The sequence below is a fragment of the Tenacibaculum sp. XPcli2-G genome, assembly GCF_024124505.1.
GTDB classification, from domain to species: Bacteria; Bacteroidota; Bacteroidia; order Flavobacteriales; family Flavobacteriaceae; genus Polaribacter; species Polaribacter mesophilus.
Genome location: NZ_JAMXSH010000009.1, coordinates 1 through 57,671 on the forward strand (window position 1 = coordinate 1; position 57,671 = coordinate 57,671).

Genomic DNA, 57,671 nt, shown 5'->3' on the forward strand with positions numbered 1-57,671 from the left:
CTTTAAAACACTTGCGTTTTTCCCTTAGCGGGTGCAAATATAGATACCTTTTCCCACTTAACAAGCACTTTTTAAACCTTTTTTTTAAAATATTTATTAATACGTTATTATATAATTAGTTACACCCACGTCCTTTATTTTTTCATGACCGAAAAGTAAAATATAGTTCCTTGCCCCTCTTCGTTATTCAACCATATACGTCCCCCTCTTCTCTTCAATATCTTCTTAACCAAAGCCAACCCCAGCCCTATAGATTGAAAAGAAGATGTTTCTTCTAGCTTTTGAAAAAGATTAAAAATTTTTTTATGATTTTTTTGTTCTATCCCCGGACCATTGTCTTTTACATAAAAAACATATTCTTTATCTTCTTCTTTACTTCCTATTTCTATACATATATATTCTTTATCGTTGTGTTTAATCGCGTTCTCTATTAAGTTTTCAAACACTTGGATTATCTCAGTTTCATTATACTCTATTATTGGTAGTTTATTCTTTATTTCTATAATACAATTAGGAACGGAATTCAATTCTATTATTTGCTCTACAATATTATTTACTTTTATTTCTTTCTTTACCTCCATTTCATTCCCTTTTAAGGAATAATCAAGGATACCATTAATTAATAAATCTATCTGCTCTACTTGATCTTTCATCATTCGAAGCATATTGATGTGTTCATTTTTTCCTGAATCATTTACATTACTCTCCAACATCCATTCTGACAAAGCATGTAAATTCCCTAAAGGGGTTTTTAAGTCATGTGATACTACATAGGCAAACTCTTCTAAATCTTCGTTCTTTTCTGACAATTCTTTTGCTCTAATTTCTAAGTCTTTTGTTCTTTCTTTTACTCTATTTTCTAATGACAAATTTATTTCTTGTAATTGTTTTCGATATCTTACATGACCATTTAAAATAATTGTTGAAAAAATAAAAATAGTAGAAGTGGATATTAATATAGCAGATTCTAATACAATATTTATATTTGATGTGAAACCCCAATAAGTTAAATGCAATAACTGGAAAACACTAAAAATCATTATAAAACCTCTATTGTTTAAAATTAGTATAGCTCCAAACATCACAATAAAAGTTCCTAACAAATAATCTATTGAAAAATCATTTACCTTTGTTGTATATATAAGGTAATGTTGAAATAAAAATAGCACTAAAAAAACTACATAGCCATAGTATTTTTCAGCCCACTCCTTTTTCACAAGAGGTATTATTCCTGCTATAAAAAAAACAACAGCGAAGGTTTCTCTTAAACCAGGGAGTTCTATTGCTTTTTTATTAAAATAAAAAATTAAAACAGAATAAACATACAACCCAGGAGCCATTGAGAGTAAGACTGCACTACTATTTTTTATTTCAAATGGTTCAAGCTTACCTTTATTTTTAAAAAAATCAAAAAACATATCTAAAAAACAAACGCTAAAAAAACTAAAAGTAATTATTTCATTTTAAAAAACATTAGCTCTCTAAAATTATTGTGCTTATAAAATTAATCTTATAATCTTTAATTATTATATATTGCTTACAAAATGCTTTTACAATATCTTTGCGATTCAAAATTTCCACTTGTAAGGAAATTATACATAACACATATATATAATGATTAAAATTACATTACCTGACGGGAGCGTCAAAGAATTTGAAAAGAACAGCACTCCAATGGATGTTGCTAAAAGTATTAGTGAAGGTTTAGCTAGAAATGTTATTTCTGCAAGTTTTGAAGGAGACACCATTGAAACCACCACCCCACTTACCACAGACGGCTCGTTAGTTTTATATACCTTTAATGACGCAGCAGGAAAGAAAGCTTTTTGGCATTCCTCTGCTCACGTATTAGCACAAGCTATTCAAGATTTTTATCCAAATGCAAAATTAACTATTGGACCTGCTATTGAGAATGGTTTTTATTATGATGTTGATTTTGGAGAAGATACTATTTCTGAAAAAGACTTTGATAAAATAGAAAAGAAATTTTTAGAGCGTGCTCGGGAAAAAGCTGAGTTTAAAATGCGCTCTATTTCTAAAGCTGATGCTTTAGCCTACTATAAAGCACAAAACAACCAATATAAGGTAGAACTTATTGAAGGTTTAGAAGATGGTGATATTACTTTTTGTGATCACAGTGATTTTACTGACTTATGCCGTGGAGGACATATTCCGAACACAGGAATTATTAAAGCAGTAAAAATTATGAATGTTGCTGGTGCTTATTGGCGCGGTGACGAAAAGAACAACCAGTTAACTCGTGTCTATGGAATTTCTTTCCCTAAACAAAAAGAGTTAAAACAATATTTAGAACTACTTGAAGAAGCTAAAAAGCGTGACCATAGAAAACTTGGTAAAGAGCTAGAACTTTTTACTTTTTCTCAAAAAGTAGGACAAGGTTTACCTTTATGGTTACCTAAAGGCGCTGCTTTACGTGGTCGTTTAGAAGATTTCTTAAAAGCTGCTCAAAAGAAAGCAGGGTACGAAATGGTCATGACACCACATATTGGTCAGAAAGAATTATATGTTACCTCTGGTCACTATGCTAAATATGGTGAAGATAGTTTTCAACCTATTACTACTCCAAAAGAAGACGAGGAGTTTTTGCTAAAACCTATGAACTGTCCACATCACTGTGAGGTGTACAATCACAAACCTTATTCATATAAAGATTTACCTAAACGTTTTGCTGAATTTGGTACTGTATATAGATATGAACAGAGTGGTGAGTTACATGGTTTAACTCGTGTTCGTGGTTTTACTCAAGATGATGCACACATATTCTGTACACCTGAACAATTAGATGAAGAGTTTAAAAATGTAATTGATTTAGTACTATACGTGTTCGGGTCTTTAGGTTTTGAAGATTTTACTGCTCAGGTATCTATTAGAGACATGGAGAACCTTGATAAATATATTGGTTCAGTTGAAAACTGGGAAAAAGCTGAGCAAGCAATCATTAATGCGGCAAAAGACAAAGGGTTAGATTATGTTGTTGAAGAAGGTGAAGCTGCTTTTTATGGTCCCAAGTTAGACTTTATGGTAAAAGATGCTTTAGGTAGAAGTTGGCAATTAGGTACTATTCAAGTCGATTACAACCTACCTGAACGTTTTGATTTACATTACAAAGGTGCTGACAATCAATTACACCGCCCAGTAATGATTCACCGTGCTCCATTTGGTTCTATGGAGCGTTTTATTGCTGTTTTATTGGAGCACACAGGTGGTAATTTCCCTCTTTGGCTAACCCCAGAGCAAGTTATTGTACTGCCAATCAGCGAGAAATATCAAAAATATACCGAAAAAGTTTTAACTTTGTTAGAAAATTCCGAAATTCGCGCCCTCGTTGATAACCGTAACGAGAAGACAGGAAGAAAGATACGTGATGCCGAAGTTAGCAAAATACCTTTTATGGTTATTGTTGGTGAACAAGAAGAAAAAGATGGCACAGTATCTGTAAGAAAACATGGTGAAGGTGATTTAGGAACATTTACTATAGAGGAGTTTATTTCTCTAATACAAAAAGAAGTTAGTAAGACATTAGTTCCTTTTGGTAGTTAAAAAATAGATAGTAATTTAAAATTTATAAGTCATAGCAATTAGAAGAAAAGGCGGTAGAAGACCCGCGAGAGTAATTAAAGAAGATCAACATAGAATTAATGAAAAAATTAGACATGTTGATGAAGTTCGTCTTGTAGGCGATAACGTGGAAGTAGGTGTATATCCATTAGCTAAAGCTAAAGAGATTGCACGAGAGTTAGAATTAGATTTAGTTGAAATTTCACCTAAAGCTGTTCCTCCTGTTTGTAAAGTTATTGATTACAAAAAGTTCTTATATGAGCAAAAGAAACGTGAGAAAGCCTTAAAAGCTAAGGCTACTAAAGTTACCGTTAAGGAAATTCGTTTCGGACCTCAAACTGACGAACATGATTACGAATTCAAAAAGAAGCATGCGATTAAGTTCTTACAAGATGGAGCTAAATTAAAAGCTTTTGTATTCTTCAAAGGGCGTTCGATTGTATTTAAAGAACAAGGACAAATTTTACTATTAAAATTAGCTCAAGAATTAGAAGAATACGGTAAGGTAGAACAAATGCCGAAACTAGAAGGAAAACGTATGATTATGTTTATTGCCCCTAAAAAGAGCAAATAATACATAGAACAATAATATAAGCAAGATAAAACTAAAAAACAAAGATGCCTAAAATTAAAACAAAATCTAGTGCTAAGAAACGTTTCAAGTTAACTGGTACTGGAAAAATCAAAAGAAAGCACGCGTTTAAAAGCCACATTTTAACAAAGAAGTCTAAAAAACGTAAGCTTGCATTAACACATGCTACATTAGTACATAAGTCTGATGAAGCAAACATTAAGCAACAATTAGTTTTAAAATAATTGTTAGCACAGGGAATTTAATTATTAACCATGGAGTTGGGCTCATTAAAGAACTTTTAAGTAAGTCGCCTACTACAAAAACACATTTGAATTATGCCAAGATCAGTAAATTCAGTAGCTTCAAGAAATAGAAGAAAAAAAATCTTGAAGCAAGCAAAAGGTTACTTTGGACGTCGTAAAAACGTTTACACAGTAGCAAAGAATGCGGTTGAAAAAGGAATGCTTTATGCATACCGTGACCGTAAAAACAATAAGAGAAACTTCCGTTCTTTATGGATTCAACGTATCAACGCTGGAGCTCGTCAGTTCGGAATGTCTTACTCACAGTTTATGGGTAAAGTTAAAGCTAATAATATCGAATTAAACCGTAAGGTTTTAGCTGATTTAGCTATGAACAATCCAGAAGCTTTTAAGGCCATTGTAGAAAAAGTAAAATAAGTTTCATAACCTTGCTTATACTAAAAACCCAAACCTTAACGTTTGGGTTTTTTTAAACCATATGTATTCATCAATTGAACTAAAATATCAGTATCATGAAATTTTTAAAAATAGTATTCATCTTTATTTTATCTCAAAGTATTATAGCTCAAACCAGTTCTCCTGACCAACCTAATACGGTTGAAAACCAGTTTAAAGAACTTTATAAGAAATCAAACAACTACCAAATTTATAAGGTCGTAAAAAAAAATGAATACTTAAGACTACAAAATAGTATTTTAGACAGTATAAAGGTTATTAAAACAGATGCTGCTGCTAAACAGGTAAAAATAGATGAACAACAAAAAAGTATTGTTGAATTACAAACTAAGATAGATACACTAAACAAAGATTTAGTTACTTCTATTGATAAGGAAGATGCTATTTCTTTTGTTGGAATTCCTTTAAACAAATCCACCTACAACTCTATAGTATGGGGTATTATTTTTGTTTTACTTGCTGCCTTAGCTTTCTTCATATACAGGTTTAATAACAGTAATGTAGTTACTAAAGAAACAAAAAGTTTATTAACTGAAACTGAAGAGGAATTTGAACAATACAAAAAAAAGACCATTGAAAAAGAACAAAAATTACGTAGACAATTACAAGACGAAATTAACAAACAACGTGGTGTGAATTAACATAAAAATATTTTTATTATAAAATAAAACAATCCTTTGGTTAATTATCCAGTAACCAAAGGATTTCTTTTTTATATTTATTTTCCTTCATTCTTAATATATTTTTTGTTTTATGGAACATCATTTAGAATTAACATCCCAATAGTTTACTTCATGAAAAAGAATTTTACGCTACTGTTTATATTTACTTTCCTAAAGATATTTGGTCAAACTCATTACGAGATCATAGGTTTTTCAGAAAGATATAAAGGACTCTTGGTTATTGAAAAAGGTTATGAAAATGAAATTTTCAAAAAAGGAAGTATTGCTGTTTACGAATCTAAAACAAGTACAAAAATTATAGAAATACACTCTGATGAATTAACTTTTGAGTTAGAAACCACTGGAGTTGTTAAAACAAGTATATTAAACATTCCATATGGAAAACAAAGTATTTTAATTTATAAAGACTTTAATTTCGATGGTGTTAAAGACTTAGCTATCATGGATGGACAGTTTAGCTGCTATCATGGACCGTCTTTTAAAATTTATCTAGAAATTAACAACAAACTAACATTTAGCCCTGAGTTTACTCGATTAGCACAAGAATATTGTGGTATGTTTCAAACGGATGATAAAACAAAAACCATTCATACCATTACTAAAAGTGGTTGTTGCTGGCATCAATATTCAACTTTTAAAGTAGTAAACAATATACCTACTCCTATTTTAATTGTAGAAGAAAATGCTGCTTTTACTCCTTTTTATTCGACTACTATAACAGAATGGAACGGAAATAAAAAAAATACCAAAACCACTAAAACACTAGATTTAAAATATGATGGGCTTTCTAAAATATTATCATTTAATCTTATTAAAAACAAGAAACGGGCTGTTCTATTTAGCATGAATGGATTAGCTCTTAATTACGCTTTGATTAAACCTGATGGAACTGTAGAATTCTCATTCCCTATTGAATTGATGGGAGGAGATTACAATTTCAGACTCAATAAAACAAAAGACACCTTAGCTTTTAAAAACAAGGGTGTTACTTATCAAATTTACCAAACAATCAAAGAAGGTAAGATTAACAGCATTGGTATACTTGTTAATATAAAAGGTAAAAAATATAATTTAAAAGGGGATTTAAACTCTATAGAGGGGAGTTTACAGGCTCTAAAAAACATAAAATTAAATAATCTTATTGTCGAATAATCTTTTAATAAATTAAGTCCCGAGTGATAAACAAACTCGGGACTTATTTATTAATAACTATTATTACTTTTTAAAACTTGGCTCTCTTTTAACATGAAAACACATTTAAGTTATAAACGTAAAAAACACCTATGACAAACCAGAAATTAGCCCTTTGTTATCTATTGTCATATTTTCTGATGCTGGAGTTGCGGGTAACCCAGGCATACGCATCATTTTTCCTAAAATTGGAATTATAAATTGTGCTCCTGCTGCTATTTCTATTTCTCTAACATTTACTGTAAACCCCTCTGGTCTTCCAATTAACTTATCATTATCTGAAAATGACTTTTGAGTTTTTGCCATACAAACAGCAAAGTCATTAAAACCTAAACGATCAATTCTTCGCAAGTTTAACTCAGCTTTTTTATCATAGGTTACAGCATCTGCTCCATAAATTTCTTTGGCAATCTTTTCTATTTTTTCTTTTACAGGACTTTTCCAATCGTACAACGGTTTGTATTGGGTAGCTTTGTTTTCAACTACATCAACAACAGCCTCAGCTAATTTTTTAGTTCCTTCACCTCCTTTTGCCCATCCTTCTGAAACAACTGCTTGTACACCTAAACTAGCACAAGCATCAATCACATAATTAACTTCTTCCTCAGTGTCTGAAATAAAAGAATTGATAGCTACTACAGGTTCAATATTAAATTTTCTAATATTCTCTATATGCTTTTCTAGGTTTTTAAATCCGTTTTGTACACGCTCTAATCTTGGGCTATTGTATTCTTCTTTTGATGATCCTCCATGGTGGCGCAATGCTCTAATAGTAGCAACTAGAACCACACATTTAGGATTTAACCCTGCATATTGTGATTTTATATTTAGAAACTTTTCTGCTCCTAAATCAGCTCCAAAACCAGCTTCTGTTACTACATAATTTGATAACGACAACCCCATTTTAGTTGCAATAATTGTATTAGTACCTTGTGCTATATTTGCAAAAGGTCCACCATGAATAATTGCCGGATTTTCTTCTAAGGTTTGTACTAAATTTGGTTTTACTGCATCTTTTAACAAAATAGCCATTGCATCTTGTGCTTTTAAATCACGTGCAAAAACTGGCTTTTTATCAAAAGTGAACCCAATAAAAATACTCCCTAAGCGTTCTTTTAAATCATCAAAAGAAGTTGCCATACAAAGAATAGCCATTACTTCTGATGCTGGTGTAATGTTGAATCCATCTTCGCGTGGTATTCCATTTGCCGTTCCTCCTAAACCAATTGTAATTTGACGTAACGAACGATCGTTCATATCAATCACGCGTTTCCATAAAATCGTACGAGGATCGATATTTAAATTATCAGTGCTGCTCTGTAAATTGTTATCTATTAAAGCTGACAGTAAATTATTTGCTTTCTCTATAGCGTTGAAATCTCCAGTAAAATGTAAGTTTATATCCTCCATTGGTACAACTTGCGAATGTCCACCTCCAGCTGCCCCTCCTTTAATTCCAAAAACAGGTCCTAATGATGGTTCTCTCAATACTACAGTTGCCTGTTTTTCTATTTTATTTAATCCTTCTGTTAAACCTATAGAAACAGTTGTTTTTCCTTCACCTGCTGGCGTAGGTGTTAGTGCTGTTACCAACACTAAGTTATTTTCTTTTACTTTCTCTTCGTTTATTAAACTTAAAGGTAATTTGGCTTTGTATTTCCCATACATTTCTAAATCATCTTCTTTAATTTTTAATTTACTTGCTATATGTTTAATATGTTGTAATTCTTTTGCTTGAGCAATTTCGATATCTGTTAAATGCGCCATGGCGAATTATTTAAAATTTTTAAGTTATTTATTTTGCTAAAAAATAGGTAAATATACGTAATATAATCCCCCTAAAAACTGACATTTGTTAGCAAATATTCCCTATTTATTATCTAATCACATAAATATGATAAAAGAATTGGCTTTTCTTTTAACGAAACGCTATATTTGCACGTTTTTAAAATAAAGTCGATTTAAATTATTTACAATGCAAAACAAAGGATTAATTAAATTATTTGCTATACTTTTTGGTCTAGTGAGTATTTATCAGTTATCGTTTACATTCTTTGCCAATAAGGTAGAAGATAGTGCGAAACAATATGCTAAAGCTAATGTTAGTGATAACAACGGTAGAGCTCTAGCAAGATATGAACGAAAATACTTAGATAGCGTAGCTAACAAAGAGATAGTAAATTTAGGATTTGCAAAGTACTCTTACAATGATATCAGAAACAAGGAGATGAACCTTGGTCTTGATTTAAAAGGGGGTATTAACGCAATTTTACAGGTATCAGTAAAAGATATCTTAATCGGATTGTCTGACGATTCTCAAAACACAACTTTTAAGCAAGCATTAACGAATGCTGATGAAGCTCAAAAAGATAGCCAAGAGAATTACTTAGATTTATTCTACAACGAGTTCGAAAAATTAAGTAATGGTAGTATTAAATTAAGTGACCCTAGCATTTTTGGAACAAAGGCTTTACGTGATAAAATAGACTTCAACAAAACAAACGAGCAGGTTAAATCGACTTTACAAGAAGAAATAAACACTTCTATCAACACTGCTTTTGAAGTATTACGTAGCCGTATTGATAAATTTGGAGTTGTACAACCGAACATTCAACGTATTGGAAACTCTGGTAGAATTCAAGTAGAATTACCAGGTGCTAAAGATATTGATCGTGTAGAAAAACTATTACAAAGTACTGCTGAATTACAGTTTTGGGGAGTACACACGAATGCAGATGTTCAAAACTTTTTCTTTACAGCAAACGCTAAAGTTGCTGAAATGTTAAAAGATGATTCTGCAACTGAACAAGTGAAAGATACTGCTAAGGCAGACAATGATATTGATGATTTATTGGGTGAATCTGCTGATTCTACAAAAGTTGAAACTCAAAAGAACTTATTTACTTACTTATACCCTAATGTAGCTCAGAGTCCACAACAAGTAAGCTCGTTAGTTGCACAAGCTAGAGTTCAAGATACTGCGAAAGTAAATAGTTTCTTACAGAACAAGGAGGTAAGAGCTTTATTACCTAACAACTTAAAATACACAAAGTTTTTATGGGACTATAAGTCTCAAGCTGGTGTTGATGGAACTAGGCTTATTGGTTTATATGCTATTAAATCTAACAGAAAAGATCAAGCTCCTATTGAAGGGGATGTGATTGCTGATGCAAAACAAGAATACGACCAAGTTAGTAAACCAATAGTTTCTATGATGATGAACGCAGTAGGAACCAAAAAATGGTCCAAGCTAACAGGAGAAAACATTGGTAAATTCGTTGCTATTGTGTTAGATGACTATGTTTATACTGCACCAGTTATTAATCAACAATTAGGTAGCAGCTCTTCTATTTCTGGTGGTTCTATGACCGTCAACGAAGCGCAAGATATTGCAACCATTTTAAAAGCTGGTAAACTACCTGCTCCTGCTCGTATTATTCAAGCTGAAGTAGTTGGACCATCATTAGGTAAAGAATCTATTGATGCAAGTATGTGGTCATTCGGGTTAGCTATTATTTTAGTGTTAGTTTGGATGTTCTTATACTACGGTAGAGCTGGTATTTATGCTAACATTGCTTTAGTAGTTAACATCTTATTTATTTTTGGAATTTTAGCTTCATTCAATTCAGTATTAACCTTACCTGGTATTGCTGGTATTATCTTAACCATAGGTATGTCAGTAGATGCAAACGTAATTATTTTTGAAAGAATTAAAGAAGCCTTAAACGGAGGAAAAAACTTAGGTGAATCAGTAGATGAAGGATTTAGTATTAAAGGAGCGTTATCTGCAATTATTGATGCTAACATTACTACTTTATTAACTGGTATTATTTTATACACTTTCGGTACAGGACCAATTAAAGGTTTTGCTTTAACACTGATGATAGGTATTGCTACTTCTTTATTTACAGCTGTATTCATTACTCGTTTATTTATTGACGGTGCTGTTGAAAAAGGAACTAAGTTACCTTTTAATACTGGTTTCTCTAAAAACTGGTTTAAAAATATTAATATTGAATTCTTACAAAAGCGTAAGATAGCTTATATAATTTCAGGATTCTTTATCGTAGTAGGCTTAGCTTCTATTTTTACTGTAGGTTTAAAGCAAGGGGTAGACTTTAAAGGAGGACGTTCTTATGTGGTACGTTTTGACGAAGCCATGAAAGGTAATGAGGTATCAGAGCAGCTGAAAGAAGTATTTGGTACAGCTCCAGAAGTAAAAACTTTTGGTTCTGATCACCAATTAAAAATTACTACTGCCTTCAAAATTGATGAAGAAGGTACTAATGTAGATGAACAAGTTCAAAACGCTTTATATCAAGGATTAAAACCATACTTAGGAGACACTTCTTATGAAAACTTTAAACCTGGTTTTGAAAAAGCAGGAAACGGAATTATGAGCTACATTAAGGTAGAACCTACTATTGCAGATGATATTAAGCAATCAGCTTTATGGGCAGTTTTAGGATCGTTAATCGTAGTTTTCTTATACATCTTATTACGTTTTAGAAAAATGGCATACTCTATTGGTGCAGTAGTAGCTGTTTTTCATGATGTGTTAGTAGTATTGGGTGTATTCTCTTTACTATACAAATTCATGCCATTTGATATGGAAATTGGTCAATCATTCATCGCAGCAATTTTAACAGTAGTAGGATACTCATTAAATGATACTGTGGTAATTTTTGATAGAATTAGAGAGTTTACAGAAGGCAAAAACTCTGTTACTGCTAGTTTAGTAAACAAAGCATTAAACAGTACATTAGGAAGAACTATCAACACCTCTTTAACAACATTACTTGTAATGTTAGCTATCTTCTTCTTTGGAGGGGACAGTATTAAAGGATTTATGTTCGCATTAATCGTAGGTGTAGTAGTAGGTACTTACTCTTCTTTATTTGTTGCAACGCCAATTATGTTTGACGTTTCTAAAAAAGAAGAAAACAAATAACTTAAATAAAAACATACATAAAACCGTTTTGAATAAACTTCAAAACGGTTTTTTCATTTAATATCAAGCAACTATCTTTGCAGTCTGATGAAAATTACAAAACTCCACGATTTATATTTTAAAGAATTCATTTCAGCTGATGAAATTTCTAATATTGTTAGCTCGTTAGCTGAGCAAGTAAGAAAAGATTTACCTTCTGATGAAGTTCCTATTTTCATAGGAATTTTAAACGGGTGCTTTGTTTTTACTGCCGATTTTTTACGTGAATATAAAGGAAACTGTGAAATTAGTTTTGTTAAATTGTCTTCTTACCAAGGCACTTCTTCAACAGAAAATGTAAAGAGCTTAATTGGTCTTAATGAAGATTTATCTGGTCGTACCGTTATTATTTTAGAAGATATTATTGATACTGGCACAACCCTTCAAGAGATTTATGAAATCTTTAAAACAAAAAAATTAAAAGAACTAAAAATAGTAACACTTTTTTACAAACCTGATGTCTATCGTAAAGAGCTACATATAAATTATATTGGAAAAAGTATTGAAGATAAATTTATTGTAGGTTACGGATTAGATTACAAAGGTTATGGTAGAAACTTGCCTGCTATTTATCAATTAACAACACCACCAAAAATGAAAAACATCGTATTATTCGGTCCTCCAGGTGCAGGAAAAGGTACTCAAGCAGAAGTTTTAAAAGAAAAATACAATTTAGTACACATTTCAACAGGAGATGTATTCCGATTTAATATTAAAAATAAAACTGAATTAGGATTATTAGCAAAAACATATATTGATGCTGGAGATTTAGTTCCTGATGAAGTTACCATTAATATGTTGAAAGAAGAGGTTAACAAAAATGCAGATTCTGCAGGATTTATTTTTGATGGATTTCCTCGTACAGAATCTCAAGCAAAAGCTTTAGATACTTTTTTAGCTGAAAAAGGTGAACGTATTAACGGAATGGTTGCTTTAGAAGTGCCAGAAGACTTATTAGTTGAACGTATCTTAGAAAGAGGAAAAACTAGTGGTCGTTCTGATGATATGGATGAAAGTAAAATCCGTAATCGTTTTAATGAATACAATACTAAAACAGCTGTTTTAAAAGACTATTACCAAACACAAAACAACTACTACGGAGTAAACGGAGTTGGCTCTATTGAAGAAATTACACAACGTTTATCAGACGTTTTTGATACACTATAACAAACACTTGTTTAATTGTTAAAGTAATAACAATTATCGCTTTTTAACAATTCAACAAATAAACAACGAACAATGACTGAAGGAAATTTTGTCGACTATATTAAAATCTACGCATCATCAGGTAAAGGTGGTCGTGGATCTGCACACTTACATCGCGAAAAATACATTGCGAAAGGTGGACCTGATGGTGGTGACGGTGGTCGAGGTGGTCACATTATATTACGTGGCGATAAAAATATGTGGACACTTTTCCATTTAAAATTTAAACGTCATTTTAGAGCTGAACACGGTGGTGATGGTAGTAGCAGTAGAAGTACTGGACATGATGGTGCTGATGTTATCATTCCTGTTCCATTAGGAACTATTATCCGTGATGCTGATACTGACGAAATTTTACATGAAGTTATTGAAGACGAACAAGAAATCATCTTATTAGAAGGTGGTAAAGGTGGTCGTGGTAACTGGCATTTTAAGTCATCAACCAATCAAACTCCTCGTTATGCACAGCCAGGTATTGACGGACAAGAAGGTTGGTATCGTATTGAATTAAAAATTTTAGCTGATGTTGGTTTAGTTGGTTTCCCTAATGCAGGAAAATCAACTTTATTATCTGTTATTACCGCCGCCAAACCTAAAATTGCTGATTATGCATTTACAACCCTAAAACCTAATTTAGGTATTGTGGAATATCGTAATCATCAAAGTTTTGTAATGGCAGATATTCCTGGGATTATTGAAGGAGCTGCTGAAGGAAAAGGTTTAGGGCATCACTTTTTACGTCATATAGAACGTAACTCTACCCTACTCTTTTTAATTCCTGCTGATAGCGAGGATATAAAAAAGGAGTATGAAATTTTATTGAATGAGCTTCGCAAACACAATCCTGAATTATTGGATAAAGACCGTTTATTAGCTATATCAAAATCAGATATGCTAGACGACGAATTGAAAGAAGAAATTAAACAAGAATTACCAGAAGGAATTGAAGCGTTATTTATTTCATCTGTAGCTCAACAAGGCTTAATGGAGCTCAAGGATAAATTGTGGCAAATGTTGAATTAAGGAATTGAGTTAATAAGAAAGTAACAAAAGCGCCCTATGGGGCGCTTTTGTTTTAATCCATATTCCATACCTTTTCAAAAATTTCTTTAAAAGCTACGTTAGGATCTTCTTTAGAGCTTTTTTCAATATACAAATTCATTAGTTCTACTCTATCTACAGCACTTGGATGTGTAAATATTTCTGGCCCTAATAAAGATTGAACTACTTCTAAATTCTGTTTTAATTCTTCTCCTAAAGTTTTCTCTTGGGTTAGCATTAAATGTATCGCAATTAAATCTGCTAAATACTCTGCTTTTTTATAATCATTTGTTTCAATCCCAGAAGGTATTTGTAAACCAAATTTAAACTTTTTTGCTTGATTAAGTGTTACGATGTGACCTATCTCGTGAGATAGTACATAAACTTTTATATAATCTTTATCATAATCTACTAATCCCTGACTTACTTCAATATAATTATCTGCTGCTCCAGCATTAATAGAGTTGTCATTCTTATCTATCCTAAATTCATTAGGTATTTTTATATCAATATATGAACTAAACAGAGGTTTTATTTTTTCTTGATATAATTTATTTAACTGTTCTTCTTTAGTTAATTCTAGAACTATGTCTTCATTTTTTATAGCACTTGTTTTACAAGTTACTAGTAAAATGGCTATTAATAATATGGTTACTTTATTCATTATAAATTTGCATAAAAAAACACCCTTAAAATAAATTCTAAGAGTGCTTAACTAGGGGAATAATCAATTAATCAAAATAAGTGTACGTAATGTCAGTGTTAATGAATCCAAATACTACATATGACGCTGTTACAGGATAGTTATCTGTGTTATATGTGTACGTTACAGGTGTATCACTTGAAAAACTACCTTGTGTTGGGTTGTTTACGTTTACTGCATCTAACCCTATTCCTATATTTATCTTTGAAAAAGCTGATGGATAAACACCTTTAAAAGGATTATTTTTATCATCATAAGTGTTTTCCAATGTTTCAGTTCCAATAGTTTGAGACTTTACATTTCCTTCTTTGTTGTATACATAACTTGTATTAGTTATTTTATCATTTTCTTTGTTTACCCTTACCTTCTTTTCTAATCTATTATCAGAATCATAAGTGTAGGTATAAGTATAAACCTCTTTACCATCTTTTTTTTCAATAGCGCTTGCAATTAAACCTGCATCATTGTAAGTGTAAATTGTACTTTTCGTATCAGTTTTAACTTCTATTACTTGGTTTTTATCATCATATACCAATGTGTACGTTGTAGTTGCTCCACCTTCTTCAATTTCATATGACTTAATAAAGTTAGATACATCATCATATGTATAAGTAGTTAAACTCTCGCTATAATCGTCTTTAAAAAGGAAAGTCTTTATTTTAGAACCACTACCTACTTCTCCACGAATATTAATAGTAACATTGTATACTTTCTCATCACCATTTTCTGCAGTAACAGTAAAAGGCATTGCTTCACCGTCAACAAAATTTACCGCTTCTCCTGAGGCTGGTGAAATAGTAGCTTTATCTGATATGGTAATATTAGGAACTAAACCTGTAATATCTGTTTTAAAAGGAACACTTATTGTAATGTTATTTCCTAAATCGTATATAACATCATCTTCACTTAAGCCTTCAAAGTTTATTTTAAAACTTGTAATACTGTTTAAAGATGATTGTACTACTTTATCGTTATCATCACTAGAGCAGCTTACTATTACAAGTGCAATAATTAAAGACAAAAAAGGGAAAACTTTTTTCATAATGTAAATATTTAAATAATTAGTAATTAAGTATCAATTTATTTTTATCCGTTTGATACTTGCCGGATATTTTTATCTTAAAAATTTGGGTTATTTATCTTAGCATCGTTTGGAAACTGAACGACATACCTACTGTCATTTTTATTTAGGCTATAATTTTTTCCTTCGTACCACTTTGTTATTTCAGGTTGTGTAGTTCTTTTTAAGTCATTCCAACGTTGCCCCTCAATTGCAAATTCACGTGCACGCTCGTCTAATATTTCTTCATATAACTGTTGCTTTGTTAATGAATTAATATAAGTGGTATAAGTTATAACTTTAGCTGGTGTATACCTGTTCTTTACTAATACTAACAGTTGCTCTTTTGCAAATGTTAATTCGTTTAATTGTGTATATGCTTCTGCTAAGGTTAAGTATAGTTCAGCTACTCTGAAGGTTGATTTATACTTAAGGTCTGCTGTTTTAGCAGCTCTGTAAACTGTTCCGTCTTTCTTAAAGTAAATATTAAATCTTAAATCATTTATTCTATCATATTTATTTAAAAATTGATCAGAAACCGCAGCATTACTTGCTATGTCAAAAGACGACACTTGATCTAATGCTAAAATAGATTCTACAGAACTAAATTCTGAAGGCATTATTGAACTATCTGAATTTAAGTCTTGTATTGTATTTTTTATAGCTAAGGCTTCTTTACTTACATCAATAGCTTTTTGCCACTCTTTTTTATACAAATACACTCTAGCTTTTAAGCTTTTCAAGGCAATTTTTGAAAATCTATAGTTAAAACCAGAAGCTTGCTGTTCTATATTTAAACGTGCTTCGGCATTAGAAAGATCACTTAGTATTTGCGTATATACTTCTTCTACTGATTGAATGTCATACTTTTGGTCTAAGTTATATTTAGTAACTATAGGAACTCCATTGTCATTACTTGCTGTTGTTGTATCGTATGCCTTTGCATACAAATTAATTAACTGAAAATATTGTAGTGCTCGTAAAGCGTAAGCTTCCCCAACTAATTGGGTAATTGCTGTTGCATCTCCAGTAATTTCTGTTTCTTTTTCTATAACATGGTTTGCATGAAAAATTATTTTATAGAAACTAGCATACGAAAAAGGTGTTGTTAATGGTGATGCACTCGCATCATTCCATAAATAAATATCTTCATACTGCTCTGAACCTACAGAGCTTTTGCTTAACTGTAGTTCATCTGCTCTATAAGTAGTTAATATATGGTTGTTTTTTTCTGTTGCATAAGCTGTTGTTAAAAAGCTTCGGTAATCTTCAACCGATTTTGGTATTACTTGTCCTACCGGTTCTATATCTAAGTAATCATCACAAGAAACGATGCTTACTATACTAATTAATAATATGTATATATGTTTTTTCATTACTGTATTTTTTAAAAAGAAAGATTAAATCCAAAAGAAATAATTTTTGGTATTGGTTGAGAATATGGACTACCAAAGGTTTCTGGATCAAAATATCCGTCATAATCTGTTCCGAAAACAAATAAATTTCTTCCTTCTAGGTTAAAGCTTAATCTTGAAACATTCATACTTTCTAAATATCTGCTTGGTACATTGTATCCAAACTTTATACTATTAATTCTTATGTACGAAATTTTATCTACCCAAATATCTAAATCTCTGTATGTATTACCTGTATCGTAAGTATGATACCAACTATACACTAAATCTGTTTCAAAACCTGGTGTTGTACTTCCTATAAAAGCTGGGTAACTTCCTGTCCCTGCTTTTAAGACTTCTTTATTATAGTTATATGTTGGGCTTATTTGCGTTGGGTGATACGAAGGTGTTCGTTTTATAGTTTGGTTTATGTTAAAATTGGTTGCAACACTTAAACTAAAATCTTTGTATTGAAATTTATTTATGAAACCTCCACTAAATTCAGGATCTCCGTTACCTACATACGTATATAGATTTCTATGCTCTTCTTCTGTTAACTGGCTTCCATCAACCCCTTCTGATAGATTATAAAAATCTACTGCGGTTACTTTTTTTCCATCTTTCCAAAAAAGAGGCAAACCATTACTATCTAAACCTGCTGTTTTTATTGCAAAAACTGCATTTACTCCGTATCCTAATAAAGAAGGTTTTAATTCATTATCTCTAATTTGAATCTTTTCTACTTTATTTTTATTATGTGATATGTTAAAACTTGTACTCCATTTAAAATCATCTTTTATAATATTTCTAGAGTTTATTGCTAATTCAATACCTTTATTACTTAATGTTGCCCAATTGGTATTAATGAAATTAAAGCCAGATTCTAGTGGTATAGATTGTAATCCTATTAAATCTGAACTTTTACGATAATAATAATCTGCTGAAACGTATAATCTATTATTAAATAAGCCTAAGTCAAACCCTACATTTGATGAGATTGTTTTTTCCCAACGTAAATCTTTGTTAGGAGCAGATATTACATTAATTCCTTGTTCAGAATTCCCTGGTAAAATAGTTTCATCTTTATAATTCCCTACTACAAAAGGAGATGTTGATTTGTCTATATTTCCTTGTACCCCGTATGAACCTCTTATTTTAAACTCATTAACAGCATCTATATCAAAAAAGCTTTCTCTAGCTACATTCCAAGAACCTGCAACAGACCATAATGGTAAGTACCTAAACTCTGGATTTACTCCAAATAAGTTTGATCCATCATATCGTAAACTTCCAAATACTGTATACTTTCTATCATAAGTGTAAGAAGCTGTTCCGAAGAAAGAAGCGTAAGCATTTTCATTAATTGTTTTCTTATATGGGTTAAACAATTCATTTCCTAAAGCTCTTTCGTCTGTTATAGGTATAGTTCTTAAAGTATTTGTATTAAAACCAAATCCTTTTGTATGAATTTCAGTTCGTTTATCCTCTCTAAACTCGGTACCTAACATTACATCAACTTCATGAATATTATTTATAGAAGTGTTATAATTTAATGTTGTTTTCCAATTATATTGAAAAGCATCACTATTCCAGTTTTGATTAATACCTCCTTCTGGCATAAAAAAGGCATCGTTACCGTCTTCATCTTGGTATCTAGAGCCAAATCTATATTTTCTAGTGTAGTAACTGTTTTTATCTCCAAATTTTTCAGTTTGATCAAAGTCAAACTGCATACCTAATTGAGTATATAATGTTAAAGCATTATCAAACTTATATGTAAGATCAATTATTGGTTTAATAGAATAAGATGTTAACTCTTGATTTGTATTTTGTCTTTCTTCTAATGGATTGTATTTTAAATTTAAATCTGATCTTTCAATCAAGTCTGGGTCATAATTATAACCTCCATCTGCGTTGTATGGAGTGAAATAAGGGTTTACTCTTCTTGAGTAATTTGCTGGGTTAGTGTATGCATCTGCACCAGTAATATATGATGTGCTTTTATTTCTACTTGCAAAAACAGACACTCCTACATTTAATTTATCATTTACATCATAGTCATTTTTAAACGTAAGATTGTATCTATTTAAACCAGTACCTTTTGTAGTTCCTTCTTCATCAAAATATCCTAAAGAAAAATAATATCTTGATTTTTCACTTCCACCTGAAAGTGTTAATCCGTATTGTTGATTTATTGCTGCTTGATACAACTCATTCCCCCAATTAGTATCTTTGTTTCTTAAGCTATTAATTGCATTCTGAGCTAACGGATTTATACTTGAAAAACCATTATTTTGGAAATTATTATATTCTCCATAGGCCTGTAAAATACGAGAAACTTCTCCTCTTTCACTTTGATAAGTTAAGTCTGATCTACGAGCTAAACCTAATTCAAAATCTACTTTCTCAGAAGCATTCATCAAGTTTAACCTATCAAAATCAGGACGTAAAGTTAAGAATGTGCTTGCATTAAAGTTTATCCTCATATTCCCCTCTTTACCTTTTTTAGTCGTAATTACAATTACTCCGTTTGCAGCTCTTGCTCCATAAATAGAGGTTGCAGAGGCGTCTTTTAAAACTGTTATTTCTTCAATATCTTCAGGATTGATTCCTGCAATTGGAAAAGATTTTAAGTTATCAATATTATCTTTATCTCTAAAATCTTTAGGAATATCATTTCCTTGTAAAGGAATTCCATCTAAAACCCACAAAGGATCAGAAGAACCGTTTAAAGTTGAAGTACCTCTAATTTGAATTTTAGCGGGTGCACCTGGAGCGCCACTAGTTGGTTGAACAAGTACTCCTGAAATTTCTCCAGAAAGCATCTGATCAATATTAGCTGTTCCTGCTCTTTTAACATCATCTGTTTTAATTTTTGCAAACGACGACGTAATTTTACGTTTCTCTATTTTTTGATAACCTGTTACGATAACTTCCCCTAAAAGCTCTTCCTTTTCTTTTAGTGTTATTATCATATCTGTACTTCTATTTTCTACATTTATTTTCTCTGTTTCAAAACCTATATATGATATTATAATATATTTTGTTTCCTTTGGTGCTTTAAAAGAGAAATTTCCGTCGAAATCAGTAGTTGTTCCAATCATTGAAGCTTGAATAACTCCTTCTATATTCGTTTTGTTACCAATTACTTTGGTTGAAGCGTAGATACTAACCCCTGGTAAAGTTTCATTTCTAGCTTCGTCTATTACCGTTCCACTAATCGTTTTTGTGTTTTGTGCAAAAACCGAAAATGGTATAAGAAGCAGTAAGTAAATTATTTTTTTGTTCATCATCTTAATTATTCAAATTATATTCAATTCTAGCTATTAAATCATTGTAGTGATTTTGAGTAGCCTTGTCCCCTTTCTTTCTTTTTCTTTTTAATAATTTTAAGATTCTTTCTAATTCAGCTCTCTTGTTTGAACCTACGTCTGATACCCTTGGTATATAAGAGAAATGTACATTTTTGAAGTTCTTACTTTTTAAGTTTGTTTCTTTAGTTTTCTTTAATAATATATTTCTATCTACTGTTAATACATCCACGTAATTTTTCTGGGTCATACGATCAAACATATCTATAGGTTTGTTATTAATCGTTTTCTTAAAAATAGCCTCGAAAAGTTCATTGAATAAGTACTCTTCTGTAAACACATCATTTTTGTCTGAAGCCAGTACTTTGTTCTCAATAATTCGCATTAATCTATCTGTTTCGATTAAACGATAAATCATATTTGTTTGATAAGCACGGTGCATGGAAATTGGAGAGTAAAAGCGTTCACCATCAGGAGCGTCTCTTACTGGATATACTTTGTGTATAAGATCTGGAGCAAACAACCATTTTTGTGGTAAAATTGTTTCTTTTATGATATAATCGAGTGCTTCTTTTTGTATTTTGGTTGGTACTGGAACGAAAGTGTTTTTACCATCTCCATGTATTGTGTTATTTATATATATACCCCCTATGTTTGCCATTACATGTCCGCTGTATAGTTGCCATTGATCAATCACCGCTTTATAAAGCTTTGCTGCCTTATAATAATCTTCTCCTTCTTCATACGTCCATTTAATAATGTTTGGAACTATTCTTCTTAAGTTCTCTAATCCATACTCACTTGCTTTCACAGCGTTATCACCTAAATCTTCACTTTGAGACCTTGGATCTATAATATTTCTTTGTTGTGGACCATAAAAATACATTGGATCGTTTTCATGCTTTCGTATCCATTGATTTAATATGGGCAACTCTTCATGAGGTGTTTTTATATCTAACCAACGATATCCCCAGTTGATTGCATACTTATCATACACTCCTATTTTTGGACTAATTTCGGTTACATTATCACCTGGTTGAGCTACATAATTATAGCGAGCATAATCCATAATAGATGGTGCTGTGCCTCCCATTTTCTTGGTAAAACTAGCTGACCTTAACGAGTCTACTGGATAACTAAAAGAAGCCCCCATATTATGTTTTAATCCAAAGGTATGCCCCACTTCATGAGAAGATACAAATCTAATAGATTCTCCCATTATTTTATCAGAAAAAATATTAGCTCTTGCTTCTGGGTTTATAGGTCCGGTTTGAACGCGAATCCATTGATGTAATCCTTTCATTAAATTATGCCACCAAATAATATCTGACTCTAAAATCTCCCCACTTCTTGGATCAACTATAGAAGGTCCCATAGCATTTTGTCTTTCAGAAGCTACATACGTTATTACCGAATAACGAACATCATCAATATCGAAATCTTTATCTTCTTTAGTAACCTCTTTTACAACTACTGCGTTTTTAAACCCAGCCTGCTCAAAAGCTTTATTCCAATCATATACTCCATTTTTTATGTATGGCACCCATTTTTTTGGTGTTGCTGGGTCTATATAATAAACAATTTGCTTTTTTGGTGTTACTAATTCTCCTTTTTTATATTTCTCTACATCTTTCTTTTTGGGCTCAAGCCTCCAACGTGTAATTAATTCACGATGTTCTACTTCATGCTGACTATCAGAATAATAATCCATAGGTTTACTAAAATATCCTATTCTTTTATCTCCAAAACGTGGTTTCATTATATTTGTTGGTAACAAAACTATATTGGTTGTAACTCCAATTGATTGCTGTAAAACTGGTCTGTTACCTTCTTTTACAGAAGTAGTAAAAAGCGATTTTACTACAATATTTTTAGAAAAAGTTTTTAACTCATCTATTTTAGATAGTTTTGTTTTTACACTTAGTAGTAAACCTAGATTAGAAAATAAATCATTAAAGCTCTTATCTTCGCCATTAAAAATTCTATTTACCTTTATAAACGCAGATGTTTTTTTCTCATTTTCCGACTCTATTTTAAAACCTTCTATAATAGACTCTCCAAAATTATTACGTACTGAACGAGTTATTGCATTATTTTTTGGAGAAGTTACTCTTGGATTAATTGTTTTTACCCACACTTTATTTAATAAGGTATCTTTATAAAACCTAATTAATTTAGTTTCATAGGCCATACCCTTGTTCAATCCGTACCCATTAAATTCATAAGGAACTTGAGATATTTTATTTACTATTAAAAAATCTTTTGAAAGCAATGAATCTGGGATTTCAAAGTAGATGTCTTCTTTTAATCTGTAAATATTAAACAGTCCCTCTTTTTTGTTTCCCTCTTTTTGTAATTTCTTGTACGAAACTTTACTAGTACTTTTAATAGTATCTGTTTTTTCTTCTTCTTTCTTTTGTGCTGCTACCATTGTGGTAAAAAACACCAAGAATAAACTAAGTACTTTTAAATTAATGTTCTTCATTTGAGAATGCCCCTTCATAAATTATGTTGTTATTAAGAAGAAACCAAATGTAGAAATGAAGATGTTTGATTAAAACTAAATGAGAGTGAAGTTGCTTTATAAAGGAGTGAATTTTATTATTTTGACAACAAAGGCATATAACATTTAAAATCTTCATTAAAAACCTCTGTCTTAAATGATTTTACGTTATAAAATGCGTAGAAATTACTTAAATACCCTAAGCCTACGCTATAACTTGCTTCTTTCTTATTTTTTCTTGGATTATAATTGTTACTTACTATTATCTGGTCTTCTTCAATTAAAACTTTAATAAAAAGAGGATTTTTTTTTGTTATTTCATTATGTTTAATAGCATTCTCAACCAATGTTTCTAATGCTAAAAAAGGAATTTTTTTTGATAAAGCTTTTCCTCCACTATTATCTACAACAGATAGATTTATACTATTACTAAATCTAATTTTTTGCAAAAAGAAGTATTGCTCTAAAAAATGTAATTCATCTTTTACTGTAGCCAAGTTTGCTTCTCTTTCTTTTAACAAATACCTATATACCTCTGAAAGTTTTAATACAAATTGCTGAGACATTTTTTTATCTACCCCTATTAAAACATGTAAAGAATTTAGGGTGTTGAATAGAAAATGAGGATTCAGCTTTTTTCGTAATTGACTTAATTGTAATCGTGCGTTTTTTTGTTGATATTGCTCGTTACTAATAGCCAATCGTTTTCTTTCTTGTTCGTACTGAAGCGTTTTTAAATATTGACTCCTTAGTTGACCTCGAGAAAAAGCTAATATTAACATAAAGGTTAGTAATGCCAACAAACTCATCCATAATAAATATTGTTTAATATCGTTAACAGATTCTCTGATTGAAATATTTAAAGGGAAACTTGTTATTAAAATTAACTCAGAGTTACCTACTTGTAACACATCATAATATCTTACCACTTCTAGGTTTAAATACTCTGATTTTACTGTTACTTTTATTGGCCCATTATTTTTCAATTCATTACTCTTCGTTTTTTTAATTATATTTTGGGGTGAAATAGTATTAAAAAATGTCTTTTCATATTTTCCAATGTAATTAGTATCTGGATGCAACATACAAACACCTGTTTTGTCTGTTACAATAACATACCCTCCATAAACACTATATTTTTGTGAAAAATAATTCCAATATTTTAATAAATTAATACTGTAGCCGTATACTATTGTAGTATTGCCTGATTGTTTTCTTACAATAATTTTCTGGTAATACGTAGTATCTTTTTGTGTTGATACTACTTCAAAAACCTGATTTTCTTTTTTTAATTTTCTAATCCCATGTAGGATTTCTTTTTCAAGTTTTTTTTCTCCTAAAAAAGAAGTATATACGGCCTCATTTTCTTTAAAAAAATAAATAAAACTAGCATCAATAATTTCCTCAGAAAAAGCTAGCTCGCTATTAAAAACCAATCGATTTTTAAGTTGCTCTCTCTTTAATACAGTACTGTTATCTATAATCTTTTCTGCTCCTGAAATAAACTTATCAAACTCGTTAAAATCAAATTGTAATATTCCTTTCTTCTCTCTTACGTTTTGAGTTGTTGCTTCTTCTACTAACCTCTCTGCTTCTGACGTAATTTTATTTGTTATTAATTCGTATCCAATAAAAAATAATATTATTAACGATACACTTACCAGCAGGTAGTATTGATGCTTTCTTTTTTTTAATGGAAACTTCATAAGAACTAATTATCCAACCATTTTTTAAACTCTTTAATTCTTTGAGCACTTACTAAAAGCATCTCTTCTACATTTAAGTTTGGTTGTAATTCTATTTTTATACGATTATTACTATATTTTGATATATTATTAATCGCTGAATGTTGAATAATATATTTTCTATTAATCTTGAAAAAGTATTTTTCAGATAGCTCTTCTTCTAAACTAGAAATTGTTCCATCATAAAGGTAACTTTCGTTATCAAAAGTAAACAAGAACAAGTACTTTCCTTGTGCCATAAAATAAGCGACTTCCTCTCTTTTAATAGAAATAGACAAACTTCCTTTTGACACCAAAAAGCGTTCTTTTTCTTTTTGATGCTGTATTTTACTGTTCATTTGTAACAATAATTGCTCAAGCTTATCAGTGTATCCTTTATTCTCATTAAGGTTTACATATTTTTCTATGGCTTTATTAAGTAGCTCTTCACTGTAGGGTTTTAATAAATAATCTATGGCAAAAAACTGAAATGATTTGATGGCATACTCATCAAAAGCTGTTGTAAAAATAATAGGAATTGAAATTTTCAACCTTTCAAAAATTTCAAAGCTATAACCATCTCCAAGGTGAATATCGCTTAAAATTAAATCGCAAGTGTTTTCTTTAAGCCAAAGAATTGAATCTTCTACACTTTCCAACCGCTTTTTTACAGAAATTGGATAAGGACTTTTCTGCAATAATTTTTCTAAAGAAGTTGCTGCTAAATCTTCATCTTCAATTATTACTACATCTAATATTTTCATTTACTTTATAGAGATTTAAGAGGGTTCTCCAAAAGTATTAAATTATTTTTATCTTTAACTAAAGGTTATGTTTATGCTAAAAACTATATTTGATTTCTTAACATTTTACAACACCCGTTTTGCTTTAATAAAAGCTCGTTTCCAATAATTCTCATGTAGCGAGGTTACTATTACTCCTCGTGATGTAGTTGAATGTATAAAACGAATATCTCCATTATCTACAGAAGTTACCAACCCTACATGATTTACTTTTCCTCTTTTTCTTGAGGTTTTAAAAAATAACAAATCTCCTCTTTGAACTTCTCGTAAAGAAATATTTTCTCCTTGTAAATACATTTGATGAGACGTTCTTGCGATAGGCATGTTTCGTTGTTTAAACGAAGTAAAAATCAATCCTGAACAATCCATTCCTCTTTTCGTCATGCCTCCAAAACGATATGGCACACCTTTATAAGTAACCGCTGTCCATACTATTTTATCTGCAACTGTAACTTTGCTTGATGATTTAGTTGTTGCTAATTGTGTGTTTTTCTTAACTTTTGTTACTTTTTTTGTTCTTGTTTGGTATGTAGTACTTACATTCTTTGATGATCCACAAGAAATCATTAAAAATGATACTATACATATAAATAAGATTTTTTTTATCATGCTTTTTTATTTTTTCACTCCTGCAACAATCAACTTCGCTGTTTTTTCAGAAGCTCCTTTTCCTCCTAATTTTTGTTCTAAATCAAAATATGACAAAAATAATTTCTGGCGATGTTCTAACTCTAAAATACGTGTTAGTTCGTACTGTAAATTTTCTTTGATAAAATCATTTTGTATCAACTCTTTTACCACTTCTCTATCCATTATTAAATTTACTAACGATATATATTTTAATGTTATTATTCGCTTAGCTATTTGATAAGAAATATTACTTCCTTTATAACACACTACCTGAGGTACTTTAAACAAAGCTGCCTCTAGTGTTGCTGTACCTGACGCAACCAAAGCAGCATGTGAAATACTTAACAAGTCATACGTTTTATTATTAATGAATTTCACATTGGCATCTCCAATAATTTCTTTGTAGAAATCATACGATTGACTTGGTGCTCCTGCCACTACAAACTGATATTGTGGAAAATCTTTTACCAATGAAAGCATTACTGATAACATTTTTGTTATTTCCTGCTTTCTACTTCCTGGTAACAGTGCTATAACCTCCTTATGCCCAAGGTCGTGTTCTTTTCTAAACTTTTCGATAGAAACTTGCTCTCTTCCTGCAATTCCATCAATTAAAGGATGCCCCACAAAACGAACATTATAATCATACTTTTTGTAAAACTCTTTTTCAAATGGAAGAATTACAAACATTTGGTCAATATCTCGTTTAATATCTTTTACTCTACCTGCTCTACTTGCCCAAACTTGAGGTGAAATATAATAGTTAGTTCTAAAACCTTGCTTTCTTGCCCACTTAGCTATACGAAGGTTAAAACCTGAGTTATCAATAAAAATTATTACATCAGGATTAAATTGAGCAATATCTTTTTTACAAAAAGAAATCATTCCTAAAATCTTTCGTAAATTCATCAACACCTCAACAAAGCCCATAAAAGCACGCTCTTTATAATGCTTAACAAGTGTACCGCCAACTTCTTGCATTAAGTCACCTCCCCAAAAACGAATGTCTGCTTTCGGATCTTCCTTTAACAAGGCCTTCATCAAATTAGCTCCGTGCAAATCACCTGAAGCCTCACCTACAAGAATGTAATATTTCATGTATTAAAATTAGAAAAACTTTAAATATGCTGTTAATAAAGCTACAGCAATTGTAGTTATTAACACTCCTCTTGCTCTGTAATCTTGTTTTTTCTTTAAAAACACCCAAAAAACAAATAAGTTAGGTATTGCTGCCAGAGCTATTACAGAACCTAATACCCCTCCTTCTCTTATTTTAGAAATCGTTTCTGAAATACTAAGTTCTGAAATGTACTCTAAATAAACAAAGAAGCCACAAGTAGTTGCCAACAAAGAGACTATGATTCCTATTAGTATTTCTTTTTTTATATGTCCCATGTATGTAACTTTTGAATTGCGTGATGTGCTGTCATATCAAATTGAACAGGCACTACCGATATAAAACCATTTTCTAACGCCCAAATATCAGTATCTTGTCCTTTATCTCTATTAATAAACTCTCCTGAAAGCCAATAGTACTCTTTGCCAAACGGACTTTTACGTTTATCAAACGTTTCTTTCCAATAACCATTCGCTTGTCTACATATACGAACTCCTTTAATTTCGTCTTCTTTTAACTTCGGAATGTTTACATTTAAAATTACTCCATCAGGTAATCCGTTTAATAAAACATTTAACGCTATTTTCTCTATAAACTTACGTGCAGCTCTAAAATCAGCATGCCAATCAAAATCTAATAAAGAAAAACCTATTGCTGGAATCCCTTCAATACCTGCTTCAACAGCAGCACTCATGGTTCCTGAATAAATTACATTGATGGATGAATTGGATCCGTGATTGATTCCTGAAACACATAAATCTGGTGTACGATTTAAGATTTCATTTTTTGCCATTTTAACACAATCTGCAGGCGTACCAGAACAACTGTACTCTATTTGTGGACCTTCATCAATGGTAATAGGATTACAATGTAACACATTATTCACCGTAATAGCATGCCCCATTCCACTTTGTGGGCTATCAGGAGCCACCACCACTACATCCCCTATTTTATTCATAATTTCAATCAACATACGAATACCAGGAGCCGTAATTCCGTCATCATTCGTAACTAAAATCAAAGGTCTATCTTGCATAGTAAGTAAGTTTTACAACAAATGTAATATAAAAAATGGATTCTTTTTTTAACATTTTGTAAAGACAAATTGGTTCATTTTATGTGTAAAATTGTGGTAATCAAACCCAAGCATTATGGTACGGATTATTGTTTATGTAACTATTTTTATAATTTCTTCTTTTTTTTCAATTATTTCAGCACAAAACGCCCCCACAATACCATGTAACGAAATAGGTTATACCCAATTTGATTTTTGGGTCGGAAATTGGAATGTTTATAACACTGAAGGAAAATTAATTGGTCACAATAATGTTATAAAAACGCCTAATGCCTGTGCTATTCAAGAAAATTGGGATTCAAAAACATCTAAGAATAAAGGGACTAGCTACAATTATTACAATAAGAAAGATAATACTTGGAATCAGGTTTGGATTGATAACACTGGTTTTTCATTAGTTTTAAAAGGTAGTTTTAAAGATAATTCTATGATTTTAAAAAGTGATCTTATAAAAAAAGATAAAGGCAATTATTACAATCAAGTTACTTGGACAAAAAACAAAGATGGTTCTGTAACTCAAGTTTGGAATCTTCTAAATGAAGACCATAAAAAGACTCAAGAAGTTTTTAGAGGCATTTATAAAAAGTAATAATGCTAAAAAATTGGCATTATTTTAGTAGCTTAGCAACACAACGACTCAACACAAATTAAAAAGACAGAAGATTTTATGAAGACGAAGTTTATTATACCATTTTTAGCAATCACACTTTTATTTTCTAATTCTGTTAGTTCTAATACAGTTCCTAACAACGATCCAGAAAAAGATCGTGTAATTGTTTACGTTTTAAAAAATATTTTAAGTCGATATCATTACGTTCAAAAAAAATTAAATGACGACTTTTCCGAACATGTATATAACACATTTATCGATGGACTTGATCCTAATAAACGTTATTTTACTCAAGAAGATTTAAAAGAATTCTCTCAATATAAATATCAAATTGACAATCAATTAAGAGACTCTAATATTGATTTTTACAAATTGGTGTATCAACGCTTTTTAGAAAAGATGGAGTCTGGTAAAAAGACCTATCGTTCCTTATTAAAACAGCCTTTTAATTATAAAAAGAAAGAGGTTATTGATGTTGATTATGATAAGGTTCCGTATGCTAAAAACGAAACTGAATTAATGAATTACTGGAGAAAGCAATTAAAATTATCTATTTTAAGTAACATTGAAGACGCCGAAAACCAGCAAAACGAAAAAGCTAAAAAGGATAAAAGTTTTAAAAAGAAAAGCTTTAAACAACTAGAGGCTGAAGCAAGAAAGAAAGTCCTAAAAAATATGGACGATTTATATATGCGTATCGGTGAACTTGAGAACTCTGATTGGTATTCTACTTTTTTAAACAGTGTAGTAAGCGGTTTTGATCCACATACAACCTATATGTCTCCTCGAATTAAAACACGTTTTGATCAAGAGATGTCTGGTAAATTAGAAGGTATTGGAGCTCGTTTGCAAAAAAAAGGAATTTACACCCATATTGTTGAATTAATTTCTGGAGGTCCAGCATGGAAACAAGGTGAATTAGAAGCTGACGATATTATTTTAAAAGTTGCACAAGGTGATGAAGAGCCTTTAGACATTGTTGGAATGCGTTTAGATGATGCCATAAAATTTATCAAAGGAAAAAAAGGAACTGAGGTACGTTTAACTGTAAAGAAAAAGATTGATGGTTCTATTAAAGTAATTCCAATTATTAGAGATGTAGTTGAGCTTGAAGAAACTTTTGTAAAATCAAGTATTGTTGAAAAGAATGGCAAAAAGTATGGGATTATTAATCTTCCTAGGTTTTATATAGATTTTAATGACTTAAGCCGTAGAGATGCTGCTAAAGACATGGAAAAAGAAATTGAGCGTTTAAAAGAAGAAGATGTTCAAGGTTTAATTGTTGATTTGCGTGACAACGGTGGTGGATCGTTAAAAACAGCTATTGAAATTGGTGGTTTATTCATTAACAAAGGACCAATTGTTCAAGTAAAATATCGTGGTGAAGATCCTTTAGTAAAAGTTGATACTGATCCAAAAATTCAATGGGAAGGACCTTTAGTAGTAATGGTAAATGAATTTTCTGCTTCAGCTTCTGAAATTTTTGCTGCTGCAATGCAAGACTATAAACGTGGTGTTATTATTGGTGGTAAACAAACGTATGGTAAAGGAACTGTACAAAATGTATTGCCTATTAACCGTTTTTATGAACAATATCCTAACGATTTAGGTGCTTTAAAAATGACCATTCAAAAGTTTTATAGAATTAATGGTGGTTCTACTCAAATTGAAGGAGTTTATTCTGATATTTCTTTACCTACCCGATATAGTTATATGGACTTTGGAGAACGTGATTTAGACGGTGCTTTGCCTTGGGATAAGGTACAACAAGCAAAATATACTGCTACGAATTCATACAGTAACTTTGCTGATGTAGTATACAACAGTAAGCAACGCGTAATGAATAACGAAAAGTTTAATAAAATAAATGACTATGCTAAATGGTTAAAGAAAAATCAAGACGAAAGAGTCTATTCTTTAAACTATGATGCTTTTAAAAAGGAAAGCGAAGCTAAAACAAAAGAAGGAGAACAGTTTAAAGATATTTTTAAATTTGATTCTCATCTAACTTTTGTCTCTCCTAAATATGAGTTAAATTTATTTAAAAAGGATACTGTTTTAGAAGAAAAAAGAGTTGCATGGCATAAAAACCTTCAGAAAGATATTTATGTAAATGAAGCGCTAAACGTTCTTAGCGAGTTGAAAATGAACGATAATCATGTAGCTGTAAAACATTAAAAAAAGGGTTCATTCGAACCCTTTTTCTTTCTACTCATTTTATGTTAAAGAACACTTTTTTAAACTTGTTGGCTACTTACTCAAACGATAATAGCTTCAATATTTTATTGTGGCAAGAAATAGAAGAGCATTATACCAGTAAAAAAAGACATTATCACACATTAGAACATCTTGAAAATTTACTTTTTCAATTAACTCCTATAAGAACCAAAATAAGTAGTTGGAACACAATTCTATTCACACTGTTTTATCACGATGTTATCTATAATTCTTTAAAAAACAACAATGAAGAAAAAAGTGCTGAGTTAGCTGTAAAAAGAATGAATCAACTTTCAATTCCCTATAAAGTTATAGAAAATTGTTTTTCACAGATTTTAGCCACTAAATCTCATAAAACATCTGAAAATTCGGACACCAACTACTTTACAGATGCTGATTTATCTATCTTAGGTCAAAGCTGGGAAGTATATACTCAATATTATAAAAATGTTCGAAAAGAATACGCTATTTATCCTAATATAATCTATAATTCAGGTCGTAAAAAAGCTTTACTGCATTTTTTAACAATGGAAAATATATTCAAAACAGAATACTTTTACCAAAAGTTTGAGGAAACAGCACGAAAAAATATTCAGAAAGAAATTGAACTATTATAATAGCTCAATTTTAACTACCAATCCTTCATTAGAACGAACATTAAACACTGTTTCATCCTCAAAAATTAAGTACTGTCCTTTAATTCCTACCAATTTACCTGTATACATTCCTTCTTTCTCTAAATTCAAACTTTTAGGCTTTTTAGGGAACTTTTCAACAGGAAAATTAATATTCGTTTCAGTATTATTCACTATGTAGTATTCTTTCGCTTCATCAGGAATAAACTCTTGTAATCGCTCACGCCACTCAACCAAGTTTTCATCCTTAATATCATTCTTTAGCATGGTTCTCCAATTCGTTTTATCTGCTACATGCTCTTTTAAAGCTACCTCGGTAATTCCTGCTAAATAACGATTCGGCACCTCTACTATTTCAATAGCTTCATGCGCTCCTTGATCTATCCAACGAGTGGGTACTTGTTGCTTTCTTGTCACTCCAACCTTTACATTACTTGAGTTTGCTAAATACACAATATGTGGCTGTAGCTGTACCCTTTTTTCATACTCCAAATCTCTATCTTCTTCTCCTAAGTGTGCTTTACTCAATTCAGGACGCATAATCCAATCTCCTGCAGTTGGAATTTCAAAAAAGCATTTTTTACAAAATCCTTGACGGTATATTTTCTTTTCTAAATGACAGTTTAAACACTCGTAAGTAACAAAACTTAAGGTTAATTCTTTATTCAATAACTGATTCATATTCAAAAAATCCACTCCCATATCTAAATAGTATTGAACTGTGTTTAAATTCTCGGTAGGCATTTTTTTTAAAACTCCTTGGTACTGCATGTCTTAAATTTTGTTACATTTAGCTTCACAAAATTACAGTAAAAAAATTGAATTAATAGTTAATCTATGACGTTTCCATTTATAAATTCAATCATCTCTTGGTTCTTAAAAAAGCGTAAACATCAAGTAGAGTTGTTTTTAAAGTATCCTATTGATGTTCAAAACGAGCTACTACTAAAGCTTGTAACTGCTGCTAAAAACACTGAATTTGGGAAACAACAAAACTTTTCTTCAATTAAAAGTTATACTGACTTTGCCAACAACGTTCCCATTCAACGTTATGAAAGTATTGAACCACTTATTGAGCGTTGTAGAAAAGGAGAGCAAAATTTATTTTGGCCTACACCTATACGTTGGTTTGCCAAATCAAGTGGTACTACCAATGCAAAAAGTAAATTTATTCCTGTAAGTGATGAAGCTATTGAATATTGTCACTTTAAAGCAGGAAAAGATATGTTATGCTTATATATCAATAACAATGAAAACGCAAAGCTTTTCACTGGTAAAGGACTCCGTTTAGGTGGTAGTTCTGCTGTATACGAAGACAACAACAGTTATTTTGGTGATTTATCGGCTATAATTATTGAAAACATGCCTTTTTGGGCAGATTTTAGCTCAGCTCCAAAGCAAGAAACTGCTTTAATGAGTGAGTGGGAAACAAAAATGGAAGCTATTATTAACGAAACCATTCATGAAAATATTACAAGCTTAGTTGGTGTTCCTTCTTGGATGTTAGTTTTATTAAATAGAGTATTAGAAAAAACAGGAAAGGATAATATTTTAGAAGTTTGGCCTAATTTGGAGGTTTATTTTCATGGAGGAATAAACTTTAACCCGTATAGAGAGCAGTATAAGAAACTCATTCCAAGAGACGATTTTAAATATTATGAAACCTATAATGCATCAGAAGGTTTTTTTGCTATTCAAGACCGAAATGATTCTGACGAAATGTTGTTAATGTTAGACTACGGAATTTTTTACGAGTTTATTCCAATGAGCGAATACAACGGAGAAAATTCTAAAGCAATTCCTCTTTCTGAAGTAAAAAAAGGCATTAATTATGCTATTATTATTACCACAAATGGTGGTTTATGGCGTTACTTAATAGGAGATACTGTTAAGTTTACCTCAACCAATCCTTATCGTATAAAAATTACTGGACGTACTAAGCATCATATCAATGTTTTTGGAGAAGAGTTAATTATTGAAAACGCTGAGGATGCTTTAAAAGTAGCGAGTGATAAAACCAACTGTGAAATTAAAGAATATACCGTTGGTCCTATTTTTATGAACGGTAAAGAAAATGGAGCCCATGAATGGGTTATTGAATTTAAAAAAGCTCCTGAAAACCTTACCTTTTTTACTGAAGAATTAGACGAAGCTTTAAAAAGCTGCAACTCTGACTATGAAGCTAAGCGTTATAATAATATGACTTTAGCAATGCCTAAGATACATCAAGCTCGTGAAGGCCTGTTTTATGACTGGATGAAGAAAAAAGGAAAATTAGGTGGACAACATAAAATTCCTCGTTTATCTAATAGTCGTGATTTTGTTGAAGAACTTTTAAAGCTATAGTTTACTATTCTGTTTTAATTTTAATAGGTAATTGGTACTTTGTTACTACTGGAATTTCTCTTTTGGTAGCGGGAGCAATTCTTGGTAATTTTTCTATTGCCAACTTTATTATACTATCTAATTCTGGTAATTGAGTCATAACAACACTAGAAGCAGTAACCTCAGTTAAAACAAATTTCCCTTCTTTATTAATTAGAATATCAATTAAAACTTCTTCATCTAAACTATTTTTAGTAACAAAATTATGTTGCTGTAAACTCGTCGTTATTCTTTTATGAATTTCTTTTCTAAAACAATTCGCTTTTGCTTTATCAAGTAGATCTTTACATTTATTAAAAGCAGGGTACTCATCTACTTTTGTAAAGTCAACTACTGTATCTACAACTTGTGAGTTATCTTTTTTTAAATATGAAAAGAAGTCGCAAGAAGAATATAGTAAAGCACAAAATAAAAAAGCTACACAACGAGAATTCATCTTATTGATTTTAAGATGAATATACAAAATTAAATACTATTGTAAAATCTCTCCTTGTAAGAAATAGTACTTTTTAATTTCTTTTATTCTTTCTTTTGCATATTTGGTTAAAACTGAATCTTTTCTTTCAAAACGATTTACGTAATTTTTGTAATATTTATAAGCTATTCGTTTATCCTTATAATAATCTTCACTAGTTTTAGCTAGTTGGTACAAGGCTTTATAATTTTTTCTATTCTCTTCAAAAGCTCTTTTATAAGACTTTACCTCTTCTTTTGGATTTCCTAATTTTTCGTACACTCTAGCTAATTGATAGTACTCAACATCTCGAGGCTCTTTACCCGCAAAAGTTGCCACCATATAATCTAGCTGGGCTTTATAAAACTTTTTCTTTTCAAAATTGATGTCTCCTAAATAGGTATACGCTTTAAAATCTGATCTATCAATTCTTATAGCTTTATTAAAGTACTTTTTTGCTTCGTCATATTTCTTTAGATTGAAAAAACAACGCCCTAGCATTTTCTGTGTGTAATGTTCGTTGGGAGCTATAGTATCTATTCTTTGTAAATATTGAATGGCTTCAGTAAACTTCTCTTCTCTATATAAATTATTAATTTTCAACTTATTTAAGTTCATATGATTTGGGTTCACTACCAAGCCTTTATTTATAAAAATGTTTGCTGAATCTTTATCTCTTAATGAAGTGTAGGCTAATGCTAAGTGGTGAATAGACTTGATATGAGTTGTATCATTTTTATAAGCTTCTAAAAAACTATTTATTTTTAGATTTCTTTTTTTTAACATTCCATAAGCAACTCCCAATCGGTAATAATAATTTGCATTTGTACTATCTTGTTTAATGATATTTTTAAAAGTATCGATTGCTTTTGCAGGTTGCTTGGTTTGTGTATACAATTTTCCTAATTGATACTTAATGAGTAAATTTTCAGCATCATCATTTATAATACCTTCATAAACATCAATAGCTTTTTGTAGTTTATTCTCTTTTTTATAAGCTTTTGCTAACTTTATTTTTACTGAATAATCATCTTTTAACTCCAATGCTTTTTCGTAATATATAGAAGCTTTTTTATAATCATCAATTGAAGCGTAAATAGATGCTACTTTTGAGGTTGATTGAAAAGTAGTATCTAACTCATGTAACTTTGTTAATGCTGTTTGGTAACGTCCTATATTCACTAAACTATCAATAGTTTTAAAAGTCGAAACTTGTGCCTCGACTTTTAAAATTCCTATTACAAAAACAATAAGTAAAATTTTATTTCTCACGTTTCTATTTTTGGTATTGTTCATAAGTTATCTAAGCTGGCAATATAGTTAATTATACATTAAAATGTGATAGGCAATACAAACCCAGTTCTTACAATTTTACCATTCTTTTCTCCTGGTTTCATTTGAGGTAATTTTTTTAGCATATCAATTGTGTGTGTTTTTAACTCTGGATGCGGTGCACGAACTTTAAAACCAAATACTCTCCCATCTATTCCAATTTTAAACAAAGCATAGATTCTTTTTTTTCCAGAAATCTCCTTTATTGAGTCTGCTAACTTTACATTAAAATTCTTTTTCACAAACTTCATCATACTTAAATTAAAACATTTTCTATCACCTTCTTCACAACCAGGAAATGTTGGAGCTTTATCCAAACTAGAAAATGGTACATCTTCCACTTCACTCATGTTTTCTTTTATAATATTCTTACTTCTCTTCTCACTAAGTTTTACACTTGAGCACGCAGTATATAAAATCATACTTCCTAGTAATGGAATTAGCAGCAAATACTTTAGTTGTTTTACTTTTTTTGATTGTGTTTTCGTCATCATAATAATTCGTTTTTTGATTAATGAATGTTTATAAAATTGATTAATGAATGAAATATGCTCGACCTGAAAAATATCAGCGAGTAAATGGTTGATATAATTTTCTTTTTTATCTGATTTGCTGGCTACAGCATCTGAAATATATTCATGAACTAACGATATACGATTCTGATACACATACACCATTGGATTAAACCACATAATTATTTTCAAAAACTCAAAAAACAACAAATCTAATGTGTGTTTCTGTTCGCTATGTACTAATTCGTGCTGAATAATTTTTTCTTGTTTTGACGATGGAATATCCTTTCCTAAAAAAATATAATTGAAGAATGAAAACGCCTTCGTTTCTTTTGGCAATAAAACCAACTTATAATTTTCTTTTCTAGCAACGCCATATTGTAAAACTAATCGAATAATCCGTTCTAACTTCACTAAAAACACTACAAAAAACAATAAACACCCAATCCAAAATAGTACATCTAAATAATTGAAAGATTGATACCATGCCGCTTTTTCAATCACTTTTTGAGGTGATAACACTACCTCTGGCAACAAAGTGTAATATTCTTGAGGAATAACTTCTTGAACTGTCGAAATTTTAAATAAAGGCAACACAAAAGAAAACAATGTTGTACTTAACAAGTACCATCTATTTTTTGTAAAAAATGTTTCTTTACTCAAAAAGAAATCATAAACCATTACAAAAAGTACTTGAAATAGTATGACTTGTATAATATAGTTTATCATGACTTCTTATTTTTATTCACCTCTTTTAAAATACTCTCTAGTTCTTGAATATCCATTTTGTTTTCTTTCATAAAAAACGACACCATGCTCTTGAACGAACCTCCAAAATAGCCATTCATTAACTTATGTAAACTTTCATTACTATACTCAGACTTTTCTACCAATGGATAGTAAATATATCCCCTACCTTTTGACTCGTGCCCCACAAACTCTTTGGTCTCCAAAATCCTTATAATAGTTGAGACAGTATTATATGCTGGTTTTGGCTCAGGTAATTCAGTTATTACTTCTTTTACTGAAGCTTTTTTTAACTTCCATAATACCTGCATTATTTGCTCTTCTGCCTTCGTTAATTGTTTACTCATGATATCTTTTTATAAATATTTCTGAAACAAATATAACTAAAAAATTAGTTTAAACTATTTTTTTAGTTGATAAATATGTAACAAAGCTTTTATATCTTCGTCTTATCAATAAAAAGGTTAATGGATATATTTTTAGTAATACTCGGTTTTGTATTTGCTTGTTTAGGAATTATTGGTTCATTTTTACCAGTATTACCAGGCCCTATTACTAGCTGGGTAGGTTTGTTATTATTACATTTAACAAAAGCTGTTCCTCAAAACTGGACATTTTTGGGAATCACTTTAGCTATTGCTGTCATTATCTTTTTTCTTGACTACTTTATCCCTGCTATGGGAACTAAACGTTTTGGCGGCACCAAATATGGAGTATATGGCACTACTATCGGATTAATTATTGGACTACTCTCTCCTATTCCTTTCGGAATTTTAATTGGCGCTTTTGTAGGTGCTTTGGTTGGTGAATTGATTTATGATAGCAAAGACACTAACAGAGCAATCAAGGCATCATTTGGTGCTTTTTTAGGTTTTTTAGCTTCTGCAACCATTAAATTTTCAATTTCTATGGTATTCTTAGTGCTGTTTTTTGTTAAGTTTTGGGAGTATAAAGGTGCTTTCTTTTAGGAATAAGCTCGCTATATTTAGCTTTTTACTTCCAATCATGAGATTCCTCCTCGTACTTCGTTCGGAATGACAGGTATTCATTATTTAAGAAGTCAGCAATTACACTTAATCCCCAGATTAAAGCATTTGTTTAAGCTCCTCGAAGAGAGCGAGTGCGGAAAGCGGGAAATAGCTTCAAAATAAACGTAAATAAAATGCAAAAAAAAAGCAACCCATCTAAGGGAAGCTTTCCATTGGTTAACAAAACCATGATACTATTTAAAGTATCTAACAACACAACTAAATACTGTCCTTTTAAAATTAGACAGCCTGCAAATATACATTCTTTTTAGAAACTCACAAATAAAAAATAACTTTTTTATAAAATCTATGTGATACTACCGTTGTCTAATTTTGTAATTGATTGTATCTTTGCACCTTTAAATTAAAATTACTTAAAAATTAAGTCAATGCAATTATCAGAACAAGAAGTTGTACGTAGAGAAAAACTATCAAAATTACGTGAACTGGGTATCAATCCATATCCAGCAGATTTATTTCCATTCAATTCAAATTCCAAACAGATTAAACAGGAGTTTAAGGAAGGTAAGAAGGTAGTTATTGCTGGTAGGTTAATGTCTCGTCGTATTCAAGGAAAAGCTTCTTTTGCTGAATTGCAAGATAGTGAAGGACGTATTCAAGTATACTTTAACAGAGATGAAATTTGTACTGGTGAGGACAAAACTTTGTACAACGAAGTATACAAAAAGTTATTAGATATTGGTGACTTTGTAGGTATTGAAGGAGAGTTGTTTAAAACTCAAGTTGGAGAAATCACCGTGATGGTAAAAGATTTTAAATTATTAAGTAAGTCTTTAAAGCCATTACCATTACCTAAAGTAGACGCTGAAGGAAATACCTTTGACGGTTTTACAGATCCTGAAATGCGTTACCGTCAGCGTTATGCTGATTTAGTTGTGAATCCACAGGTAAAAGAGGTTTTTGTAAAGCGTACAAAATTATTCAATGCGATGCGTCAGTTTTTTAACGATGCAGGATATTTTGAAGTAGAAACGCCAATTTTACAACCAATACCAGGTGGTGCTGCTGCAAGACCATTTATTACACATCACAACGCATTAGACATTCCGTTATACATGCGTATTGCGAATGAGTTATACTTAAAGCGTTTGATTGTTGGTGGTTTTGACGGTGTATATGAGTTTTCTAAAAACTTCCGTAATGAAGGAATGGACAGAACACACAACCCAGAATTTACGGCAATGGAAATTTATGTAGCTTACAAAGACTACAACTGGATGATGGAATTCACTGAAAAATTATTAGAGCACTGTGCTTTAGCAGTAAACGGAACTACCGAAGCTACTTTTGGAGAGCATAAGGTAGATTTTAAAGCTCCGTATGCACGTGTTACGATGGCAGATTCTATCAAACACTTTACTGGTTTTGACATCAAAGGAAAATCGGAAGATGAAATTCGTAAAGCTGCTCAAGACATGGGTATCGAAGTAGATGACACCATGGGTAAAGGAAAATTAATTGATGAGATTTTTGGTGAAAAATGTGAAGGAAACTACATTCAACCAACATTTATTACCGATTATCCAAAAGAAATGTCTCCATTGTGTAAAGAACACCGTGACAATCCTGAATTAACTGAACGTTTTGAGTTAATGGTATGTGGTAAAGAAATTGCCAATGCATACTCTGAATTAAACGACCCTATCGATCAACGTGAGCGTTTTGAAGCACAATTAAAATTAGCTGAACGTGGTGATGATGAAGCAGGAGAATTTATCGATCAAGACTTCTTACGTGCGTTAGAGTATGGTATGCCTCCTACTTCTGGATTAGGAATTGGAATGGACCGTTTAATTATGTATTTAACGAACAATCCTTCAATTCAAGAAGTGTTATTCTTCCCACAGATGAAACCTGAAAAGAAAGCTCCTACAGTTGAATTAAACGACGATGAAAAAGCTGTATTAACTTTATTAGAAAAAGCTGAAAGAATAGGTTTAAATGAGTTAAAAACTCAAAGTGGTTTATCTAATAAAAAGTGGGACAAAACTATTAAAGGACTAACTAAAAACAGTCTTGCTAAAGTTGAAAAAACAGCGGAAGGTTTATTTGTAGAAATTGTATAAGTTATTTCTGAAACTTAATATAATTAAAAAGCAATCTTACTTCGGCTACGCTCAGTAACCAGTAAGGTTGTTTTTTTTGTTTGATATTTCTACCATTTTAAATAACTTAGCTACTAACGGATATGAGTTATCAAATTGAACTCATATTATCAATAGCATTACTGTGTACAATATAAAAATGAAAAATCCCTATAAGAAACATCTTGATATTTTTTTTGAAACAATAACAGATTTCAAACATACAGCAAATAGAATGAATAAAGTTCTATTACAAGATGTTGAGAAGTACACAACTGAACAGGCTAAGTTTATTTCAGGAACATCTCTTATAATAGGTGATTGGACTGGACCAACTGATAATGGGTGGAAAATAAATTTTCATACTGGAATTACAAAATCAACATTTAAAGAAAACTACGCTTTAGAGGTTGAAAAAGTACTATCTAGAGAATTTGGACTAGCATTCTCACAATGTTATGAAGCTTTTGAAACTCTTTTAAAAGATTTTATTTATTTGAAAATACAAACTGATAAAAATTTCAGAGAAAAATTAAAATCCGATAAAGATTACTCAAGGGAAAAGTTAAAAGGAGGTGAAGACATTTTTAAGCTAATAAAAAAAGCTTGTGGAAAAAGATTTGTTAAATATTCTAAGGAAAATAATAACAACTTCAAGCTCAGCGAACTTTTCAAAATAATTTCAGAACTTAGGCATTCTATTACTCATTCAAAAGGAAAACTAAAAACCTCTAAAATCCCAAATGACAAATATTACAAATCTCTTTTTGAGCATTTGTTACCATTAAACAAGCTCGAAAATGAATCAATACAATTAAATTTTGATTACAAAACTTTTGACAGACTCATAATATACTTATCTGAGTTTGGGTTTCAAATCTATAAAATGTTGAGCTTAGAGGATAATTATGAATGGAGAATATAAAACTATATAACTCCCCAATTATAATAAATTAAATCTAGTTCAAATCTACTCTAAATCCTTATCTAAAATTATTAACTTATACTTATTAACCGTCTGTTATATGAGACCAGCTATTAAACTCTTTTAAACTCAAAGTTTTTTCATATCTTTAAAGAGCTATGAAAAAATTGTTAGAGTATCCTCCTTTTCACTTTTTGTTGTGCCTTATTATTGGTATAACACTTCAGTTTTACACACAGGTTTGGCTGTATAACTTTATATACTTGTTCTATTCTTTAATAGGGTTTCTTGTCATTCTTTATTTCTTAAAAAGAACTCAAGCGCGAAAAGCTTTTAGTATAGTCACATTATTGTTCTTTGTTTTTATCGGGGTTAGCACCACCTATATTCACAATCCAAAGAATTATGTAAGCCATTATAAACATCAATTAACTAAGAATTCTACTTATATACTTGATATACAAAAAGTATTAAAACCAGGGAACTACTATACAAAATATGTAGTTAAAGTTTCACAAGTAGATTCTACTAAAACCACTGGATATATTCTTCTAAATATTCAAAAGGACAGTTTATCACCTATATTAAAGGTGGGTAATCGAATATTTATCAAAACTCCTTTTAAAGAATTAATTCCGCCGTTAAATCCACATCAATTTGATTACAAACAGTATTTAGCAAAACAGTATGTTTATCATCAAGTATTTATAGATGATCATCAATTCAAAAAACTTGAAAACTCAAAGCTTTCTTTAATCAGTTTATCTGCTCATATTAGAGGTAAAATACAAGCTTCCTTAAAAAAGTATCATTTTACAAACGATGAATTTGCTGTGATTAATGCTCTATTGCTTGGTCAACGTCAAGAAATTTCAAAAGAGTTATTAGAAAGCTACACCAACGCAGGCGCTATTCATATTCTTGCCATTTCAGGACTCCACGTAGGAATTTTATTATTACTACTCTCCTATCTACTTAAACCTTTAGAAAACCTTCCGCATGGAACAATCATTAAAGTCGTTTGTGTTATCTTCTTACTTTGGTCATTTGCTTTTATAGCTGGTTTATCTGCCTCAGTAGTTAGAGCAGTAACTATGTTTACTTTTGTAGCTATCGGGTTATCCTTTAAACGAAAAAAGGTTATTGAGTTTTCTTTAATAAGCTCCATGCTATTTTTACTTTTAATAAAACCGATGTTTTTATTTGATGTTGGGTTTCAATTAAGTTATTTAGCAGTTTTTGGTATTGTTTGGGTACAACCTTTACTTTACAGTATTTGGACACCTAAATTACGATTTCTCGACAAAGGCTGGCAATTATTTACAGTTTCTATAGCTGCACAAGCAGGAATTTTACCAATTAGCTTGTATTACTTTCATCAGTTTCCAGGGTTGTTTATCCTATCTAACTTAATTATCATTCCTTTTTTAGGTACAATTTTGTTTGGTGGAATTGTAATTATTATACTAGCAACGTTTAATATATTGCCTCAATTCTTGGCGAATATATATGGATCAATTATTTCTTTGATGAATTATTTTGTTAGTTGGGTTTCGAAACAAGAAGTGTTTTTATTGAAAGAACTTTCTCTGTCTTTTGAAGCAATGATAGCTTGGTACATATTCATTATTTTCTTATTTCAACTTTGGTTTCGTAAAACCTATAATAATATTGTACTCTTTTTAACTTCAACTATTATTTTACAAGGGGTTTATTTATATGAAAAAAGCCAGCGAGTAAACAAAAGTGAATTTATTGTATTTCATAAAAGTAGGTATTCAATTTTAGGAGAAAGAAACAGGAACGAGCTTAACGTTTTTAGTTCACTAAATGACTCTATTCTTCTGCAAGAAAAAATTTTACAATCTTACAGAGTTGCTCAAGGCATTATTTCTAAAAATATTGATTCGATATCATACATTGCTTCTTTCAGTAACAAACAAATTTTAATTGTAGATAGTTTAGGGATGTATCAAATAAAAAAACTTAAAAACCCAATAGTGGTTTTAAAAAATAACCCAAAAATAAATTTAAGCAGACTTATTTTTTGGCTAAAACCAAAGCAAATCATTGCTGATGGAAGTAATTACAAATCGTACATTAACGGGTGGAAAGAAACTTGTTATAAACAAAAAACACCATTTTGGTATACTGGTCAAAATGGTGCTTATATTATAAAAGAATAAGTTTTTACATGGCACTTTTAAAGTTCTTTTCAAACTCTGTCCAAGGTGTATTTTTATAATTATCTTTGTTAAAATACGCCAGTATTTTCTCAAATCTTTTTTCTTCTAAGTAGCCAGGTACGTTTTGTAATAATTGCTTATCAGTATTAAAAAAAGCTGTTGAAGGATAACTTAATTGTCCTTTCATAATAGCAGCCGCTAACTCGTGATAACCTCTTCTTCCCTGAGACTGGTATTTAAAGGTTTTTCCTTGAAATGTAATATCATGTTTAGCTTCTCCGTTTAACTTTACTGGGTAATAGTGTGTATTGATATACTCAACAATTACTTTGTTTTTGTAAGTGGTTTTATCCATCTTTTTACACCAACCACACCAATCGGTGTAAATATCTACTAAAATTGGTTTAGGGTCTTTCTCACTCATTTCCATCGCTTCTTCAAAGCTTAACCAATTTACCTTGTCTTGTGCCTTTACTCCATATGAAATAAAGGTTAAAACTACTATTAATATTATTTTTTTCATACTCTTTAAGTCTCAATAAGTGTTCCAAAATTACAAAAAAACCTGCCAATATTTAAAATTGACAGGTTCTAAAAATATTGTTTTAACTTTTATTTAGAGCTATTTAACTCCATGCATTAGTTTTTTAATTAACGGATTTAAAGCTATTACTAACAATCCTGCTAATGTTGGAACTATTGTGAAAATTAAAAAGAATGTTGATAGGCTATATTCTTTTGTTATGTTTTCTATTTGACCTCCTAAAACAGCTGCTGCTTTATTTCCTATTGCTATTGCTAAATACCACATACCAAACATAAATGCAATCATTCTTGCAGGTACTAATTTAGATACATATGATAAACCTACTGGAGAAAGACATAACTCCCCTAAGGTATGAAACAAATATGCTAATATTAACCATATCATACTCACTTTAACACCATCGGTTATTCCATAAGATCCAAATGCTAACAACCCAAAACCTACTGCCATTATAATTAGTCCTAATCCATACTTTACAGCTGCAGACGGGTTGTATTTTGAATCCCACCATTTAGAAAAGAAATTAGCAAAGGCTATAATAAAAAATGAGTTTAATATTGAAAACCATGATACCGTTATTTCAGAAGCTTCTGCTGAAAACTCACGATATAACATCCAACCTACCAATGCCCAAACTCCCAGAAAACATATTGCTAATACAAAGTTGGATACAGGAATTCTTTTTCCTGTTTCTTTTCCTAATAAAATTAGTACCCAAGTAATAATAGCTAACGGAATTACAGTTAATAGTGTATTTACAATATTAAAAATTGTTTGTGCATTACCTGTTAAAACTCTATCAACATTATCACGAGCAAAAAGCACTAAAGAAGAAGCTCCTTGTTCGAAACTCATCCAGAAGAAAACAGTAAAAAAAGCAAATATAATTACAGCAATCATTCTATCTCGTACAACCTTAGCATAACGAGATATACGAGAAATAGTTAAAACTAAAAATACTATTAACCCAAACAGTACAGCTACATATTGTCCTTCAAAATTTCCTATTTTAAGAGCTCCAAAAACATCTATACCTCCAATTTTTGATAAAGGATCGTTAATAGCGTATCCTAAACCTATAACAGAGGAAATTACAATTAATATTTTATCTAAACCTGTGAAAGGATTTCTTTTATCCTCTTCTTTTGAGTTTAAACCAGAAGTTTCAACAACATTATTTTCTTCTTTTGAAGGAACATCTCCTATAGTTCCAAATAATGGTTTTGCTAACCAAAACTGTAAAGTACCTAATAACATGAAAATTCCTGCTAAACCGAACCCCCAAGACCAACCTATCTTTTCAGCTAAATATCCACATAACATCATTCCAAAGAAAGCTCCTGCATTAACTCCCATATAAAATATAGTATATGCTCCATCTTTTTTTTCTGGTAAGTCTTTATACATCTCAGAAATAATAGATGTCATATTAGGTTTAAAGAAACCTGTACCAATTACTAATAAAGCTAAACCTACATACAACCAAAACTCAGTTTCAATAGCCATAGCAGCGTGACCAAGTGTCATAATAATAGAGCCTATAACAACTGCCCAACGATATCCTGTTAATTTGTCTGCTAAAATTCCTCCTAAAATTGGGGTTAAATACAATAACATTGCATAAGTACCAAATAAAGCACCTGCATTTTCTGCTGACCATTCCCAACCAGGGTTAGTTCCAATAGCTGCTGCTGTTAAGAAGTTAACTAATAAAACACGCATTCCGTAAAAAGAAAAGCGCTCCCACATTTCTGTAAAAAATAGCACAAACAACCCTGATGGATGCCCTAATACTTTTGATTTAAAAAAATCGTTTGATGTAACTGAACTCATATTTATTTATCGTTTATATGTAACAAACCTCATGATAAAGATTATCATGAGGTTAAATGCTCCTTATTATTTTACTCCGTGCATTAACTTTTTAAGTGGAAAACTTAAAAGGAATAATACTATACCTCCTCCAATTGGAATCCAAACTAAGATATTAAAGAAATCAGACATAGAAGATTCTTGAGCTATCTTTTCCATGTAACTTGAAAAAGTTCCTGCAATCATATTACCCATGGCAGATGCAAAAAACCAAATACCAAACATAATACCTAATAATCTTTTTGGTGACAATTTATTTACATAGGAAAGACCAACTGGTGATAAACTTAACTCTCCCATAGTATGTAATAGGTAAGCTAAAACTAAAAAGATCATACTAGCCTTTTGTATGGAATCTCCTCCAACATTTGCTGCTCCAAGTACCATTGGTATAAAACCTAATCCAAGTAATATTAATCCTATAGCAAACTTTTGAGGTCCGTTAGGGTTATATTTTGTTTTTGCTAATTTTTGCCAAACCCAAGAAAATAATGGCGCTAAAGTGAAGATAAATAACGCATTTAAACTTTGAAACCATGTTGCTGGTACCTCCGGGTTTTCATCAAAAAACTGATTATAAATCATATATCCAATAATTCCCCACAAAATAACAACACTTAGTGCCATAAACATCATTGCTGTAGCATACGTTTTACCAATTGCTTTAAACATTCCTACAAATAACCATGTTAAAATTATTACTGGTAAAGCTGATAGTAAAGCTCCAAAAATTTTAAATACAATTACTCCTGTCCCTTCTAAACTTCTATCAGTATATTCACTTGCAAAAATATTCATACTCGAACCTGCTTGCTCGAAAGCTGCCCAGAAAAAGATAGAGAAAAATGCTAAAACACCAACAACTATTAACCTCTGAGTTTCAACTTTTGTTAATGGCTTTTTTTCTATTTCTGTAGTTTCTTTAGAAACTTCTTTCTTTGGTGCTAATCCAATTTCTCCAAACATTTTTTGTGCTAAATGGAACTGAATCAATCCTATAAACATAAATATACCTGCTAATCCAAACCCATAATGCCAACCTAAAGTTTCTCCTAAATAACCACATAAAATTGACCCCAAGAAAGCTCCTACGTTAATTCCTTGGTAAAAAATAGTATACCCTGAATCTTTTTTATCACTTCCTTCTGGGTATAATTGCCCTACAATTGAAGATATATTTGGCTTAAAAAAACCATTTCCTATAATTAATAAACCAAGTCCTAAGTAAAACGCTGGCATCGGTTCAAAAGCTAACGATATGTGCCCTAATGTCATTAACACAGCTCCTATAATAATGGCTTTTCTAAATCCTAAAATTTTATCAGCAATAATCCCGCCAATGATTGGAGTAATGTAAACAAGCATTGTGTACCAACCGTATAAGCTACTAGCATCACTTTTAGTCCACCCTAAACCTGGATTATCACTTGCTACTTCGCTAATTAAATATAAAACCAGTAGAGCTCTCATACCGTAGTATGAAAAACGTTCCCACATTTCTGTAAAGAACAACATAAATAATCCTACTGGATGTCCAAATATTTCCCGTTCGGTTGCTACATTTTTAGCCATAATATATTGTTTTAGTTTATAAGTTGTTTTTAATAAAGTTGGTCATTTTGGTATACAGGTGTAAACGAGTGTTGCCTCCGTAAATACCATGGTTCTTATCTGGATACATTCCCCATTCAAATTGCTTATTAGCTTGAATTAACGCTTCTGCCATTCTATAAGCATTCTGCACATGTACATTATCGTCTCCCGTACCGTGAATTAGTAAATATTTTCCTTTTAATAGTTCTGGATAATTCAATGGCGAGTTATCATCATACCCTGCTGGATTTTCCTCTGGTGTACGCATGTAACGTTCTGTATAAATTGTGTCGTAAAAACGCCATGTAGTAACTGGTGCCACAGCGATAGCTGCTGCAAATACATCATTTCCTTTTAATAAACAGTTCGTACTCATATGACCACCGAATGACCATCCCCAAATACCGATTCTATTCGCGTCAATATACGGTAATTTTGCTAACTCTTTAGCCACCGAAATTTGGTCTTCAGTTTCATGCTTCACCAAGTTCATATAAGTAACTTTCTTAAAATCACGACCTTTAAAACCTGTTCCTCTACCATCAACACAAACAACAATATATCCGTTTTGTGCTAACATTTGATGCCAATAATCATTTGAACCATTCCAACTATTTTTTACATTTTGAGAACCTGGCCCTGAATATTGATACATTAAAACTGGATACTTTTTATTTACATCAAAGTTTGCAGGCTTAATAGTGTACATATTTAAGTCGTTACCGTTAACATTAATAGTAGAAAACTCTTTTTTACTTAAATTATATCCTGCAATAGTTTCTTTTAAAGCTGCGTTATCTTTTATAGTTTTTAACACCTTACCTTCATCATTTCTTAGCGTATACACTGGTGGTGTATTTGCATCAGAAAAAGTATTGATGAAATAGTGCATGTTTTTACTAAAAGCAGCGTTGTTTGTTCCTGTAGAGTTACTCAATAGCTTTTTGTTGTTACCGTCTAAAGAAATGCTATACACTCCTCTATTAATAGAACCGTTTTCTACTGATTGGTAATAAATAGTTTTCTTATCAGCATTATATCCGTAGTAAGAAGTAACTTCCCAATCTCCTTTAGTTACTTGATTTAATAATTTACCATCTTTATCATAGTGATAAATATGGTTGTATCCATCTTTTTCACTTGTCCAAATAAAGCTATTATCGTCTAAAAAAGTTAGGTCATCTGTAATATCTACATATGCTTTATCTGTTTCATTTAAAACTACAGAACTATTAAAAGTAGTTGCATCAACAAAATACATTTTTAAATCATTTTGATGACGGTTCAATGTTCTAACAGCTAATATGTTTGGATTGTTTGTCCAGTTAATTCTAGGAATATATTCATAATCTCCTACTCTAATTTCTGCAGTTTTATTCGTTTCTAATGAAAATATACGTAAAGCTACTTTAGCATTTTCTTCACCTGCCTTTGGGTATTTGAATACATGTTGTGTTGGGTATTTTTCTTTTCCATACACATCCATTGAAAAAGTTTTAACCTTACTTTCATCAAAACGTAAATAAGCTAAGTTTTTGCTATCTTTACTCCATTCAAAAGCTTTTACAAAACCAAACTCTTCTTCATAAACCCAATCAGTAATACCGTTAATGATTTCGTTCTTTTTACCACTATTGGTAATTTGAATTACAACATTAGCATCTGAGTAATCTTTAATAAATAAATTGTTGTCTTTAGCGTATGCTATTTTTTTACTATCAGGAGAAAAAGTTGGTTCTTGAATATCTGTACCAATTAAGTCTAATGATTTTTTAGCAATATCATACACATAAAATGTACCTAAATATGAGTGACGGAAAATTTGTTTGAAGTTTGTTCCTAAAATTAATTTGGTCTCATCATTATTAAAACTATATGATTGAAAATACTTCAATCCTGCTAAATCTTTACTATCAACAATCGTTGCAACTTTTTCTAAAGTTTCATAACTGTATTTATCTACAGTAGAACTTCCATTCTCATAATTTAATAACGAATAAAAATCTCCATTCATAGAATTTAAAGAGTTCATATAATCGGCTCTAAATGTGCCTTTTCGCCATATATCCTCTAAAGAAATATCTTTTTTTTGAGCTTGTACTAGCGAAGATATCCCTATAAACAATAATAATAATTTCTTCATGTTAAGTTGTTGTTTATCTAAAAAGTTTGCCAAGTTTACGGAAAAATAGCCAAAAACCCGCTCAAAAAAATCATAAAAACCAAATAACACAAGCATTTTAACATGATTCACGTATCTTTGAGCCATCAAAAATGAATTGAGAATGTCTAAAACGATCTCTGGTTTTTCTAAACTTACCAAAGAAGAAAAAATAGACTGGTTGGCTAAAACTTACTTTAACAATCAACCAGAAATTATACAAACTATTACGCAATATTGGAATGTAGACGAGAAGTTACAACAATTGCATGATGATTTTATTGAAAATACCATTTCTAATTTTTATATGCCTTACGGCATTGCTCCTAACTTTATTATTAACGGACGCAGTTATGTAATACCAATGGTGGTTGAAGAAAGCTCTGTTGTTGCTGCTGCTTCTTTAGTTGCCAAGTTTTGGAGTACTCGTGGAGGATTTAAAACAGAAGTAATTTCTACTACAAAAATTGGTCAGGTACATTTTATGTATGCTGGTAACAAAAAAGAGTTAGAAACCTATTTTAATCAACAAAAAACAGAATTATACGCAGCTACCGCATCTATTACCAAAAACATGGAAAAACGTGGTGGCGGAATATTAGATATTCAACTAGTTGATAAAACAGATAAGCTTGCAAACTACTATCAATTACATGTTACGTTTGAAACAAAAGATAGTATGGGAGCTAACTTTATTAATTCTTGCTTAGAAGCTATTGCAAAGACTTTTAGAAAAGATGATATTGAAATAGTTATGAGCATTCTTTCTAACTACGTTCCTGAATGTTTAGTTAGAGCAGAAGTAAGCTGTAAAGTAGCCGAATTGGGCGGGAAGAATCCTGAGAAGTTTGCTCAAAAGTTTGAACAAGCTGTTAAAATTGCAGAGGTAGAACCGTACCGTGCAGTTACGCACAACAAAGGTATTATGAACGGAATAGATGCTGTTGTATTAGCTACTGGAAACGATTTTAGAGCTATTGAAGCGGGTGCACATGCGTATGCTTCAAAAGACGGACAATACAAAAGCTTAACTCACTGTGAAGTAAAAGACGGAATTTTTAGATTTTGGATTGAAATTCCTTTAGCATTAGGAACTGTGGGTGGATTAACTGCCTTACACCCAATGGCAAAATTATCGTTAGATATGATGCAAAAACCTAGTGCTCGCACTTTAATGCAAATTATTGCTGCTGCTGGTTTAGCTCAAAATTTTGCTGCTTTGCGTGCTTTAACAACCAAAGGAATTCAACATGGGCATATGAAAATGCACTTGATGAACATTTTAAATCAACACAAAGCTACCAATGAAGAAAAAGAAATTGTAGCCTCCTATTTTGAAGACAGAACAGCTTCTCATAGTGCCGTGGTTGAAAAACTAAATGAGCTTCGTAAGCCAAAAGTACAATGGGTAGACTTTTTAAATGAAGAAGAAGTACGTGATACTCTTTTAAGTTTAAAATCCGATGCAAAACCTTTGTTTGGTAAAATGAGTGGACAACACATGGTAGAACATTTAAGCTTGGTTACTCAAATAGCGAATGGAAACTGGAAAGTTGACACCTATGTTTCTGATGAGAAATCAGCTAGAAGAAAACCATTTTTAAATTCTGATAATGAGTTACAAACTGGATTTAAAGCTCCATTTTTATCAGAAGCTCCAACTCCGTTAAAGTTTAGTTCTATAAACGAAGCTGTTATTGATTTGATTGAGCAAGTGCAGCACTTCGAAACTGTTTTTAATGAAAATCCAAACCGAACAGTTGTACATCCATTTTTTGGAGAGTTAGATTATGAATATTGGAAAAAATTCCAAGTAAAACATTTTACACATCACTTTAAACAATTCGGACTGGTATAATGCGACACTATTCTAACGGAAAATTATTACTCACTGGAGAATATGTTGTTTTAGATGGTGCAACATCGTTAGCTGTTCCTACTAAGTTTGGACAAGACTTAATTGTTGAACCAATTAAAGAATCACAACTTATCTGGGGAAGTTTTACGCATACTGGAGAATGTTGGTTCGAGGCTTCTTTTGATTTACCCAAACTACGCTTAACCTCAGCTACGTTTAATTCTGATAAAGAAGGAAGTGCTGAGTTTATTGCTGAAACACTACGTGATATTTTACAAGAAGCGAAACGTTTAAATCCTGAATTTCTAACTACTGAAAACGGTTTCGTTGTAAAGACAAATCTAACATTTCCTCAAAACTGGGGATTAGGAAGTTCCTCAACCTTAATTAATAATATAGCTACTTGGGTAAATGTAAATCCGTTTACCTTACTTTGGAACGCTTTTTCTGGAAGTGGTTACGATATCGCTTGTGCAAAACATAACACTCCGATTCTATATAAACTAGAAGAAAAACAACCTTATATTGAAGAAGTAAATTTCAATCCACATTTTTCTGAAGAATTATTTTTTGTGCATTTGAACCAAAAACAAAATAGCAGAGAAGGAATTGCTCACTATAAAAAACACAAAGAAGAAGCTAAAGTCTTAATTCCTGAAATTGACAATTTAACTCAAGAGTTTTTAAAAGCCAACACTTCTAAAGATTTAGAAAAAATCATTATTGAGCATGAGCAAATCATTAGTTCAATTATAAAACAAGACACTGTAAAACAAAGGTTATTTTCTGACTATTTTGGTGAAGTAAAAAGTTTAGGTGCTTGGGGTGGTGATTTTATTTTAGTTACAGGAAATGAAGACACTACAAGCTATTTTCAACAAAAAGGATTCAATACTATCCTCACCTATAAAGAAATGATTTTATAAAATTAAACCTGTCACATCGAGTGAATTTATTGAAGAATGAAATAAATTTGTATCGAGATGATTTAAAAAAGTTCTCGATACAATTTTCTACCGAAAATTACTCGAACTGACATAAAAAAGATGAAAAAAGTTATTATTATTGGTGGTGGAGCTGCAGGTTATTTTACTGCGATTAATGCAAAAGAAATTAATCCTGAATTGGACATTACTATTCTTGAGAAAGGAAAAGAGGTTTTACAAAAAGTAAAAATTTCTGGTGGAGGTCGTTGCAATGTTACACATGCTTGTTTTGAACCTAAAGAACTAACAAAATTCTACTCGAGAGGTAAAAAGGAGTTATTAGGTCCTTTTCATAAATTCATGACGGGTGATACTTTTGAATGGTTTGAAAATCGCGGAGTTCCTTTAAAAATAGAAGAAGACAATCGAGTATTTCCAGAAGCAAATACATCACAAGCTATTATAGATTGTTTTCAAAACGCTGTTGATAACCTTGGAATTAGCGTGTTAAAAAACCATGGTGTAAACTCCATTTATCAACAAAATGAGAAATGGATTATCAACACAAAAAATCAAGATTTTGAAGCTGATTTCGTAGTGGTTGCCGCAGGAAGTAGTAAAAAAGTATGGGATTTATGTAAAACGTTAAATCATACAATTATTGAACCTGTTCCTTCCTTATTTACTTTCAATATAAAAGACAAGCGAATTATTGATTTAGGCGGAATATCAGTTCCAAATGCAGAAGTTACACTTGTTGGAACAAATTTAGAAAATTCTGGTCCGTTACTAATTACCCATTGGGGCTTGAGTGGTCCTGCTATTTTAAAATTATCCGCTTTTGGTGCTCGTATTTTAGCTGATAAAAACTATCAATATAACGTACTGGTAAATTGGTTAGGACAAGATACCGATTCAGTTTTTTCAACATTACAAGAGTTAAAAAAATCACAAACTAAAAAACAAGTTAGTTTAAAATCTCCATTTAGTGATATTCCTCGCCGATTATGGGAACGTTTGGTAATGGCTTCAGAAATAAAAAACAACCAAAACTGGGCTGATTTGAGCAATAAGCAACTTCAAAACTTAGCAGATCAGTTAACCAAAGGATTATTCAATGCAAATGGTCGTACTACTTTTAAAGAGGAGTTTGTTACTGCTGGCGGTGTAGACTTAAAAGAAATTAACTTTAAACGTTTTGAAAGTAAAAAACACAAAAACTTGTTTTTTGTAGGTGAAGTATTAAATATTGATGCCGTTACTGGTGGCTTCAACTTTCAAAATGCTTGGACAGGTGGTTTTATTTGTGCTAATGCAATTGCTGAATAAATAAAATATCATTTCGAACGAAAATAATTGAGGTTTCTCACTCCGTTCGAAATGACATGCTTTTTTTAATCTTCGTCTTCTCCTTCTTCTTCGTAGCAATTAAAAATAATAGAGTATCCATACTCTACAGCTTCTTCATACAATTCTTTTTGCTCATTATCTTCTACATCATCCACAGAATCTAACGTAAAATATTCGTCTTCTATTTCTACTACTTTCCAATCTTCATTTTTGATATAAAATTTCGCTAATCGCATAGCTCCTTCAATATCTTTATAATCAATATACAAGCTTACGTAAGCTCCTATAACTTGATCATAATGTTCAGAAGATTTTTTTGGTTTTGCTAAGGCATTAATTAAAAACATAGATCTATTTTTTTGTGTTATATTATGCTAATTCTCCTCTATGAGGTTTCAATGCATCTCTAAAGGTTTTCATATATTCCTCATCAACCACAATAAAAGCGATGGTATGCATTTCGTTTAAAGATACAAAATTTACTTCATGATATGGCAAACCATCTATCTGCGTAAATTCTTTTAAATGTATACAGTGATGTTTTGCTGTTTCCAATCCATCAGGACCTTTAAAGTCCCAAATCAGTTTAATTTTTCTCATACAACAAAAATACCCATTTCTATGTTAGAAATAGGTATTAAAAGGATTAACTAATCAAAAATCTAGATTAGCTATCTCTTTTCCACAACAAGATAATATCGAATAGCCCTCAACAATCCAAATGCTGGCGCTAAAACTTGAGACGAAATACTATAGTTACTAGAGAAACCATTAGTAATTTTGAAGCCATATTACCAAGTGATTGTTTTATAAGATTACATCGTTCTTACATTGTTTCAGTTTCTAAAATTTCATCATATACTAACGAATATATTGAAGTTACTAAAAAAGCAATCTCAATAAGCAGAAGCTATAAAGAAAGCGTTTTACAAAAATTAGCACAAGTGTAAGCGAAGTTCTATCTTTACAGCAAATTTTTTACACGTTGAATACATCAGATTTCTTATTTCTTTCTCAAGATAAAAAAGTAGATAACTTAACCGTTACATGGCAGACACCTAGTAATATTGCTTTGGTAAAATACTGGGGAAAAAGCGAACCTCAAATTCCTAAAAATGCCTCAATAAGCTTTACATTGAATAATTGCCATACAACTACAAAAATTGAATTCATAAAGACATTACCAAAAAACCAAGTAGAATTTGAATTGTACTTTGAAGGAAAAAAGAAAGATGATTTTAAACCTAAAATAGCCAAATTCTTTGAAAGAATACAAAAATACTGTACCTATATTTTAGAGTATAACATGGTTATTTCTTCTGAAAATTCATTTCCACACAGTAGTGGTATTGCTTCTTCTGCAAGTGGAATGAGTGCTATTGCTATGTGTTTAATGAATTTGGAAAAAGAATTAAATCCAAATTTAACTGATGAATATATTAATAAAAAAGCTTCTTTTTTAGCTCGTTTAGGATCAGGAAGTGCTAGTAGAAGTATTGAAGGGCCATTAGTCGTTTGGGGAAATCATCCTAAAATTAAAGGAAGTTCAGATTTATTCGGTACAAAATTCCCTTATAAGGTTCATCCTATTTTTGAAGACTACCAGGATACTATTTTATTAGTTGATAAAGGTGAAAAGCAAGTTTCAAGTACTGTTGGTCACAATTTAATGCATAATCATCCGTATGCTGAAAATCGTTTTAATCAGGCCAATGAAAACTTAGAAAAACTTTCAAAAATCCTTCAAAATGGAGATATTAAAGCATTTATTGACCTTGTTGAAAGCGAAGCTTTAACATTACATGCAATGATGTTAACAAGTAGTCCATATTTCATTTTAATGAAACCGAACACGTTAGAAATCATCAATAAAATATGGGAATACAGACAAGAAAATGATAGCAATGTTTGCTTTACCTTAGATGCAGGGGCAAATGTACACGTATTATACCCTAATTCGGAAAAGACTGAGATTGAAGTATTTATTAAGAATAATTTAGCTGCATACTGCCAAAAAAATCATTATATTTGTGATAGTGTGGGTTTTGGCGCGAGACCTATTTTAACCTAAATTCCCTACTATTATGAAAACTTCAACATTAATAATTGCCCTTTTTATTGGTTTTATAACCAATTCAGTCAATGCACAAGATACTATTTGGTTTGATAAAAACTGGCAAGAAACAACTAAAGGAGAGCATGAGTTTTATAGACCTGCTCCCAAAAGAATGAATGACGGCTTTTGGATTGTAGATTACTACAAAAATGGTCAAGTACAAATGGAGGGTTTTAGTACTGTGAAAACTCCTAACCAAGAAGAATTTGATGGTTTGGTACTATATTACCATACCAATGGCAAACCTTTTCATAGAGCCAATTACAAAAACGGAAAACTTCACGGAATTCGAAAGGTATACTATGAATCTGGTGAGTTAAAAGAGGAAGGAAAGTATGAAGAAGGTGAAAGAGAAGGTATATGGAAAACTTTTTATAAGAATGGTAAAATAGAAACAAAAGGTAAATATCGCGATAACGAAAAAGTGGGCGTTTGGAAAACTTTTTACAAAAACGTGTACTAGTTTGTAAACTAGTAGTTTTACTTGTATGTTTGCACCGTAATTAAAACACCTATGAAAGGACCCTTATTTTACGCAAAAATATTACTCTTTGGAGAGTATGGAATTATCAAAGACTCTAAAGGATTAGCAATACCTTTTAGTTCTTATAAAGGAGCGTTAAAATCTGCAAAAAACTTAACTGGAGAAGCTGAGAAGTCAAATCAAAGCTTAGCGAAGTTTTATAGTTATTTGACTAACTTAAATTCTGAATTAGTATCTTTTGATTTAGATTCTTTGAAAAGTGATATTGATAACGGAATGTATTTCGATTCTTCAATACCTCAAGGGTACGGAGTTGGAAGTTCTGGCGCTTTAGTAGCTTCTATTTACGATAAGTACGCTAATGATAAAATTACAATTTTAGAAAACCTAACGAGAGACAAGCTTTTAACTTTAAAACAAATTTTTTCATTGATGGAGTCTTTTTTCCATGGAAAAAGCTCTGGGTTAGATCCTTTAAACTCTTATTTAAGTTTACCTATCTTAATCAATTCAAAAGAACATATTGAACCAGCAGGAATCCCTTCTCAAAAAGAAGGAAAAGGAGCTGTTTTCTTATTAGATTCTGAGCAAATTGGGGAGACTGAACCAATGGTAAACATCTTTATGAACAAGATGAAAAACGAAGGTTTCAGAAAAATGATTAGCGAAGAGTTCGCAACACATACAGATGCTTGTATTGAAGACTTTTTACAAGGAAACGTAAAATCGTTATTTGGTAACGTGAAAAAACTATCAAAAGTAGTATTAGCTAACTTTAAACCTATGATTCCTACTGCTTTTCATAAAGTATGGGAAAAAGGTATACAAACCAACGATTACTATTTAAAGCTTTGTGGTTCTGGTGGTGGAGGTTACATCTTAGGATTTACTGAAGATTACGAAAAAGCAAAAAACAGTTTAAAAGATTATAAATTAGAATTAGTGTATCGCTTTTAAAATGCTACTATGAGTACATTTAAAAACAATACATTTTTCTTAAAAATATTTAGCCTTTTATCTGTCATAAGAGGTTATAACATCCTAGTATTAATAGCAGCCCAATATTTGGCTGCTATTTTTATTTTCTCTGATGCAAAATCAGTTAAGCCTGTAGTTTTTGATTGGCATTTACTTTATTTAGTTATTGCTACCGTTTGTGTAGTTGCTTCCGGATATATCATCAATAATTTTTACGATAAAAAAGCTGATATTATTAACAGACCTATAAAAACAGGCTTAGATTCTTATGTAAAGCAAGAAACAAAACTAACGTTATATTTTACACTAAATTTTATTGGTTTTTTCTTCGGATGGTTAGTTTCATG

At 31.0% G+C, this 57,671-nt stretch carries 49 protein-coding genes (1 of these 49 running past the window's edge); 25 read left to right on the top strand and 24 right to left on the bottom strand.

Annotated features, from left to right (window positions below):
• Positions 1 to 134: 134 nt before the first annotated feature.
• On the bottom strand, positions 135 to 1,418 hold the full coding sequence (locus NH341_RS15000) for an ATP-binding protein (RefSeq protein WP_253057440.1): 1,284 nt from the start codon (positions 1,416 to 1,418) through the stop codon (positions 135 to 137).
• A 196-nt stretch (positions 1,419 to 1,614) separates the two neighbouring features.
• Here NH341_RS15000 and thrS point away from each other — a divergent pair, with 196 nt between their 5' ends.
• From thrS to NH341_RS15030, 6 genes are all read left to right on the top strand, one after another.
• On the top strand, positions 1,615 to 3,561 hold the full coding sequence (thrS, locus tag NH341_RS15005) for a threonine--tRNA ligase (protein WP_159615660.1): 1,947 nt from the start codon (positions 1,615 to 1,617) through the stop codon (positions 3,559 to 3,561).
• Between the two features lie 73 nt (positions 3,562 to 3,634).
• Positions 3,635 to 4,153, top strand: a complete 519-nt coding sequence (infC, locus tag NH341_RS15010; RefSeq protein WP_262706669.1) for a translation initiation factor IF-3 — start codon at positions 3,635 to 3,637, stop codon at positions 4,151 to 4,153.
• A 44-nt stretch (positions 4,154 to 4,197) separates the two neighbouring features.
• Positions 4,198 to 4,395, top strand: a complete 198-nt coding sequence (rpmI, locus tag NH341_RS15015) for a 50S ribosomal protein L35 (RefSeq protein WP_047790515.1) — start codon at positions 4,198 to 4,200, stop codon at positions 4,393 to 4,395.
• A 93-nt stretch (positions 4,396 to 4,488) separates the two neighbouring features.
• Entirely contained in the window at positions 4,489 to 4,833 is a 345-nt protein-coding gene (gene rplT / locus NH341_RS15020) for a 50S ribosomal protein L20 (protein WP_028891166.1), read from the top strand.
• Positions 4,834 to 4,928: 95 nt separating this feature from the next.
• Positions 4,929 to 5,513, top strand: coding sequence for a hypothetical protein (locus tag NH341_RS15025; protein ID WP_047790516.1), 585 nt, complete (start codon positions 4,929 to 4,931; stop codon positions 5,511 to 5,513).
• A gap of 153 nt (positions 5,514 to 5,666) precedes the next feature.
• Positions 5,667 to 6,707 (top strand): hypothetical protein, encoded by a 1,041-nt coding sequence (locus NH341_RS15030; RefSeq protein ID WP_253057442.1) that lies wholly within the window; start codon positions 5,667 to 5,669, stop codon positions 6,705 to 6,707.
• Between the two features lie 129 nt (positions 6,708 to 6,836).
• Here the strand turns inward: NH341_RS15030 and NH341_RS15035 are convergent, their stop codons facing one another.
• On the bottom strand, positions 6,837 to 8,513 hold the full coding sequence (locus NH341_RS15035; RefSeq protein WP_073184419.1) for a formate--tetrahydrofolate ligase: 1,677 nt from the start codon (positions 8,511 to 8,513) through the stop codon (positions 6,837 to 6,839).
• A 208-nt stretch (positions 8,514 to 8,721) separates the two neighbouring features.
• Here NH341_RS15035 and secDF point away from each other — a divergent pair, with 208 nt between their 5' ends.
• The 3 genes from secDF (at position 8,722) to obgE (ending at position 13,965) form a co-directional block, all read left to right on the top strand.
• Positions 8,722 to 11,697 carry a protein translocase subunit SecDF gene (gene secDF, locus NH341_RS15040; RefSeq protein WP_253057444.1) on the top strand — a complete coding sequence of 992 codons (2,976 nt, stop codon included), beginning with the start codon at positions 8,722 to 8,724 and terminating at the stop codon, positions 11,695 to 11,697.
• Positions 11,698 to 11,784: 87 nt separating this feature from the next.
• Entirely contained in the window at positions 11,785 to 12,903 is a 1,119-nt protein-coding gene (locus tag NH341_RS15045) for an adenylate kinase (RefSeq protein ID WP_082118684.1), read from the top strand.
• 72 nt (positions 12,904 to 12,975) lie between these two features.
• Positions 12,976 to 13,965 (top strand): GTPase ObgE, encoded by a 990-nt coding sequence (gene obgE / locus NH341_RS15050; RefSeq protein ID WP_073184416.1) that lies wholly within the window; start codon positions 12,976 to 12,978, stop codon positions 13,963 to 13,965.
• Positions 13,966 to 14,017: 52 nt separating this feature from the next.
• On the opposite strand, the gene NH341_RS15055 is transcribed toward obgE, so the two are convergent.
• The 11 genes from NH341_RS15055 to surE all read right to left on the bottom strand — a co-directional run bounded on the left by NH341_RS15055 (position 14,018) and on the right by surE (position 28,264).
• Positions 14,018 to 14,647 (bottom strand): hypothetical protein, encoded by a 630-nt coding sequence (locus NH341_RS15055; protein WP_253057446.1) that lies wholly within the window; start codon positions 14,645 to 14,647, stop codon positions 14,018 to 14,020.
• A 67-nt stretch (positions 14,648 to 14,714) separates the two neighbouring features.
• Positions 14,715 to 15,728, bottom strand: coding sequence for a hypothetical protein (locus NH341_RS15060; protein WP_073184412.1), 1,014 nt, complete (start codon positions 15,726 to 15,728; stop codon positions 14,715 to 14,717).
• Positions 15,729 to 15,805: 77 nt separating this feature from the next.
• The gene (locus NH341_RS15065; protein WP_167712339.1) at positions 15,806 to 17,122 is read right to left on the bottom strand and encodes a RagB/SusD family nutrient uptake outer membrane protein; all 1,317 of its coding nucleotides are present in this window, start codon (positions 17,120 to 17,122) and stop codon (positions 15,806 to 15,808) included.
• An 11-nt stretch (positions 17,123 to 17,133) separates the two neighbouring features.
• On the bottom strand, positions 17,134 to 20,433 hold the full coding sequence (locus tag NH341_RS15070) for a SusC/RagA family TonB-linked outer membrane protein (RefSeq protein WP_317166131.1): 3,300 nt from the start codon (positions 20,431 to 20,433) through the stop codon (positions 17,134 to 17,136).
• Between the two features lies 1 nt (position 20,434).
• On the bottom strand, positions 20,435 to 22,954 hold the full coding sequence (locus NH341_RS15075; RefSeq protein ID WP_253057448.1) for a zinc-dependent metalloprotease: 2,520 nt from the start codon (positions 22,952 to 22,954) through the stop codon (positions 20,435 to 20,437).
• A gap of 98 nt (positions 22,955 to 23,052) precedes the next feature.
• Entirely contained in the window at positions 23,053 to 24,660 is a 1,608-nt protein-coding gene (locus tag NH341_RS15080) for a sensor histidine kinase (RefSeq protein ID WP_253057450.1), read from the bottom strand.
• Positions 24,661 to 24,665: 5 nt separating this feature from the next.
• On the bottom strand, positions 24,666 to 25,442 hold the full coding sequence (locus NH341_RS15085; RefSeq protein WP_253057452.1) for a LytTR family DNA-binding domain-containing protein: 777 nt from the start codon (positions 25,440 to 25,442) through the stop codon (positions 24,666 to 24,668).
• A gap of 105 nt (positions 25,443 to 25,547) precedes the next feature.
• Entirely contained in the window at positions 25,548 to 26,090 is a 543-nt protein-coding gene (locus tag NH341_RS15090) for a C40 family peptidase (RefSeq protein WP_047790528.1), read from the bottom strand.
• Positions 26,091 to 26,096: 6 nt separating this feature from the next.
• On the bottom strand, positions 26,097 to 27,209 hold the full coding sequence (lpxB, locus tag NH341_RS15095; RefSeq protein ID WP_253057454.1) for a lipid-A-disaccharide synthase: 1,113 nt from the start codon (positions 27,207 to 27,209) through the stop codon (positions 26,097 to 26,099).
• A 9-nt stretch (positions 27,210 to 27,218) separates the two neighbouring features.
• On the bottom strand, positions 27,219 to 27,506 hold the full coding sequence (locus NH341_RS15100; RefSeq protein WP_073184398.1) for a hypothetical protein: 288 nt from the start codon (positions 27,504 to 27,506) through the stop codon (positions 27,219 to 27,221).
• Positions 27,494 to 28,264, bottom strand: a complete 771-nt coding sequence (gene surE, locus NH341_RS15105; RefSeq protein WP_047790531.1) for a 5'/3'-nucleotidase SurE — start codon at positions 28,262 to 28,264, stop codon at positions 27,494 to 27,496. The genes NH341_RS15100 and surE overlap by 13 nt, the downstream gene beginning before the upstream one ends.
• 115 nt (positions 28,265 to 28,379) lie before the next feature.
• Here surE and NH341_RS15110 point away from each other — a divergent pair, with 115 nt between their 5' ends.
• The 3 genes from NH341_RS15110 (at position 28,380) to NH341_RS15120 (ending at position 31,747) form a co-directional block, all read left to right on the top strand.
• Positions 28,380 to 28,892 carry a hypothetical protein gene (locus NH341_RS15110; RefSeq protein WP_053056772.1) on the top strand — a complete coding sequence of 171 codons (513 nt, stop codon included), beginning with the start codon at positions 28,380 to 28,382 and terminating at the stop codon, positions 28,890 to 28,892.
• Between the two features lie 78 nt (positions 28,893 to 28,970).
• Positions 28,971 to 31,091 (top strand): carboxy terminal-processing peptidase, encoded by a 2,121-nt coding sequence (locus NH341_RS15115; protein WP_239178768.1) that lies wholly within the window; start codon positions 28,971 to 28,973, stop codon positions 31,089 to 31,091.
• 41 nt (positions 31,092 to 31,132) lie between these two features.
• Complete coding sequence (locus NH341_RS15120) at positions 31,133 to 31,747, top strand: hypothetical protein (protein ID WP_253057455.1); 615 nt, start codon at positions 31,133 to 31,135, stop codon at positions 31,745 to 31,747.
• Here NH341_RS15120 and NH341_RS15125 read toward each other — a convergent pair.
• Complete coding sequence (locus NH341_RS15125; RefSeq protein WP_253057456.1) at positions 31,742 to 32,536, bottom strand: DUF2797 domain-containing protein; 795 nt, start codon at positions 32,534 to 32,536, stop codon at positions 31,742 to 31,744. The two genes, NH341_RS15120 and NH341_RS15125, sit on opposite strands and share 6 nt — an antisense overlap.
• Before the next feature lie 66 nt (positions 32,537 to 32,602).
• Between NH341_RS15125 and NH341_RS15130 the strand changes: the two genes are divergently transcribed.
• The gene (locus tag NH341_RS15130; protein WP_047790535.1) at positions 32,603 to 34,111 is read left to right on the top strand and encodes a GH3 auxin-responsive promoter family protein; all 1,509 of its coding nucleotides are present in this window, start codon (positions 32,603 to 32,605) and stop codon (positions 34,109 to 34,111) included.
• Positions 34,112 to 34,115: 4 nt separating this feature from the next.
• On the opposite strand, the gene NH341_RS15135 is transcribed toward NH341_RS15130, so the two are convergent.
• The 4 genes from NH341_RS15135 to NH341_RS15150 are packed head-to-tail and all read right to left on the bottom strand — an operon-like array spanning position 34,116 to position 37,542.
• The gene (locus NH341_RS15135) at positions 34,116 to 34,586 is read right to left on the bottom strand and encodes a hypothetical protein (protein WP_073184394.1); all 471 of its coding nucleotides are present in this window, start codon (positions 34,584 to 34,586) and stop codon (positions 34,116 to 34,118) included.
• Between the two features lie 36 nt (positions 34,587 to 34,622).
• Entirely contained in the window at positions 34,623 to 35,876 is a 1,254-nt protein-coding gene (locus tag NH341_RS15140) for a tetratricopeptide repeat protein (protein ID WP_253057457.1), read from the bottom strand.
• 59 nt (positions 35,877 to 35,935) lie between these two features.
• The gene (locus tag NH341_RS15145; protein ID WP_159494835.1) at positions 35,936 to 37,177 is read right to left on the bottom strand and encodes a M56 family metallopeptidase; all 1,242 of its coding nucleotides are present in this window, start codon (positions 37,175 to 37,177) and stop codon (positions 35,936 to 35,938) included.
• Positions 37,174 to 37,542, bottom strand: a complete 369-nt coding sequence (locus tag NH341_RS15150) for a BlaI/MecI/CopY family transcriptional regulator (protein WP_073184392.1) — start codon at positions 37,540 to 37,542, stop codon at positions 37,174 to 37,176. Before NH341_RS15150 ends, NH341_RS15145 begins: the two co-directional genes overlap by 4 nt.
• 120 nt (positions 37,543 to 37,662) lie before the next feature.
• Between NH341_RS15150 and NH341_RS15155 the strand changes: the two genes are divergently transcribed.
• The 4 genes from NH341_RS15155 to NH341_RS15170 all read left to right on the top strand — a co-directional run bounded on the left by NH341_RS15155 (position 37,663) and on the right by NH341_RS15170 (position 43,439).
• Positions 37,663 to 38,163, top strand: a complete 501-nt coding sequence (locus tag NH341_RS15155; protein WP_047790539.1) for a DUF456 domain-containing protein — start codon at positions 37,663 to 37,665, stop codon at positions 38,161 to 38,163.
• 449 nt (positions 38,164 to 38,612) lie between these two features.
• Positions 38,613 to 40,310: a lysine--tRNA ligase gene (gene lysS, locus NH341_RS15160; RefSeq protein ID WP_159494834.1), complete on the top strand. Its 1,698-nt coding sequence runs from the start codon at positions 38,613 to 38,615 to the stop codon at positions 40,308 to 40,310.
• Between the two features lie 178 nt (positions 40,311 to 40,488).
• Positions 40,489 to 41,253, top strand: a complete 765-nt coding sequence (locus NH341_RS15165; protein ID WP_159494833.1) for a hypothetical protein — start codon at positions 40,489 to 40,491, stop codon at positions 41,251 to 41,253.
• Positions 41,254 to 41,411: 158 nt separating this feature from the next.
• Complete coding sequence (locus tag NH341_RS15170; RefSeq protein ID WP_159494832.1) at positions 41,412 to 43,439, top strand: ComEC/Rec2 family competence protein; 2,028 nt, start codon at positions 41,412 to 41,414, stop codon at positions 43,437 to 43,439.
• Positions 43,440 to 43,443: 4 nt separating this feature from the next.
• Here NH341_RS15170 and NH341_RS15175 read toward each other — a convergent pair whose 3' ends face one another.
• The 4 genes from NH341_RS15175 to NH341_RS15190 form a co-directional block, all read right to left on the bottom strand.
• Positions 43,444 to 43,962, bottom strand: a complete 519-nt coding sequence (locus NH341_RS15175; RefSeq protein ID WP_047790542.1) for a DUF255 domain-containing protein — start codon at positions 43,960 to 43,962, stop codon at positions 43,444 to 43,446.
• A gap of 99 nt (positions 43,963 to 44,061) precedes the next feature.
• A complete protein-coding gene (locus NH341_RS15180; protein ID WP_253057458.1) occupies positions 44,062 to 45,819 on the bottom strand; it encodes a peptide MFS transporter in 1,758 nt (585 codons plus the stop codon).
• Positions 45,820 to 45,885: 66 nt separating this feature from the next.
• Complete coding sequence (locus NH341_RS15185) at positions 45,886 to 47,430, bottom strand: peptide MFS transporter (RefSeq protein WP_047790544.1); 1,545 nt, start codon at positions 47,428 to 47,430, stop codon at positions 45,886 to 45,888.
• A gap of 16 nt (positions 47,431 to 47,446) precedes the next feature.
• On the bottom strand, positions 47,447 to 49,594 hold the full coding sequence (locus NH341_RS15190) for a S9 family peptidase (RefSeq protein ID WP_253057460.1): 2,148 nt from the start codon (positions 49,592 to 49,594) through the stop codon (positions 47,447 to 47,449).
• A gap of 142 nt (positions 49,595 to 49,736) precedes the next feature.
• Here NH341_RS15190 and NH341_RS15195 point away from each other — a divergent pair, with 142 nt between their 5' ends.
• From NH341_RS15195 to NH341_RS15205, 3 genes are all read left to right on the top strand, one after another.
• Positions 49,737 to 51,470: a hydroxymethylglutaryl-CoA reductase, degradative gene (locus NH341_RS15195; RefSeq protein WP_253057461.1), complete on the top strand. Its 1,734-nt coding sequence runs from the start codon at positions 49,737 to 49,739 to the stop codon at positions 51,468 to 51,470.
• Complete coding sequence (locus NH341_RS15200; RefSeq protein WP_253057462.1) at positions 51,470 to 52,396, top strand: GYDIA family GHMP kinase; 927 nt, start codon at positions 51,470 to 51,472, stop codon at positions 52,394 to 52,396. The genes NH341_RS15195 and NH341_RS15200 overlap by 1 nt, the downstream gene beginning before the upstream one ends.
• 120 nt (positions 52,397 to 52,516) lie before the next feature.
• Positions 52,517 to 53,725: an NAD(P)/FAD-dependent oxidoreductase gene (locus NH341_RS15205; RefSeq protein WP_253057464.1), complete on the top strand. Its 1,209-nt coding sequence runs from the start codon at positions 52,517 to 52,519 to the stop codon at positions 53,723 to 53,725.
• 65 nt (positions 53,726 to 53,790) lie between these two features.
• Here the strand turns inward: NH341_RS15205 and NH341_RS15210 are convergent, their stop codons facing one another.
• A complete protein-coding gene (locus tag NH341_RS15210; RefSeq protein ID WP_047790548.1) occupies positions 53,791 to 54,093 on the bottom strand; it encodes a hypothetical protein in 303 nt (100 codons plus the stop codon).
• 22 nt (positions 54,094 to 54,115) lie between these two features.
• Entirely contained in the window at positions 54,116 to 54,346 is a 231-nt protein-coding gene (locus tag NH341_RS15215) for a hypothetical protein (protein ID WP_047790549.1), read from the bottom strand.
• Positions 54,347 to 54,483: 137 nt separating this feature from the next.
• On the opposite strand from NH341_RS15215, the gene NH341_RS15220 reads away from it, so the two are divergent.
• The 5 genes in view from NH341_RS15220 to NH341_RS15240 are tightly spaced (at most 51 nt apart) and all read left to right on the top strand, a layout consistent with a single transcriptional unit that may run on beyond the window.
• A complete protein-coding gene (locus NH341_RS15220; protein ID WP_253057465.1) occupies positions 54,484 to 54,696 on the top strand; it encodes a LytTR family DNA-binding domain-containing protein in 213 nt (70 codons plus the stop codon).
• A gap of 35 nt (positions 54,697 to 54,731) precedes the next feature.
• Positions 54,732 to 55,817, top strand: coding sequence for a diphosphomevalonate/mevalonate 3,5-bisphosphate decarboxylase family protein (locus NH341_RS15225; protein ID WP_253057466.1), 1,086 nt, complete (start codon positions 54,732 to 54,734; stop codon positions 55,815 to 55,817).
• A gap of 13 nt (positions 55,818 to 55,830) precedes the next feature.
• The gene (locus tag NH341_RS15230) at positions 55,831 to 56,325 is read left to right on the top strand and encodes a toxin-antitoxin system YwqK family antitoxin (RefSeq protein WP_053056775.1); all 495 of its coding nucleotides are present in this window, start codon (positions 55,831 to 55,833) and stop codon (positions 56,323 to 56,325) included.
• Between the two features lie 51 nt (positions 56,326 to 56,376).
• Positions 56,377 to 57,303 (top strand): mevalonate kinase, encoded by a 927-nt coding sequence (locus tag NH341_RS15235; RefSeq protein ID WP_047790551.1) that lies wholly within the window; start codon positions 56,377 to 56,379, stop codon positions 57,301 to 57,303.
• 9 nt (positions 57,304 to 57,312) lie between these two features.
• Positions 57,313 to 57,671, top strand: the start of a protein-coding gene (locus tag NH341_RS15240; protein WP_159615614.1) for a geranylgeranylglycerol-phosphate geranylgeranyltransferase. 559 nt of this gene lie beyond the right edge of the window; only the first 359 of its 918 coding nucleotides appear in the window; its start codon is at positions 57,313 to 57,315; its stop codon lies beyond the right edge, outside the window.

Coding starts and splice junctions, on each gene's coding strand:
- NH341_RS15000 (WP_253057440.1), bottom strand. CDS start 1,418: ATGTTTTTTGATTTTTTTAAAAATAAAGGTAAGCTTGAACCATTTGAA.
- thrS (WP_159615660.1), top strand. CDS start 1,615: ATGATTAAAATTACATTACCTGACGGGAGCGTCAAAGAATTTGAAAAG.
- rpmI (WP_047790515.1), top strand. CDS start 4,198: ATGCCTAAAATTAAAACAAAATCTAGTGCTAAGAAACGTTTCAAGTTA.
- rplT (WP_028891166.1), top strand. CDS start 4,489: ATGCCAAGATCAGTAAATTCAGTAGCTTCAAGAAATAGAAGAAAAAAA.
- NH341_RS15025 (WP_047790516.1), top strand. CDS start 4,929: ATGAAATTTTTAAAAATAGTATTCATCTTTATTTTATCTCAAAGTATT.
- NH341_RS15030 (WP_253057442.1), top strand. CDS start 5,667: ATGAAAAAGAATTTTACGCTACTGTTTATATTTACTTTCCTAAAGATA.
- NH341_RS15035 (WP_073184419.1), bottom strand. CDS start 8,513: ATGGCGCATTTAACAGATATCGAAATTGCTCAAGCAAAAGAATTACAA.
- secDF (WP_253057444.1), top strand. CDS start 8,722: ATGCAAAACAAAGGATTAATTAAATTATTTGCTATACTTTTTGGTCTA.
- NH341_RS15045 (WP_082118684.1), top strand. CDS start 11,785: ATGAAAATTACAAAACTCCACGATTTATATTTTAAAGAATTCATTTCA.
- obgE (WP_073184416.1), top strand. CDS start 12,976: ATGACTGAAGGAAATTTTGTCGACTATATTAAAATCTACGCATCATCA.
- NH341_RS15055 (WP_253057446.1), bottom strand. CDS start 14,647: ATGAATAAAGTAACCATATTATTAATAGCCATTTTACTAGTAACTTGT.
- NH341_RS15060 (WP_073184412.1), bottom strand. CDS start 15,728: ATGAAAAAAGTTTTCCCTTTTTTGTCTTTAATTATTGCACTTGTAATA.
- NH341_RS15065 (WP_167712339.1), bottom strand. CDS start 17,122: ATGAAAAAACATATATACATATTATTAATTAGTATAGTAAGCATCGTT.
- NH341_RS15070 (WP_317166131.1), bottom strand. CDS start 20,433: ATGATGAACAAAAAAATAATTTACTTACTGCTTCTTATACCATTTTCG.
- NH341_RS15075 (WP_253057448.1), bottom strand. CDS start 22,954: ATGAAGGGGCATTCTCAAATGAAGAACATTAATTTAAAAGTACTTAGT.
- NH341_RS15080 (WP_253057450.1), bottom strand. CDS start 24,660: ATGAAGTTTCCATTAAAAAAAAGAAAGCATCAATACTACCTGCTGGTA.
- NH341_RS15085 (WP_253057452.1), bottom strand. CDS start 25,442: ATGAAAATATTAGATGTAGTAATAATTGAAGATGAAGATTTAGCAGCA.
- NH341_RS15090 (WP_047790528.1), bottom strand. CDS start 26,090: ATGATAAAAAAAATCTTATTTATATGTATAGTATCATTTTTAATGATT.
- lpxB (WP_253057454.1), bottom strand. CDS start 27,209: ATGAAATATTACATTCTTGTAGGTGAGGCTTCAGGTGATTTGCACGGA.
- NH341_RS15100 (WP_073184398.1), bottom strand. CDS start 27,506: ATGGGACATATAAAAAAAGAAATACTAATAGGAATCATAGTCTCTTTG.
- surE (WP_047790531.1), bottom strand. CDS start 28,264: ATGCAAGATAGACCTTTGATTTTAGTTACGAATGATGACGGAATTACG.
- NH341_RS15110 (WP_053056772.1), top strand. CDS start 28,380: ATGGTACGGATTATTGTTTATGTAACTATTTTTATAATTTCTTCTTTT.
- NH341_RS15115 (WP_239178768.1), top strand. CDS start 28,971: ATGAAGACGAAGTTTATTATACCATTTTTAGCAATCACACTTTTATTT.
- NH341_RS15120 (WP_253057455.1), top strand. CDS start 31,133: ATGTTAAAGAACACTTTTTTAAACTTGTTGGCTACTTACTCAAACGAT.
- NH341_RS15125 (WP_253057456.1), bottom strand. CDS start 32,536: ATGCAGTACCAAGGAGTTTTAAAAAAAATGCCTACCGAGAATTTAAAC.
- NH341_RS15130 (WP_047790535.1), top strand. CDS start 32,603: ATGACGTTTCCATTTATAAATTCAATCATCTCTTGGTTCTTAAAAAAG.
- NH341_RS15135 (WP_073184394.1), bottom strand. CDS start 34,586: ATGAATTCTCGTTGTGTAGCTTTTTTATTTTGTGCTTTACTATATTCT.
- NH341_RS15145 (WP_159494835.1), bottom strand. CDS start 37,177: ATGATAAACTATATTATACAAGTCATACTATTTCAAGTACTTTTTGTA.
- NH341_RS15150 (WP_073184392.1), bottom strand. CDS start 37,542: ATGAGTAAACAATTAACGAAGGCAGAAGAGCAAATAATGCAGGTATTA.
- NH341_RS15155 (WP_047790539.1), top strand. CDS start 37,663: ATGGATATATTTTTAGTAATACTCGGTTTTGTATTTGCTTGTTTAGGA.
- lysS (WP_159494834.1), top strand. CDS start 38,613: ATGCAATTATCAGAACAAGAAGTTGTACGTAGAGAAAAACTATCAAAA.
- NH341_RS15165 (WP_159494833.1), top strand. CDS start 40,489: ATGAAAAATCCCTATAAGAAACATCTTGATATTTTTTTTGAAACAATA.
- NH341_RS15170 (WP_159494832.1), top strand. CDS start 41,412: ATGAAAAAATTGTTAGAGTATCCTCCTTTTCACTTTTTGTTGTGCCTT.
- NH341_RS15175 (WP_047790542.1), bottom strand. CDS start 43,962: ATGAAAAAAATAATATTAATAGTAGTTTTAACCTTTATTTCATATGGA.
- NH341_RS15180 (WP_253057458.1), bottom strand. CDS start 45,819: ATGAGTTCAGTTACATCAAACGATTTTTTTAAATCAAAAGTATTAGGG.
- NH341_RS15185 (WP_047790544.1), bottom strand. CDS start 47,430: ATGGCTAAAAATGTAGCAACCGAACGGGAAATATTTGGACATCCAGTA.
- NH341_RS15190 (WP_253057460.1), bottom strand. CDS start 49,594: ATGAAGAAATTATTATTATTGTTTATAGGGATATCTTCGCTAGTACAA.
- NH341_RS15195 (WP_253057461.1), top strand. CDS start 49,737: ATGTCTAAAACGATCTCTGGTTTTTCTAAACTTACCAAAGAAGAAAAA.
- NH341_RS15200 (WP_253057462.1), top strand. CDS start 51,470: ATGCGACACTATTCTAACGGAAAATTATTACTCACTGGAGAATATGTT.
- NH341_RS15205 (WP_253057464.1), top strand. CDS start 52,517: ATGAAAAAAGTTATTATTATTGGTGGTGGAGCTGCAGGTTATTTTACT.
- NH341_RS15210 (WP_047790548.1), bottom strand. CDS start 54,093: ATGTTTTTAATTAATGCCTTAGCAAAACCAAAAAAATCTTCTGAACAT.
- NH341_RS15215 (WP_047790549.1), bottom strand. CDS start 54,346: ATGAGAAAAATTAAACTGATTTGGGACTTTAAAGGTCCTGATGGATTG.
- NH341_RS15230 (WP_053056775.1), top strand. CDS start 55,831: ATGAAAACTTCAACATTAATAATTGCCCTTTTTATTGGTTTTATAACC.
- NH341_RS15235 (WP_047790551.1), top strand. CDS start 56,377: ATGAAAGGACCCTTATTTTACGCAAAAATATTACTCTTTGGAGAGTAT.